The organism is Jiangella endophytica (assembly GCF_003427025.1).
Classification (GTDB): Bacteria; Actinomycetota; Actinomycetes; order Jiangellales; family Jiangellaceae; genus Jiangella; species Jiangella endophytica.
In genome coordinates, this window is the sequence record NZ_QVAI01000006.1 from 337,397 (window position 1) to 378,979 (window position 41,583).

A 41,583-nucleotide genomic window follows, 5' to 3' on the forward strand; every position below is an offset into this window, starting at 1 on the left:
GGCGTGCCCGGCGGCAGCTTCAGCGTCACCGCGCTACCGCCCAGCGTGGGCACCTTGATGTCGGCACCCAGCGCCGCCTCGGGGAATGTCACGGGGACGGTGACCGTGAGGTGCTCGCCACGGCGGCCGAACACCGGGTGCGACCCGACGTGGATGATGACGTACAGATCGCCGGCCGGGCCGCCGCGCTCGCCCGGCACGCCCTTGCCGCGCAGCCGGATGCGCTGGCCGTCGACCACGCCGGCCGGGATGCGCACGTGCATGACCTTGCTCGTGGTGCCGCGGCCGGAGCCGCTGCAGACCGGGCACGGGTCGTCGACCACCAGGCCGCGGCCCCGGCAGTCCTTGCACGGCTCGGCCATGCCGAACCCGCCGGAGTCGGTGCTGGTGAACCCCGTGCCCGAACACGTCGGGCAGACCCGCGGGACGGTGCCGGCCCGCGCGCCGGTGCCGGCACAGGCCGAGCACGCCGACGAGCTGGTGAGCTTCAGCGGGATGGTCTTGCCCTCGACGGCCTCGGTGAACGTGACCGTCACCTCGCGCTCGACGTCGGCGCCCCGGCGCGCGCCGGTGCTCCGCGGCCGGTTGCGCTGGCCGAAGATGCCGCCGAACACGTCGCCGATTCCGCCGCTGCCGCTACCGGAGAACAGGTCGCCGAGGTCGAAGTTGAACGACCCGCCGCCCCCGCCGGCCGGCGTGCGGATGCCGCTGCCGAACAGCGTGCGCGCCTCGTCGTACTGCTTGCGCTTGGCGGGGTCGGACAGCACGGAGTACGCCTCGGAGACGTCCTTGAAGCGCTCTTCCGCGGCCTTGTCGTCCTTGTTGCGGTCGGGGTGGAGCTCGCGAGCCAGAGTGCGGTAGGCCTTCTTGACCGTGGCCGCGTCGGCGTCCTTCGAGACACCGAGGATCTTGTAGTAGTCCTTCTCGATCCAGTCCTTCGTGCTCACGGGCTCGCCCCTCCTCTCCGTCTACGGAACGTCAGTTCTGGTCGTCCTTATTCTCCGCCGAGTCGTCCGCCACGGGCGACTCGGCGGGCGTGACCGGCAGCGCCTCCGTGGGCTCGGCCACCGCGACCCGCGCGGGCCGGATGACCCGCTCGCCGATGCGGTAGCCGGGCTGCAGGATCTGCGTGCAGGTGGGCACCTCGACGTCGTCGGCGTAGCCGTGCATGAGCGCCTCGTGGATCATCGGGTCGAAGGCGTCGCCCGGCTCGCCGTAGCGGACCAGGCCGGCCTTCGCCGTCACCGACTCCAGCGCCTCGCCGACCGACCGGAACGCACCGTTGAGGTCGCCGTGCTCGCGCGCCCGGCCGATGTCGTCGAGCACCCCGAGCAGCTCGGAGAGGACCTCGGCCTTGGCCGCCTCGCGGTTGACCTCGCGGTCGCGGTCGACCCGGCGGCGGTAGTTGACGTACTCGGCCTGCAGCCGCCGCAGGTCGTCGAGCCGCTCGGCCGCCTCGGCGCGGGCGGCGGCCAGCTCTTCGCCGGCCGCCCCCGCCGCGGCGTCTGACGCGGGAGCCGAGACCCCCGCGTCCGCGGCCGCGTCGCCGTCGGCCCGCCGCTCACCGGTCTCGGGATCGATGCGGCGCCGGTCGCGGATGACGGGCTTCAGCTCTTCGGGGTCGTCTCCCGGACCCCCGGGTCGCTGCGCATCGGTCACTTGGTGTCCTTCTCGTCGTCGACGATCTCGGCCTCGACGACGTCCTCCTCGGCGTTGTCGCTCGTGGCGGACGAGTCGTCGCCGGCGGTGTCGCCGTCGGCCGGGCCGGCCTGGGCGCCGTCGCCGGACGGGGCCTGCGCGCTGGCGTAGATGGCCGCACCGAGCGCCTGGAAGGCGGTCTGCAGCCGCTCGGTGGCCGACTTGATGGCCGCCTCGTCGTTGCCCTCGAGCGCCTTCTTGGCCTCGGCCAGGGAGGTGTCGACGTCGTCGCGGACCTCCTGGGAGAGCGTGCCGACCTTCTCGGTGTTGTCGGCCAGGAACTTCTCGGTCTGGTAGACCAGCGACTCGGCCTGGTTGCGGTTCTCGGCGGCCTCGCGGCGCTTGCGGTCGTCCTCGGCGTACTGCTCGGCCTCGCGGACCATGCGGTCGATGTCGTCCTTGGGCAGCGACGAGCCACCGGTGATCGTCATCGACTGCTCGCGGCCGGTGCCGAGGTCCTTGGCGGACACGTGCACGATGCCGTTGGCGTCGATGTCGAAGGTGACCTCGATCTGCGGGACGCCGCGCGGCGCCGGCGGCAGACCGGTGAGGTCGAACGTGCCGAGCTTCTTGTTGTAGGCCGCGATCTCGCGCTCGCCCTGGTAGACCTGGATGCCCACCGTCGGCTGGTTGTCGTCGGCAGTGGTGAAGATCTCCGAGCGCTTCGTCGGGATGGTGGTGTTGCGCTCGATCAGCTTCGTCATGACGCCGCCCTTGGTCTCGATGCCGAGGGACAGCGGGGTGACGTCGAGCAGCAGGACGTCCTTGACCTCGCCCTTGAGCACGCCGGCCTGGAGGCTGGCGCCCACGGCGACGACCTCGTCCGGGTTGACGCCCTTGTTGGGCTCCTTGCCGCCGGTCAGCTCCTTCACGAGGTCGACGACGGCGGGCATGCGGGTGGAGCCACCGACCAGGACCACGTGGTCGATCTGGTCGACGGAGATGCCGGCGTCGCGGACGACGTTCTGGAACGGCGACTTGGTGCGGGCCAGCAGGTCGGCCGTCATCTGCTCGAACTGCGCGCGCGAGAGAGTCTCGTCGACGTGCACCGGGTTCTTCTCGGCGTCCTGCGCGATGTAGGGCAGCGAGATGGACGTCTGGGTGCTGGACGACAGCTCGATCTTCGCCCGCTCGGCGGCCTCACGGACGCGCTGCATGGCGATCTTGTCCTTGGAGAGGTCGATGCCGTGCGCGGACTTGACCTGGCCGATGAGCCAGTCGACGACCTTCTGGTCCCAGTCGTCGCCACCGAGGTGGTTGTCGCCGCTGGTGGCCTTCACCTCGACGACGCCCTCGCCGATCTCGAGCAGCGAGACGTCGAAGGTGCCGCCACCGAGGTCGAAGACCAGGATGGTCTGGTCGTGCTCACCCTTGTCGAGGCCGTACGCCAGCGCGGCCGCGGTGGGCTCGTTGACGATGCGCAGCACGTTGAGGCCCGCGATCTCGCCGGCCTCCTTGGTGGCCTGGCGCTGGGAGTCGTTGAAGTACGCCGGCGTGGTGATGACGGCGTCGGTGATGGTCTCGCCCAGGTACGCCTCGGCGTCGCGCTTCAGCTTCTGCAGGACGAACGCGGAGATCTGCTGCGGCGTGAAGTCCTTGTCGTCGATCTTCTCCGACCAGTCGGTACCCATGTGACGCTTGACCGAGCGGATGGTGCGATCGACGTTGGTGACGGCCTGGCGCTTCGCGACCTCACCGACCAGGACCTCGCCGTTCTTGGCGAAGGCCACGACGGACGGGGTGGTACGGGACCCCTCGGCGTTGGCGATGACGGTCGCCTCGCCACCCTCCAGGACGGCGACGACGGAGTTCGTCGTGCCCAGGTCGATGCCGACGGCACGTGCCATGGCAGTTACCTCCAGTGTGTTTCTCAGCAGTGTTGAGTCAGTATGGCTCAACTATAACCTTGAGCCCCTGTGGCTCAACTTCTCACGTACCGCACAACGACCGGGCCGCTCTGAGGATTCCCTCGGATTCGCGGCGTACGCTGGCCGCCATGTTCCCGGAGTCCCAGGACGACGACGCACCCCGGCGCACCGACGCGCGCACCAAGATCGTGGCGGTGGTGCTGATCCTCTGCCTGATCGCCGGGGTGGCGCCGTTCCTCGCCGCCCTCGTCTTCTAGCCGCCGTGGCCGTCCAGGAGGACGCGCGGCCGGTCGCCGTCCGCAGCCGGCTGCTCGGCGTCGACGCGGCCCGCGGCATCGCCCTCCTGGGCATGATGTCGGTGCACATCCTCCCGGCCATCGGCGAGGACGGCGGCATGACGGCGTCGAGACTCATCGCCAGCGGCCGGTCGTCGGCATTGTTCGCGCTGCTGGCCGGCGTCGGACTGGCACTGGCCACCGGCGGCCGCACGCCCCGGCGTGGACGGCCGCTGGCCGCCGCGAGCGTGAGCGTCGCGCTGCGCGCGCTCGTCATCTTCCTCGTCGGCCTGTGCCTCGGCGCGTTCCCGTCCGGCGTCGCGGTCATCCTGGCGTACTACGGCGTGCTGTTCCTGCTGGCGATCCCCTTCCTCGGGCTGGGACCGCGGATCCTGCTGCCGCTGGGGCTGGTCTGGGCCGTCGGCGCGCCGCTGCTGAACCACTACTGGCGCATCGGCGAACCTCTGGCGTCGTACGACACCCCCACGTTCGAGTCGCTCGAGCAGCCCGGCGACCTGCTGCGCGAACTGCTGGTCACCGGCTACTACCCGGTGTTCCCCTGGCTGGCCTACGTGCTGGTCGGCCTGGGCATCGGCCGGCTGGCGCTGTCGTCGGCCCGGGTCGCGACGGCGCTGCTGGCCGGCGGCGCCGCGCTGGCCGTGGCCGCCTGGGTGACGTCGACCGTCCTGCTCGACAACGGCGGGCTGGAGCACCTGGTCACCGCCGGACTGGGTGGGCACCCGGCCAGTCCGTTCGACTTCGCCGGGGCGGTGAACAACGCGTCGTTCTACGGCACCACCCCGGCCACCAGCTGGTGGTGGCTGATCGTGGCGGCGCCACACACCGCGACACCGTTCGACCTGCTGCACACCATCGGCACCAGCGCCGCGGTACTCGGGCTGATGCTGCTGCTCGCACTCCGCGCCCGGCTGCTGGTGTGGCCGCTGGCGGCGATCGGCGGCATGACGTTCACCCTCTACACCCTGCACGTCGTACTGCTGTCGGGGCCGATCCAGGGCCACGACGTGTCGACCTACCTGGTGCACGTCGCGATCATGTTCGCGATCGCGATCCCCTGGCGGGCCTTCATCGGGCGCGGCCCGCTGGAGGCGGTGGCGGCCGCTCTCGGGCGCGCGGGGCGGGACGCCGTGCTGTCGCCGTCGCGCCGCTAGGGATGCGTGACGCCCCTAAGGCTTGACGATCTTCATGGTGAAGTGCGACGTGATGCCCTTGACGTGCGGGATCGTCATGACGTGCCGGCTGAGGAAGCTCTCGTAGGCGGCGAGATCGGCGACGGCCACCCGCACGAAGTAGTCGGGGCTGCCGAACAGCCGGCGCAGCTCGAGCACCTCGCCGGCCCGCCCGAGCGCGTCCTCGAAGTGCGCGACGGTGTCGGCGTCCTGCGCGTCGAGGGTGAGGTCGATGAGGGCCTCGAAGGACCGGCCGACGGCGGCGGGATCGACGACGGCGCGGTAGCCGCGGATGACGCCGCTGGACTCCAGCCGCTGGACGCGCCGCAGGCACGGCCCGGTCGTCAGCCCGACCCGCTGCGCCAGTTCGACGTTGGTCAGGCGACCGTCACGCTCCAGCTCGGCGATGATTGCTCGGTCGATCCCGTCCATGCGAGAAGGTTGCCGCATCTGGGGCACGCGACGCAATCTTCGCAACCACATGGCACGCCGTCCGCGAGACGATGGCGGGGTGCTCCAGGACGTCCCCGCCGCCGCCCGCCAGCGGCAACAGCTCGCCGCGGGCGTGCGCGACTCCTTCTCGGCCGGGCTGGGGATCTTCCCGCTGGGCATCGCGCTCGGGCTGCTCGTCCTGCAGGCGGGGCTGCCGTGGTGGCTCGCGCCGGCGCTCTCACTGGCCGCGTTCGCCGGCTCGCTGGAACTGCTCCTGGTGGGCATGGTCGCCGCGAGTACCGGGCTGGCGGCGATCGCGCTGACCGTCCTGGTGGTGAACTCGCGGCACGTCTTCTACGCATTCTCCTTCCCGCTGCACCTGGTCCGGCACCCGCTGGCCAGGGCGTACGCCGTCTACGCGCTGATCGACGAGGTGTACGCCGTCAACGCCGCGCTGCCGGCCGCGTCGCGATCGGGGCCTCGACTGCTCGCGATGCAGGTCACCTGCCAGGCGTACTGGGTCGGCGGCGGCCTGGCCGGGGTGGCCGTCGGGGCGGTGCTGCCCGCGCCCGTCGAGGGGCTGGAGTTCGCCCTCTGCGCGCTGTTCACCGTGCTGGCGCTGGACGCCTTCCGGTCGCGGCGCGAGATCCCCGCCGTCCTGCTGGCGGGGGTCAGCGCGGGCGCCGCCCTCGTGGTCGCCCCACAGGTGGCCATGCTGGCGGCGATGGCTGCTGCGCCGGTCGGCGGCGGCGCACCGGCTGGCGGTGTGGATGCCGGTGGGGATCCTGGGCATCCTCGCCGTCACCGCGCTGCACGGCACCGTCACCGCCGATCCGCGGACGGCGCCGTACGCGCTGCTCGCGGTGGCGGTGACGGTGGCGGTTCATCTCGGCTGCGGCCGGCGCACGATCCTGAGCGTCGGCGCCGGCACCGCCGTCTACGTCGTCCTCGTCAACCTCACCTGAGCTCACCGCCGCCGCGGCGACAACTCGCTCAGGTCCACGGCGTCGGCCATGGCCTGGTAGCCGGCGTCGCCCGGGTGCAGGTGGTCGCCGGAGTCGTACTCGGCGCGCATGCGCAGCGGCTCGTCCGGATCGCGCAGGACGGCGTCGAAGTCGATCACCGCGTCGAACGCGCCGGACTCGCGGATCCACTCGTTGACGGCGGCCCGCACGGCCTCGCGCTCCGGCGTCCACGAGCCCCAGCCCTGGAACGGGCCGATGGTCGCGCCGACCGCCCGCATGCCCTGGTCGTGGGCCCGCTCGATGATCTGCTCGTATGCCGCGATCAGCCGCTCCGGGTCGTACTGCGAGTTCGGCTGCTGGATGTCGTTGATGCCCTCGAACACCACCACCGTGCCGGCGCCGGTCTGCGTCAGGACGTCGCGGTCGAACCGGGCCAGAGCGTTGTCGCCCTGACCGGGGCTGTTGGCGTGCAGCAGCAGCCGGTTGCCGCCGATGCCCGCGTTGAGGATGCCGAACCGGTGCGGCCGTGGCTGCTCGAGCATGCGGTCGGCCAGGTAGTCGGGCCAGCGCCGGTTCGTGTCGCGGGTCGAGCCGGCGCCGTCGGTGATCGAGTCGCCCAGGAACACCACCGCGCCGGACGCCGCGCCGCGCACGTCGAGCCCGTCGAGGAACCAGAACGACGTCGTCGTCTGCGGGAACGACGACACCGACGGCGCGGTGGTCTGGTCGCCGGTCGCGATCCAGCCGGTCGAGTACGCGGCCGCGTGGTACGTCGCGGGGCCGGTCGGGCCGGGCACGTACAGGCTCACCAGGACGTCGCTGTCGTCGGCGATCCGCAGCTCGACGGGGTCGGAGACCAGCTCGGCGCCGGCCGGGATCGTCACGCTGGTGTCGCCGGAGAACGTCACCTCGCGCACGGTCGCCGGATCGACGTCGCCCGGCGCCGCACCCGGCAGCGCGAGCGTCGCCGCCTGCACGATCAGCGGCTGGGTTCCGTACACGTTGGTCAGCCGGAGCCGGACCTGGGAGCCGCCGACGGAGACGTGCGCCCGCTGACGGAAGGTGGTGTCGGTGAACCCGGCCAGCGGCTGGCCGTTCTGCGGACGGGCCACCGCGGTGGCCCAGGTGCCGGCCCAGTCGCCGCCGGCCGCGGGCGCGGCCTCGGCCGGTGGGTGCGGCGCGACGATGTCGTTCGATGGGGCGGCGGTCGTGGCACCGGCGACGAGCACGGCGCCCGCGGCCGCCGCGGCGAGCGGCCCGGCCCAGCGTCGAAGGGATCTCGGCAGCGAACGGGACAGCGGCATCGGCGTCTCCTCGTGTCGGCCGCGCCCGGCGGGGGGGTGACCGGGCGCGGCACTCGTGACGCTAGATCCGCCGCACGCCGACCCGCCAGCCACGATGCGGCGAACGGCCACCCTGGTGCGGTAAGCGGTTTCCCGCCCTCGTTGTCCACGAGACGAGTGAGTCCGATCGTCCGGCGGCGGAGCGGCGCCGCGCCCTGAGATCGCGTACGACGCCAGGCGTTCCCCCGCCCCACCAGGCAAGCATGCCTCGCGATGCACCAGAACGCCTCACGATGACCCGTCTCACCCAAGGGACGCTTCGCCACCCTTGCGCGCAAACTAGTTTGCGTTTTAAAGTCCAGCCATGACCGACCCGGAGGAACTCACCCCCGAGGAGTCGCTGCGCCTCATCGCCCGCGAGCGGGCCGCGGTGACCGACCGGCAGCGCGGCACGATGCTGCTGTACTACCTGCCCTGGGGGCTGACCTGGTTCCTCGCGTTCGGTCTGTTCACGCTCGACCAGGGCCCGGGCACCGACGGGCCGTGGGTCGACCTGCCCGACGCGCTGCCGTTGGTCGTGCTGTTCACGTTGATGGCCGTCGCCGTCGCCATCACCATCGGGACGGCGGCGCGCGAGGCGAGTCAGGTCGGCGGCGACAGCAACCGTCGCGGCGCCATGTACGGCGTCAGCTGGGCGCTGGCATTCGGCACCGTCTTCCCGATCCTGGGCCGTATCGCCGAGCACCTGCCCGACGACCAGCAGGGGCTGCTGTTCGGCGCCGTCAGCGTGGCCCTGACCGGCGTCTTCTATCTGGCCGGCGCGGCCATCTGGCTGGACTGGAGCCTGCTCGTGCTCGGCGGCTGGCTGCTGGTGGTCAACCTCGCCGGCGTGCTGGCCGGCCCGGGCTGGCACTCGCTGGTCATCTCGGTGGCGGGCGGGGGCGCGCTGATCGTCGCCGGACTGGTGGCGCCGGCGGCGGCCAGGCGGGCCGGGGAATGACGGCGCCCGGGCTCGACCCGGTCATCCACGCCCAGGCCCGGCTCCGGGTGGTCGCGGCGCTGTCCGCGCTGCACGTCGGCGACCACATGACCTTCCCCTACCTGCAGAAGGTCCTCGACATGACGGCGGGCAACCTCTCGGTGCACCTCGGCAAGCTCGAGGAGGCCCGCTACGTCGAGATCACCAAGACCCACCAGGGACGGCGGCCGGTCACCTACGTCGCCCTGACCTCGCGCGGCCGCGCCGCGTTCGACGACTACACGGCGGCGATCCGCGCCCTGCTCGACGGCGCCGCGGGAACGGAGCATCCATGACCGACCTCATCGCTCGCGCCGTCGGCGTCTCGCGTCGCTACGGCGACGTCGTCGCGCTGGACCAGGTCGACCTCGACATCCCGCGCGGCCAGCTGGTCGGGCTGCTCGGCCCGAACGGCGCCGGGAAGTCGACGCTGATCAACCTGTTCGTGGGCCTGCGCCGGCCGGACGACGGGCGCGTGGAGATCCGTGGCGCCGACCCGATGACGCCGGCGACGCGGCGCATCCTCGGGGTCACGCCGCAGGAGACCGGGCTGCCGCTGAGCCTGCGTGTCGGCGAGACCGCGAACCTCGTGTCGGCGCACTTCGTGAACCCGGTGCCGCCGGACGAGTTGTTCGCGCGGTTCGGCCTGACGGGGCTGGAGGGACGCCAGTGCGGCGCGCTCAGCGGCGGGCAGCGCCGCCGCCTGGCCGTCGCGCTGGCATTCGCCGGCCGGCCCGAGATCGTCTTCCTGGACGAGCCGACCACCGGCCTCGACGTCGACGCGCGGCATCAGCTCTGGGACGGCATCCGCGCGTTCCACGGCGAGGGGGGCACCGTCGTGCTGACCAGCCACTACCTCGAGGAGGTCGAGGCGCTGGCGGAGCGGGTCGTCGTCATCGACCACGGCCGCGTCATCCGCGACGGCAGCACCGCCGAGATCCGCGACGTCGCGGGGATGCGCCGGGTCAGCGTCGCGGCGGCCGACCTGCCGGAACTGCCCGGCGTCGTGTCCACCGACCGCGACGACGCCGGCCGCGTCCACCTCATGACGACGGACGCCGACCAGCTGGTCCGCACGCTGGTCGCGTCGGGCGTGCCGTTCCGCGGCCTCGAGGTGCGCAGCACGTCACTCGAGGACGCGTTCCTGGCCCTGACCACCGACGACCACCGGAGCCTCGCATGAGCCTCACCCTGACCCACGCCCGCTACCAGTTCGTCGAGACACTGCGCATCCCGGTCGCCGTCATCGCCACCGTGTTCTTCCCGGCGGCGTCCATGCTGTTCTTCGTCGTCCCGAACGCGGCGGACGACCCGCGCGCCGCCACCGTCGCGACCGCGTCGATGGTGGTGTTCGCGACGATGGTCACCTGCCTGTTCCAGTACGGCTCGGGGGTGGCCGAGGACCGCGCGCTGCCGTGGGAGTCGTTCGTGCGGACGCTGCCGACCGGCGCCGGTCCGCGGTTCGCCGCCCGCGTGCTCGTGGGGACGGCGTTCGTGCTGGTGGCGGTGGTCCCGGTGGTGCTCATCGCCGTGCTGTTCACGGAGGCGACACTGACGCCGGCCCGATTCCTCGCCGCACTCGGCGGGCTGGTCGTCGCCGTCGTGCCGTTCACGCTGCTGGGCCTGGCCATCGGCTACTCGCTGCCGGCCAAGGCCGCCACCGCCGTGGCGACCATCTCGTTCCTGCCGCTGGCCTTCGGCGGCGGCCTCATGGGCGACCCCGAGGACCTGCCCGGGTTCATCGACACCATCGCCCCGTTCCTGCCGACGCGCGGCGCGGCGGAGCTGATCTGGGCGGCGGTCTCGGACTTCACCGTCGACCCGCTGTCGATGGTCATGCTCGCGGTGTGGACGGTGGCGGCCGGCGGCGCCGCGGTGTTCGCCTACCGCCGCGACGAGGGCCGCCGGTTCAGCTGAGCCGAATGGCCACGGCACCCGGAATCCCGGAAAGTCGGGCCTAATTTACCGGTTCGTTATTGCACCGTCAATAGCATCTTGTCTCGCGACATGAGCATTGACCCTCAGGATTCCTGTCGCTAGGTTACGTGGACCCCCACATCAGTTTGTCCGGCGATCCGCAGGGCACCGAGATGCGTCGCCGGGCACTATTCACCGGAGGTCCCGACGATGTCAATGAAGCGCGCTCTGACGGGTGTGGCCGCAGCCGCCCTCGCCGCAACTGTGCTGGTCGTCGTGCCAGGCGAGCGAGGAACGAGCACCGCGGACGCTGCTGCTGATGACATTCCCACGCCAACGGAATTCTTCGGATTCGCCATGGGCACCAGCGGAAAGCTGGCGCCTTTCGAGCAGATCAAGGACTACTTCGAGCTGGTCGCCGAGGAATCGGACAGCGTCGAGTACGAGGTTGCCGGCACCACCACGATGGGCAACGAATACCCGGTCCTGCGGGTGAGTTCGGCGCAGAACCTGGCCCGGCTCGACGAGATCCTGGACGCCAACGAACGACTGGCCGACCCGCGCGCGGACCTCACCGAGAGCGAGGCCCGCACACTGGCCGAGCAGAGCGTCCCGGTCTACTACCTCGAGGCGACCCTGCATTCCAGCGAGGTGGGCAACCTGCCGGCGCTGGTCGACGTGATCCACCGGCTGTCGACCGAGCGGTCGGAGTACGTCCAGAACATCCTGGACAACCTCGTGATCCTGGTGGTGCCGTCGGCCAACCCGGACGGCCAGCATCTGATGGTCGACTACTTCAACGAGACCGAGGGCACGAGCTACGCCCGCACGTACCCGGACCTCTACCACAAGTACGTCGGGCACGACAACAACCGCGACTGGATCTTCTTCACCCAGGAGGAGTCGCGCATCCGCACCCGCCTGGAGCAGCGGTACCGGCCGGTGATCCTGCACTTCATGCACCAGGCCGGCGCCAACAGCCCGCGCATGTGGGTGCCGCCGTTCGACGAGCCGCTCGGCCCGAACATCGACTCCATCACGATCTCCGCGTCGAACGCACTGGGCGCCGAGATCGCCAATGCCGCCGCCGAGGAAGGCCTGCCCGGCGTCAGCACCGACGACGCGTACGGCATCTTCTGGAACGCCGACGTGTTCGGCACCGGCCCGCACCGCGGCGCGTCGCTGTTCCTGCACGAGATCGCCTCGGTGCGCGACCTCGCCCTGCCGTTCTCCAACCCCGACGGCACCCCGCCCGGCGCCCGCGACCGAACGATGCGCACGTTCGACCCGTACACCGACGAGACCTGGACGCTGGAGCAGATCGTCGAGTACGCGAAGCTGTCGATGTACACCGGCCTGGAGAGCGTGGCCAAGGACGCCGACGACTGGCTGTACAACAACCTCTACCAGGTCAACCGCAAGAACATGGAGCCCGACGGCGGACCCGAGACCTACCTCGTCCCGGCCGGCCAGCGCGACCCGTACGCCGTCAAGCAGCTGGTCGAGATCTTCGACATCGCCGGCGTCGAGGTCGACCGCGCGCTGTCGACGGTGCGGGTGGGCCGGCAGACCTATCCGGCCGGCACGCTGTTGATCCAGTCGCAGCAGCCGATGGGCAGCTGGGTCGACCAGGTGCTGGAGCTCGACCAGTACCCGAACCAGGCCCGCAAGTGCGCCGACTGCCCGTTGATCATGCCGTACAGCGAGACCACCGACAATCTCGCGATGCTGCTCGGGCTGACGGTGCAGCAGGTCGACGACGCGCGGGTGGCTCGCACCGAGCGGATCTCGGCCGCGGACATCACGGCGCCGGCGGTGCCGAACGCTCCGGCCAACGGCGCCTACCTGGTGCGGCCGACGACGTACGGGCTCACGCACGCGATCGCCCGGCTGCAGGAGGACGACGTCCCGGTGTTCCGCGCGGCGTCGGGCTTCGGCGTCGGCAACACGACCTACGAACCGGGCACCCTGATCGTGCCCGCGACGGCGGCCGCCCGCGGCACGCTGACCGAGGTGTCGCAGCTCACCGCGCTGCCGGTGACGACGTCGCCGCAGGTGCCCGCGGTCGACGCGCTGGAGCTGAAGCCGGACACCAGGATCGGCCTGATTCGCGGGGCGAACAACATGCCCGGCGGCTGGCTCATGTGGCTGGCCGACACCTACGGGCTGAACTACGAGGTGGTCGAGGCCGATGACTACGCGAACCTGGCGCAGTTCGACACCATCCTCGTCGCGCCGGGCGTCACCAAGGCGCGCATCGTCACCGGCCTGAACCCGGCGCAGTACCCCGAGGAGTACCACTGGGCCCGCGGCGTCGGCGAGGCCGGCTGGCAGGCACTGGCGACGTGGGTGCGCGACGGCGGCAACCTGGTGGCGGTCGGCACGGCGGCGGAGACGGCGCGCGAGTTGCTGGGGCTGCCGATCACCAACGCGACGCCGGCCGACCGGGCGGCGTTCAGCGCTCCCGGCACGCTGCTCAACGCGCAGTTCGACCCGGCCGCCCCGGCCACCTGGGGCATGCCGGCGAACTGGCCGATCTGGTTCAACAACAGCCCGGCGTACCGGGTGGCGGCCGACGCCGGCGCCACCGTCGGCGCCACGTACCCGGCCACGGGTGAGCTCCTGGCCAGTGGCTACGCGCACGGCCAAGCGACCCTGGCCGGGCTGGCCAACGTCGTGACCGTGCCGGTCGGCGCCGGCGAGGCGACCGTGGCGAGTGCGGACATCACGTTCCGCAGCTGGCCGCGGGCGACGTGGACGATCGTGTCCAACGCGCTGTACAACGGCCCCGGCACCACGGTGCCGGCGGCGGAGCTGGCGGCGCGGCTGAAGGCCCGGTAGCCGGCCGACTCGTCCCGCCCCCGTGGTCCGGCGCCCGGACCGCGGGGGCGGCGCGTGCTACTGGTCCTGGCCGGGGGTGCGGGCGCCGAGCTCGGCGTCGAGGCGCAGCAGGCCGGGGCCGTCGTCGCCGATGAGGTGCAGGCGGCCGAGGACCTCCGAGACCGTGGACTCCTCCTCGATCTGCTCCTCGACGAACCAGCTGAGCAGCGGCAGGCTGTCGATGTCGCCCTCGGCGACGGCGAGGCGGTACAGCGACCGGATGGACTCGGACACCCGCTGCTCGTGCGCCAACGACGCCTCGAACGCCGCCACCACTGTGGGGCCGGGGTCCTTCGGCGCCGAGATGTCGCCGATCTGCGGGCGGTTGCCGCGGTCGGTGACGTGCTGGGTGAACTTGGCCGCGTGCACACGCTCCTCGTCGGACTGGATGCGCATCCACGACGCCATACCCGGCAGATTGGCGTCCTCGAGCGCGATGGCCAGCTGCAGGTACGCGATCGACGACTCGAGCTCCAGCGTGATCTGCTCGGAGAAGGCCTTGGCAAGCGTGTCGTTGAGCTTCATGTGGTCGACGTTAACGCAGCTCAGAACGCATTTCCACGAAGTCGTGCCTATCCTTGCGTAGGTTCGCCGAACCTGTCTGCGGGCTCATTCGCGCGCGGCCGCCAGGACGACGGGACGGGTGCGGGTCACGAGCAGCGAGACGGCCGGCGCCACGACGGCGGCCAGCAACAGCGTGCCGCCGGCCGTCGCGGCGGCGAGCATCCACGGGACCTCGACGATCGCCGTGCCGACGGACCGGCGGGCCGCGACGGCGATGCCGGCGAGCGCGGCGGCCACCACGAGCGCGCCGAGGACGAGACCCGTCGAGGTGACGATGAGCGCTTCCACGGCTGTGGTCGCGACCACCTGGCCGCGGGTCAGTCCGGAGAGCCGCGCGACGGCGTGCTCCCGGCGTCGGCCGGTGCCGGCGATGACGATGGCGTTGACGACTGCCATGACGGTGTAGAGCGCGGCGAGCACCAGGAGCACGGTGAGCGTGGCGGTGTTGGTCCGCTGCTGGTCACGGGCGGCCGCGGCGATCCAGGCGTCGACGCCGATGACCTCGCCGTAGGCGCCGGCCGCCTGCGCCACCGTCGCCGGGTCGTGGCCCGCCGCGACGCGGAGCAGGACGTCGGCGGGCGCGGCGGCCAGCTCGGCCTCGGGCACCAGGTCGCGCGGCACGAGGATCTGCTGCCGGCCCGAGAGCCGCTCGGGCAGGACCACGGCGATCCGCACGTCGACGAGGGTGTCGCCGATGACCACCGTCGCGCGCTCGCCCGGTGTGTGGCGGACGCCGTCGGTGGGCCGCTGCATCACCGCGATCGCGGGCCCCGTGAGGTCGGAGAGCTCACCGGCGACCGGGCGGACCCGATGCACCCGGCCGTACGCGTCGGGGTCGATGACGGCGATCCCGTCGAGCTGCCGCTCGGTCGCGGGGCCCTCGTCGTCGGTGGCGGGCAGGTCCACGGCGAGCGGCAGCACCTGTTCGGCCGACGCCGCGTCCACCCCCGGCAGCCGGGCGAGGTCGCCGGTGTGCGCGCCGGTCGTGGCGACCACCAGGTCCGCGTCGGTCCGTGTGCGTTGCTCGACGGTGACCGCGCTGGTCGTGGCGTTCACGGCGCCGGTGATGCTGAGCACCATCGCGACCAGCACGATCACCGGGGCCGCGGTCGAGGCCGACCGCTGGACGCCGTCGCGGACGTTGGAGTGAGCGAGGCGGCCGAGGGTGCTCGCCCGCGCCGGGGCGCCGAGGAGCAGGCTCACCGGCGGCAGCAGCGCCGGGCCGAGCAGGCTGAACGCGACCGCCCCGGTGATCGCGACCCCGAGGCCCAGCGCCAGGGCGACGACGACACCGACGAACGAGGCGGCGACGACCTGCGCGACGGTCAGTGCCAGCATCGCCAGGCCGCCGGCCCACCGTCCGGCGGTCATCACCGACGCCGCCGCGGGGGCGCCGCGCACCGCCTCCAACGGCGGGATCCGCGCCGCGCGCCGTGACGCGGCCGCCACTCCGAGCACGGCCACCGCGACGCCGATGCCGGCGGCGACCCACCCGGGCCACGCCGGGCGGGTGAGGACGAACCCGTCCGGCACGAACTCGGCCCGCCGCAGCAACCACAGCTGCATTCGCACCGCCGGGCCGCTCAGCGGGAGGCCGAGGGCCGCGCCGGCGGTCCCGAGGAGCACCGCCTCCCCGGTGAGGACCAGCCGCACCTGGAGGCGTCCGGCACCGAGCAGCCGCAAGAGGGCGAGGTCCCGGCGGCGTTCGGCGACGGTGAACGAGAACGTGGTCGCGACGATGAAGACGGTGAGGAACCCGGCGAGTATCGCGCTGATGATCATCACGGTGGCCACGCCGTCGAACGCGTCGCGGACGGTGGCCGCCTCGTGCGGCGGCAGGCCACCGGTATCGGGCGGTGTGGCGGACGCGGCGATCGTCACGGCGGAGGCGATCAGCGCGACTCCGGCGGCGACGGTGACGACGGCGCCGGCGAACAGCGGCCAGCGATCGCGGAACCCGCGCAGCGACAGGCCGATCACCGGCGCTCCAGCCCGGCCAGGGTGGCCGCGACCGCACCGGCCGACGGCCGCTCCAGCCGGTCGGCGATGCCGCCGTCGACCAGGAAGACGACGCTGTCGGCGGCCGCCGCCGCGGCGGGGTCATGGGTGACCATGACGACGGTCTGGCCGCCGTCCACCATCCGGCGGAGCAGGCCGAGCACCGTCCGGGACGCGGCGGAGTCCAGCGCCCCGGTGGGCTCGTCGGCGAACAGCACCGCCGGGCGCGTCGCGATCGCCCGGGCCAGCGCCACTCGCTGCTGCTGGCCGCCGGAGAGCTGGCCGGGCTTGTGACGGGCGCGGTCACCGAGCCCGACGGACTCGAGCGCGGCACGGATCCGCGCGCGAGACGGGCGGGCGCCCGCCAGTCGCAACGGCAGGGCGACGTTCTGGGCAGCGGTCAGCGAGCCGACCAGGTTGAAGTTCTGGAAGGCGAAGCCGACCGCGGTGCGCCGTAGCCGGGTCAACGCCCGATCGGAGGCCCCGGTGATGTCCTCGCCGGCCAGCACGACCCGGCCGGCGTCGGCCCGTTCGAGCCCGGCCAGGCAGTGCAGCAGCGTGGACTTCCCCGAGCCCGATGGGCCCATGACGGCCAGCCAGGTCCCGGGCGGGACCTGGAGGCTCACGTCGGTCAGTGCGGCCACCGACGTGGCCCCGGCACCGTAGGTCCTGGTCACCCCGATGGCGGCGACCGCCGCGTCGGGCGGGCCCGCGCGGCCGGAGAGGGCGGGTGGGAGTGGCGTCGTCTCGGACATCGTGGTCCATCCAAAGCCGGCGACGCCGGTTCCGGTATGGGCGTGCACGAGACATTCGCTCGTCCACGGGGGGTAGCGCGGACGCCACCCCCGTACGGTGAGGGCATGACTTCGCCAGCCGGCGCCCTGGTGGCGCAGCGTGCGCTCCCACTACCGGCCACCGTCCTGCTCGCGGCCGCGCTCGCGGTGATCGACGTCGTCGTCGTGGTCGTCGCCGCCACGCTGCCCGCCATCCTCATGGTGGCGCCCGCCCTGGTCGGTGCCGATCAGATCGATCTCGGCTTCTGGCTGATCGACACCAGCGGCGAAGCCTGGCTCACGGTGCTGCCCGGAGCGGCGCTGCTGACCGCCGAGCTGTACGTGTTCGCCCGGCTCGGCCGGGCTCAGCTCCGCCTCGTCCGCCGGTCGGCGGCACCGGTGCCGTCGCGCCGGGTGGCGGCACCGGAGCCGGGCCGGTCCACGTTCGTGCACGCGCTCACGCCCCGCGAACGCGAGGTGCTGGAGCTGATGGCGGAGGGGTTGACCAACACGGTCATCGCGGGCCGGCTCTTCGTGAGCGAGGCGACGGTGCGCAAGCACATCGGCCGCATCTTCGCCAAGCTCGGTGTCGACCGCGAGTCCGCCGACCGCCGGGTGACGGCCGTCGTCGCCTACCTGCGCGACGACGCACAGGGCTGACGGTCGCTACCGCACGACGCCGGCTGAGCCCGGCCGCCCGCCGAGCCAGGTGTCGGCGATGATCGGCACGCCGGGCCGGTAGGCGAGGTGCACGTACGACGGCGCGTCGAGGATGGCGAGGTCGGCGCGGGCGCCGGGCGAGAGCCGTCCGACGTCGGTGCGCCGCAGCGCAGCGGCGCCGCCCGCCGTCGCCGCCCAGAGCGCCTCGGCCGGCGTCATGCGCATCTCCCGGACCGCCAGCGCGACGCAGAACGGCATCGACGACGTGTAGCAGGAACCCGGGTTGCAGTCGGTGGCCAGCGCGACGGTGACGCCGGCGGCCAGCAGCCGGCGGGCGTCGGGGTAGGGCGAGCGGGTGGAGAACTCGACGCCGGGCAGCAGCGTCGCGACAGTGCCCGAGCCGGCCAGTGCGGCGACGTCGGCGTCGTCGAGGAACGTGCAGTGGTCGGCACTGGCGGCGCCGAGCTCGCAGGCCAGCTGGACGCCCGGGCCGTGGCCGAGCTGGTTCGCGTGGACCCTCGCGCCGAGGCCGCGGCCGAGGCCCGCCGTCAGCACCGCGCGGGCGGCGTCGGCGTCGAAGGCTCCGGTCTCGCAGAACACGTCGATCCAGCGGGCGTGCGGCGCGCAGGCGTCGAGCATGGGTCCGGTGACGAGGCCGACGTACGCGGCCGGGTCGGCCTCGTACTCGGCCGGCACGACGTGAGCGCCGAGGTAGGTGGTCTCGTCGGTGTGCTCGGCGGCCAGCGCCAGCGCGCGGGCCTCGTCGGCCACCGTCAGGCCGTAGCCGCTCTTGATCTCGACGGTCGTGGTGCCCTGGCGGCGCATCTCGCGCACGAGCCGGGCGAGGTTGAGGCCGAGCAGTTCGTCGGGAGCGGCCCGGGTGGCCGCGACGGTCGTGCGGATGCCACCGGCGGCGTAGGGCTGGCCGGTCATGCGCGCGGCGAACTCGGCCGAGCGGTCGCCGGCGAAGACGAGGTGGGAGTGGCTGTCGACGAAACCGGGAACGACACAGCGTCCGTCGAGGTCGATGCGGGTGTCGGCGCTGGGTGCGGCGGGGGCCGGGCCCACCCAGAGGACCTGACCACCGGAGTCGGCGATCAGGGCGGCGCCGGAGATCTCACCGAGTGGCGAGCCGTCGCCCTGTGCGGGGTCGTTCGTGACCAGCAGCCCGATTCCGTCGAGGAGAGTGGTCGCCACGACGGGAGCCTAACGTGCGGGCTCAGGCAGAGCTGGCGGCCAGGACGCCCCACGCGACGAGCTTCTCGCGCAGTTCGGCCGGCGGGATCTCGTAGAGCAGTGCGGCCAGCGAGATGTCCTCGGAGCGGATGGTCAGCACCGGGCTGCCGAAGTCGTTGCGCTGCCGCTGGATGGACGCGACGAAGGTGGCCAGCCGCTCGGCCTCGGGCGGCGCGTTGCGCAGTGCGTCGAGGTCGAGGACCAGCTTGCCCTCTTGCGTCGGGATACGGGACCGGGCGCCGTCGGACACCAGAGTGTCGACCGGGACGCCGTAGAACTCGGCGAGCTCGGCGATGCGTCGGATCGACGCCACGCGGTCACCGCGTTCGTAAGAACCGACCACGACAGCGCGCAGCCGGCCACCGGACTTCTCCTCGACAGCCTGGAGCGACAGCCGCCGACGCTTGCGCAACGCGCGCAACCGTGCGCCCACGACCTTCGCGAAGTCCTCCTCCGTCGAGTCCGGACTGCCGTCGTTCATCGTCGAGCTCCCCAAAGGTGCCTCGTCCTCCGTACTGATCCGCCCGCACCAGCACGCCTGCGCCGCCCCCCTGGCAGGGTCCCGGACCACGCCCGGGACAGATCAGAGAATACCGGGCAATCGTGGCCGATTGATCACCGGCCGTCCGCGACTTTGTTCAGCTCGCATGCTAGGAGGTCAGGCGAGGACACGCCAACGGCACGTGTTCCACGTCACACCATGCGAAGCGGTACTCCTGGATTCCGGGCCTGCTCCAGCACCACCTGGGCAGGCAACGGCTTGGACATGAAGAACCCCTGAGCGCGGTAGCAGCCGAGGTCGAGCAGCGTCGTGACCGCCGCCGGGTCCTCGACGCCCTCGGCCACCGTGGTCAGGTTGAAGGCCTCGGCGAGCCGGACGATCGCGGCGACGATGGCGCGATCGCCACTGCTCTCGGCCAGCGCCGAGACGAAACTGCGGTCGATCTTCAGGATGTCGACCGGGAGCTGCTTCAGCTGGGCCAGCGAGCTGTAGCCGGTGCCGAAGTCGTCGATGGCGAGCGTGACGCCCAGGCCGCGCAGCCCGTTGAGGGTGGCCTGCACGTCGTCGATCTCGCGCATGACGGTGCTCTCGGTGATCTCGATGCCCAGCTCGGCCGGCGCCAGGCCGTACCGGCTCAGCAGCGTGGCGACGAAGCCGACGAAGTCGGCGCTGATCAGCTCGCCGGCGGAGATGTTGACCCGGACCAGCGGCGGCGGCACCGGCGAGGTGCGCTTCCATGACGCGAGCTGCCGGCAGGCCTCCTCGAGCACCCAGCGGCCCAGCTCCGCGGAGAGGTTGATCTCCTCGACGACGGAGATGAAGGCGTCGGCCGCGAGCAGCCCGCGCTCCGGGTGCTGCCAGCGCACCAGCGCCTCGACACCGGTCAGGCGGCCGTCGCGCAGGTCGAACTCGGGCTGGAAGTACAGCCGCATCTCGTTGTTGGTGATGGCCGAGCGCAGGCGCAACTCGAGGTCGGCGCGGACGAGGAGCTTGGAACGCAGGTCGTCGTTGAACACCACTACCGAGTCTCCACCGCGCTCCTTGGCCTCGAGCAGCGCGACGTCGGCGTTGCCGAGCAGCTCGTCGACCGTGCTGGGCATGTCCCCGTTGACCACGACGCCGATGCTGGCGCTGCGGCTGATGGCGTGACCACCCACTTCGAGCGGCTCGGCGACGCGGTCGAGGATGCGCCGGGCGGCCCGCTCGGCGGCGGACGTCGACCCGATCTCGTGCAGCACGATGACGAACTCGTCGCCGGCGAGCCGCGCGACCACGTCGTTCGGCCGGACGGAGTCGCGCAGGCGCTGAGCCACGGCCTGGATGAAGCTGTCGCCGACGGTGTGACCCAGCACGTCGTTGACCGTCTTGAGCCGATCCATGTCGGCGAAGAGCACGGCGAGCGGAGCCCGAGGGTCGGCCTCGAGCACGGCGTTGAGGTCCTCGACGAACGCCCGGCGGTTCCACAACCCGGTCAGTTCGTCGTGGTAGGCCTGATGGTGCAGGCTCTCCTCGGCCGCCACGCGGGCGTCGAGCTGCACCAGCAGCGAGGCGATGGCGCGCAGCGCCCGCACCTCGGCGCGGGTCCAGATGCGGTCGCCGAAGTGGATCAGACCCAGCACGCCCAGCGTGGTGTCGTCGTGGATGAGCGGCACCGTGGCCAGCGAGACCTCGGGCACGCCGGAACCGGCGCGGACCCGCTCCTGGTAGCTCAACTGGCCGTCGGACGGCCGGGTGATGAACGGCTCGCGCTGGTCGCGCACCATCGAGAAGATCGGGTCGTCGGTGTCCCACGGCACGATGCCGAGCGGGTCGGGATCGGGCACGTCGAGCCGCCGCGGCCACTCGTCGACCAGCACGCTGGCCTGCAGCTCGGGGTCGTTGTGCCGGAGGAAGCAGGTGTCGGCGCCGAAGTAGCGGCCCAACTCGCTGATGACCCGGAACAGGGTTTCGGCGAGGTCGCGGGCGGTGACGCCCATCAACTCGGCGGCGACGTAGGTGACCAGGGCGTCGAGCCGGCCGTGCTGGTCGGTGATCTCGCCGGCCTCCATGACCGCGGTGCACAGCTGCGCGGACACCGCCAGCAGGTCGCGGTCCTTCACCGAGTACGGCGAGCTGCCGAGCCGCATGAGGCAGATGCTGCCGACGAAGTCGCGGTAGGCCACCTTGGTGGCGAGGATGGTGTATCCGGCCTGTGTGTCGCGCTCGACCGGGTCGGTGCCGGGCCGACCGGCGACCTCGGCGGTCACCGTGCGGATGGCATCACGCATGATGGTGATGTCCTTGCCCTTGACGCCGGCCGCGCTGGCGCTGCCCCACGACACCAGGGGCATGCCGCCTTCGACGGCGAGTACGTCGGCCGAGATGGAATCCGTGGCCCGAGCCAGCGCTTCGAGGAGCGGCTGAATCGTCTCCGGGTCCATCTTCATAGGTTGCTCCCTGCCTCCAGGGCGTCCCGGACGGTGCGATGGGCAGACAGGCGGCGGCTCCGGACGCTGACGCTAGGAGCGTATCCGATCCGCATCACCAGTGCGACGTGCCTCTGCCCGAGTCCGACGATCTCGGCGAATTCACCACGTAGCCGGCGAAGCCGATCGGCGTACCGGGGTGAGAGCTCCACGTAGTCGCCGTCGTCGACGCCGAAGATGAACACCGGCGACATCGGATGCACCGACAGGCCCAGTCGCTCGGCCTCGATCCACACCCGCTCGACCGCCTGGCCGCCGCGCACGTAGTCGGCCGGCGACGGTCCCGCGACCGAGACCACGGCCAGCCCGGTGGCGGCGTGGACGCGGTCGCGGGTGGACTCGCCGAGCGCCCGGCCGAGGTCCTGCTCGGCCAGCACCGCCATGACGTCGGTCCGGCGGGCGACCCCGAGCTTGGCCAGGTCGGACGCGTCGAGTTCGAGGGTCCGGACGTCGATGCCCCAGTCGAGCTCGTCGATGCCGGGCCAGCGCAGCTCGCGCATCATCTCCCGGTGCAGCTGCTCGGTGAGGTAGCGCAGCCGGTCGGACTCGCCCAGCAGCTCGGCCAGCCGGTGCAGCTGGTCGCGGCCGGTGACGAGGTGGACGTCGGCGCCCTCTGCCGTGGCCGCGGCGCGCAGGACGTCGGCCGTCTGCTCCGGCAGCGGCTTGGGCTCGTTGAAGTGCCGGTTGGACACCCGCTGGAGCATGGCGTCGTAGAGGCCGGCCAGCTCCGGGTCCGAACCGACGCCGAAGCGCAGGCCGGCGACGCGGTCGCCGCCGGCCAGGATCTCCACCTCACCGAGCAGTCCGTGCCGGGCGGCCGCGACCCTGGCGTTGAACAGCGCCGCGCCGATGGCGACGTGACTGCCGCGGAACGCGACGTCGAGGGTGGAGGTCTGGCTCGGGTCGAGGACGATGTCGAGCCCGTCCGGCCCGATCGTGAACGTCCACGGCTGCGTGTTGCCACCCGACGGCGCCAGGCGCGCGGCGTGCGCGACGGCGGCACGGGGCTCGGCCGGCGGCGGCTCCGGGTCCACGACGAGGTCGACGCCGAAGTCGGCGCCGGCGGGCGGCGGCGGGTCGGCCAGGCCGGCCAGCACGGCGTCGAGGTCCACGCGCGCCCGTCCGGACGGCAGCGGAGCGCCCAGGCCGAGCTTGCGGACGGCCGCGGCCACCGTCGCGGCGCCCAGCGTGATGTCGCCGCCCAGCTGCGGCCACGTGTTGAGGCTCTCGTCGACCTCCGCCATCGAGGCGGCCATCGGCGCGGACAGCTCGGCCGGCTCCAGCACCCGCAGCACGTACGGGACCTTGTCGTGCGTCGAGAGGCCCATGAGGTCGGCCGGGCGCGCGTCGCCGAGCAGGCCGTGGAACAGCGGGCGGTCCGGCTCGAGGTCGTAGCGCTCGATGTCGAGCAGCCCGCGGTCGCTGGTCTCCATGACGACCGGCAGCCGGTGCCGCCGCGCGCCGTCGCGCAGGGCCAGCTTGACGTCGAACGAGTCGCACTCCTCGACCACGATGTCCAGGCCGTCGAGGAACGTGTCGATGGAATCGAGGGCGAGGCCCGACGGCTCGATGCTCACGTCGATGTAGGGGTCCAGCTCGGCGATGCGGCGGGCCACCACGACCGCCTTGTTCACGCCGAGGTCGAAGACGGTGCCCGGGATGCGGTTGAGGTTGGACAGCTCGATCTCGTCGAAGTCGGCCAGCCGGATGTGCCCGCAGCTGCCCTCGAGCGCCAGCGTGTGCGCGATGGCATGGCCGACGCTGAGGCCGGCGACGCCGACGGAGAGCCGCCGCAGTCGTCGCTGCTCCTCGGCGGTGATCTTGTTGCGGTTGCGGTCGGTGCGCAGCGTCTGGAACGCCTCCGGACCCAGCAGGTGGATCAGGGCGCGCCGCCACGGGTAGAAGAACCACCGCGTCGGCTCGCCGACGATCTCCGGCGGCGGCGCGGAGAGCAGCCGGGCGAGGTCGCGTTGCTGCTGCTCGATGGTGTCGACCACCTGGACCGCGGGATCGGCGCGCAGGCCGGCCAGTCGCTCGGGGTCGTCCACCAGCTCAGGGCGCCAGGCGGCACCGTTGACGGCATCGGTCATCGTGCGCCCGGAACCTCCGTGCCCGTCGCGGTGCGGCATTCCGCCTCGAACAGCCGGCGCTGCTCCTCGGTGGCGTGCTCCATGGCTGTCTCGCCGTCCCAGGTCAGCATCGTCGTGCGGTAGCGGTCGTCGGGGTAGCGGGCCGGGATGATGCCGGAGAGCTCCTCGGCGCCGGAGTTGAACCAGCGCGACGCGGCGTGCTCGGCCGCGGAGCAGTACGCGTAGCGCACGCCGAGCAGGCGCATGGCGTGGAGGAACGCCCGCGACGTGAGGTCGGCCAGCGCCGACTTGTGCTCCGACGTGGGGTCGACCCACGCGCCCTTGAGCTCGATGACGCCGTCGGGCAGAGCCGCCTCGATCCAGTCGCTCACCAGCGAGGCGGACACCGGTTCGCTGACGAACTCGCGGGGCGCGTAGGCGTCGCGCATGGAGCGCAGCGGGCCGTTGGCGTACCAGCCGGCCCAGACCTTCCCGCCGTCGTCGGACGTGATGGCGAACACCGGGGTGTCGGACGCCTGCGTCGCGGCGGGCAGCGTGAGTGCCTGTTCGACCCGATAGCGCTGGTAGCTGGCCCGGGCGCCGTCGACGTACGTGGTCCAGTGATCGAACCGCCGGCTCGGTGTGTAGAAGCGCATCGTCATGCCCGAGACCTCGTCTCGGAACCCGTACAACTCGCGGGCGGTGACGCGCTGAGTTGACTTGAGAGGGCTGGTGGTCATGGCATCCGCACCTGGCTTCACGGCTCCGTCCGGTCTGTTATGTCTGTACCGTATGCGCCGTTCACGCTATAGATGTCATAATGCCCGACTCGGCGCGAGGGTGACGCCGGAATGGAGAACGCGACGGGTGCCTGCCCCCCAACAGACCCGCCGCGTCTCCACCTTGCGGTAGCAGGACCAGCCCGCGGAAACCTGCCACCGCCCCGTTTGGGACGTGGTGCGAACGTCCCCGGACGCGCGCACCACGTCCCCTTTTCACGGCACGGCCTGTGCAGGGCGGAGGGCCGTACCGGTCCAAGGTCACGGCTCGAAGCCGTGAATCGCACCACCTCAGTCGCTCCTGACCGCAAGGCGTCACTTTCGTGACATCCCCGTCCCTCGCGGCCAATCCAACGTATTGGACTGGAGCACCTAATTGCCGGTGCTGATGTTGAAAAGAATAGACAGGGAAAACAGATCTCGCAACAACTACTTTGCGTAACAAAAAGTGACGGAGAGTAGCGGGATCGATCTTGGCCGGAGCGTGACGCACAGTGATCAAATACTTACGCTACGTCACGGTTCAGCAGCTCAGCGGCCTTCTTGCCGCACCAGACGACAACCCGGCAGCACTCCTCGCCACATCGCTTCGCGGCACCGGACAATAGCGCTCAGTCACCGCGCCAGAAAGTGGAACACGCGATTTCCTGACCGATCCGGCGACGCTATTCCGATCGCCTGTTCCGGTGCCCACCCAATTGCCCGCGGACATCGCTACAAGGTAGGCGTCGCTCACCGGCCCGACCGCGCGGACGCCGACCTACCGGGCACGACAGCCGTCCCCCGCCGAGTCGCCGGCGCCCGTGTCGAACCTTGATCACGACCTTGCCCGTCGTCATCGGACCGGTCAGACTGCTCCGAAATGTCTGGGTCCCCGGCTTCCTACCGCGCCGTCTTCGCCGCGACGGAGTTCCGCTGGCTGTGGCTGGCGCACCTGCTCTCCGTGATCGGCGACCAGTTCGCCCGCGTCGCGCTCACGCTGCTGGTGTTCGACCGGACGGAGTCGGCCGGCCTGGCCGCCCTCACCTACGCCCTGACCTATCTGCCCGACCTCGTGGGCGGCGCCGCGCTGGCCGGGCTGGCCGACCGGTTCCCGCGGCGCGACGTCATGGTGGTCACCGACCTCGTCCGCGCCGTGCTGGTGGCGGTGATGGCGGTGCCCGCGATCCCGCTGGCCGGCCAGGTCTGTCTGCTGGCACTCGTGCAGCTGCTGACGGCGCCGTTCTCGGCCGCACGCCAGGCCGCCCTCCCCGACATCCTGCGCGGCGACCGGCTGGCGCTGGGACTGGGCGTCTTCTCGATGACGTACCAGGCCGCGCTCGTCGTCGGCTTCGGCGCCGGCGCGGCGCTCGTCGCCTGGCTGGGCGTCCCCGCGGCCCTGCTCATCAACGCGGCGACGTTCGTGGTGTCGGCGCTGCTGATCGCCCGCGGTCTCGGCCCGCACCACCCCGTCGCGCCTGCGGCGGACCCGGCGCCCGGCGATTCGGCATCGGAGCCGGAGCCGGCTCCGGCCGGGCAGTGGGCCACGGTCCGCGCCGGCTGGCGGGTCGTCGCCCGTGATCCGCGGCTGCTGACGCTGCTCGCGATCGCCTGTTGCGCGGGGTTCTACGTCGTCCCGGAAGGGCTCGCGGTGCCGTACGCGGCCGAGATCGACGCCGGTTCCACGGGCGTCGGCTGGCTGCTCGTCGCCAATCCCGCCGGGACGGTCATCGGGATGCTGGTGCTGGGCCGGATGCGGCCGGAGCGGCGGCTCGCGCTGATGGGGCCGCTCGCGGTGGCGAGCAGCCTGGTGCTGATCCCGACCGGCTGGCTGCCCGGCCTGGCCGTCGCAGTGGTGCTGTGGACCGTCAGCGGGGCGTGCTCCGCCCACGACATGGTGGTCCAGGCCACCTACGTCGAGTCCGTCCCCGCACACCGCCGAGGTCAGGCGGTCGGGCTCGCGATCGCCGCCCTCCGGGCAGCGCAAGGCCTTGCCATCGTCGCAGCCGGCGTCCTCGCCCAGCTCCTCTCACCGTCGACGATCATCCTCGTCACGTCGGTGCTGGGCGTCCTGGCGGCCTCGGCCGCGGCACGTCGATGGTCGCGACTGGCCCCGCCCCGCGCCCTTCCACCACCCCAGGGCGAGGCCGACGACTTCTCCGGCCGGCCATGACGGGCCGGCGGCTTCATTGGGGGTGCTGGACCTCAGGTCCAGTTCGAGTCACGCATCACTGCACACCTCCGTCCACGCTCGCTCACCTGCTCACCGGGCACCGCCGCACCTCACGTCCAGTTCGAGTCACGCATCACTGCACACCTCCGTCCACGCTCGCTCACCTGCTCACCGGGCACCGCCACACCTCACGTCCAGTTCACGTCACGCATCGCCGCACACCTCCTCACGACCAGCGCCCTCGCAGGCCGGTTCCACTCCGTCAGGTCCAGTTGACGTCGCGCATTGCCACACACCTCAATCCGTCTCCAGAGCCGATCGGCGAACGGCGGGCATCCGATTGCACCGCTTCATACGGATCGCATCACTATTGTCCTCATTGGACAGCAGGAGCCATGTCCGAATTCGGCTAGTATGTGCGCTACCAGGCATGGAGCACGGCTATCTACGCAGGTGGAGGCGGGTGCGCGATATGTACCGACGATCCAGGACATGGGTCGCAGGCTGGGCTTTGTGGAGCGCGCCCAGGTCGGTCGTCGTCGTCGTGCTCACGGTCGACGCCATCGCGGTCCTGGTGAGCATCGCAACGGCGTTCCTCGTGCCGGTTCACGGCGTCGACGTGCTGCGCTTCGCGGTTCTCGCGCTCTGCGCCGCCGTCGCCATCGAGCTCACCCGCCAGTTCGAGAGCCGCCGCGAGTACGCGCGCACGAGCACGGTCCCGTACATCGACACCAAGGCGGTCTGGAGCTTCGCCGCGGTCGTCGTCCTGCCGCCGGTCCTCGCCACCGCGATGGTCGTCTTCACCTATACGCTCGCCTGGTTCCGCGTACAGCCCAACCGGCAGAAGCTGCCGTATCGGTGGATCTTCTCCTCCGCGACGGTGCTCTGCGGCACCCACGCGGCGGTCGCCGTCCTCGCGGTGGGAATGGCCGGGTACCCGCGGGCGCCGGGCGAGGCGACCTGGGTCGGCCTGATGGATCTCGGCATCGTCGCCTGCGCTGCCGTGGTGCGATGGGCCATCAACCTCGGCCTGATCATGACGGCCATCGCGCTCTCCAAGCCGACCGTCACCGCGCGTGAACTCTTCGCCAACTTCGGCGAGCAGCTCCTCGAGGCCGGCGCCATCGGTCTCGGCCTGGTGGCCGCCGCGGTGGTCGTCACGAACCCGTTCGTGCTGCCCGGCATCGTCATCGCCATGATCGCTCTGCACCGCGGCATCCTGCTGAGCCAGTACCAGGAGGCCTCGCGGGTCGATTCCAAGACCGGGCTGACCACGGCCGGGTGGTGGCACGACTTCGCCGAACGGTCACTGGCCCGGGCCCGCGACCGCGACGAGACTCTCGGGCTGCTGATCGTCGACCTCGACCACTTCAAGAACATCAACGACACCCACGGCCACCCCTACGGCGACAGCGTCCTGAAGGCTGTGGCCCGCGAGCTGATGGCGGAGATCCGCGACAACGACGCCTGCGGGCGCTGGGGCGGCGAAGAGTTCGTCGTCGTGTTGCCTGACGTCGGCACGCAGCAGAACCTCCACAACGTCGCCGAGCGCATCCGGCGCCGGGTCCAGTCGATCGTCGTGCAGCCACCGGGCCAGGACCTCCCAGCCGCCGAGATCGGCATCACGGCCTCCGTCGGCGGTGCGATCTTCCCGTCGGCCGGCATCACGAGCATCGACGAGCTGCTGCTGGCGGCCGACACCGCGCTGTACGCAGCCAAGAACTCCGGCCGCAACACGGTCCGGCTGGGTGGCTCCGACGTCCCGGCGCTGCCGAAGCAGCGGGCGCTGCCGCAGCAGGCCGAGCCGCCGAACGCGCGCGGCTGACCCGCGCTTCCCGGCCGGCGCCCGCTCCGGGATGATGGGCCGATGCGTGCATTCATCGGGGCCGCCACCTCGGCCGGCCAGGGCGGACCAGCGGCCGGCGTCACCGTCGCCGACATCGAGAAGGGCGTGGTGACGCCTCTCGGCGGGCCGGCGCTTCACGGCGTCGGCAACCCCATGTACCTGGCGCTGTCGCCGGACGGCCGGGTGCTGTACGCCATCCACGAGGTCGACGACGGCCACGTCAGCGCGTGGGCGCTCGACGGCGACGTGCCGCGGCCGCTGGGCCGGCCGCGTTCGACCGGCGGCAACGGGACCTGCCACCTCTCCGTGCACCCGGGCGGACGGTACCTGCTGAGCGCCGACTACGGATCCGGCTCGCTGAGCGTGCACCCGATCGACGCCGACGGCTCCCTCGGCGAGGCCACGCACGTCGTCCGGCACGAGGGCAGCGGCCCGGACACCCAGCGACAGGCCGGCCCGCACGCGCACATGATCGTCACCGACGCCGCGCGCGGCCACGTCCTGGCCACCGACCTCGGCACCGACACCGTCTACCGCTACGTGCTCGACGAAGGCACCGGCCGGCTGAGCCTGGCCGACGAGATCGCGGTCGCCCCCGGCGACGGACCGCGGCACCTCGTCATCCGCGACCACTACGCGTACGTCGTCACCGAACTGGCCTCGACCGTCACGGTCGTCGACCTGACGACGGCCGAGGTGGTCGCCGACGTCGCCACGCACGTCGACGACGGGCGCGGGCCCAGCTACCCGTCGGCGATCCGGCTCGGTGCCGACGGCCGGTTCCTCTACGTGGCGAACCGGGTCGTCGACGAGATCGCCGTGCTGTCGGTCGACGGGCCGGACGTCGCGCTGGTCGCGAGCGTCGCGTGCGGCGGCAGCCACCCGCGCGACCTCGAACTGGACCCTGAGGGGCAGTACCTGTACGTGGCGAACCAGTTCTCCGACCAACTGGCCTCGTTCAGGGTCGATCAGCAGACGGGAGTGCCGGAGCCGGCCGGGCACGTGCTCAGCACGCCGAGCCCGGCCAGCATCCTGTTCGGCTGACCGGGCCCCGCGCGGTCAGGACCGCGAGCGCTGCCGGCGCGCCCGCCGGCTACCCGGGAGGGCGGCGGGCCGGCCGGTGCCCGGCACGGTGTCGTGCGTGGCGGCCGGACGGTGCGCGGCGCCGGGCGAGAGGGCGGTCAGCCGGCGACGGCCGCGGCGCCCGGCCGCGACCGGCTCCGGCACGTGCGTCTCGACGACGGCCGGCGGCGGGGTCTCGCCGGTGATCGGCGGGTCGGGCTCGAGGCCGGAGATCTGCCGCGGCCGCGCGATGAGGAACATCGCCGCGACGGCGAGCACCGACATGCCCAGCATGACGCCCGCCATCGGCACCGCCGACCCGGTGCCGAACGCTCCGACCAGCGGAGCGCTGACCGCGCCGACGGCGAAGTTCATGGCGCCGAGCAGCGCCGCCGCGGTGCCGGCCGACCGGCCGTGATTGGCCAGCGCGAGCACCGGGATGTTCGGCATGGTGAAGCCGACCGTGGTGAGGATGACGAACAGCGGCACCGCGATGCCGTAGATGCCCAGCAGGCCGGTGGCCGCGAACACCACCATGAGCGCGGCCGCCGCCGAGGCGACGACCAGCGCGCCCGCCAGGATCCATTGCGGCCGGACCCGCCGGACCAGCCGCGCGTTCAGCTGCGTCGCGGCGATCAGGCCGAGCGAGTTGACGCCGAAGACGATGCCGTAGGCCTGCTCGGACAGGCCGAACACGTCCTGGAAGACGAACGACGAGCCCGCGATGTAGCCGAAGAGCGCGGCCATCATCAGGCCGCCGGTCAGCATGAGGCCGACGAACGTGCGCTCGCGCAGGATGGAGCCGTACGTGCGCAGCGTGGCGGCGACCCCGCCGGCGCGCCGGCGGTCCTCGGGCAGCGTCTCCTGCAGCCCGAACACGACGACGGCGACCAGCCCGAGGCCGAGGGCGGCGAGCACCCAGAAGACGCCACGCCAGTCGGTGAACTGCAGCACCTGGCCGCCGAGCGTGGGCGCGAGCACCGGCGCGACACCGGTGACCAGCATCAGCCGCGACAGCAGCCGGATGGCCGGCATGCCCGTGTAGAGGTCGCGGACGACGGCCATGGACACGACGGCACCGGCGGCGGCCGCCATGCCCTGCAGGACCCGGAAGACGCCGAGGACCTCGATGGTGGGTGCGACGGCGCACAGCAGTGACGCGACGACATGGGTGAGCGTCGCCGCGATGAGCGGACGGCGGCGGCCAACGGCGTCTGACCACGGGCCGAGGATGAGCTGGCCGACGGCGAAGCCCAGCAGCGTGCCGGTGAGGGTCAGCTGGACCTGGGCCTCGGTGGCGCTCAGGTCGCCCGCGATGTCGGGGAACGCGGGCAGGTAGAGGTCGATGGTCAGCGGTCCGAGTGCGGTGAGCGCGCCGAGCACGAGGATCCGGCGGATCATCGTGCCGCGGGACAGGCCGGTGGCGCCGTCGGCGTCCGGCACGGCGCTAGTACGCGCAGACAAGGGCAGCCTCTTCCAGAGGTAGTACGTGAAGGGGGTGAGCGAGGTACGGCGCGCGACTGCTGCGGCGCGGACACCGTCATCGTCAACTGTGCCAGAGGCGCCTGACATTCCGACAGGGAGTTTCGTGTGACGCGGCGTACAAGTGGCGCGCGTCAGCGCAGCAGCGGCGCGACGGCCTTCCAGCCCGGGTCGGGGTGGCTCTGGACCGCGGCGGTGCCGTGCGTCCACTGCGTCAGCGCCTTGCCGACCGGCGCGGGGTCGATCTCGAGGCCGTCGACGTAGAGGTGCACGACGACATGGCCCTCGCCGGTGACCCGCCCGACGTGGACGACCTGCGGGCCCTCACCACCCAGCTGGGCGATGACCTGCTGGACCAGCCGGTCGGCGTCGTCGAGCAGGCTCTCCTGGGCCGGCATGCCGTCGGGGCCGGGCGGGTAGTCGAGCACGAGCGCGACGTGGGTGTCGGCCAGCGGCCGTTCGACGCGGTCCAGCGGGCGGCGCACGAGCGCGACGATCGGGCCTTTGCGGCCGCTGCCGCGCAGTAGCGCCCAGACGTCGTCGGACGGGCGCAGCTGGTCGACCACCGACCCCAGCATCGACACCGGGATGGCGTCCAGCGGCGGGTCGGCGGAGACCTCGACCTCACCGATCCAGCGCTCCGCCTCGTCCTCGCCGAGCGCGGCGTCGAGGCCGTGGAACGCGACCGAGAGCCGGTGCTCCTTGTCCAGCAGCGGGAACAGCGGGTGGTGCACGACGACGTCGAGGCGGCCGCGCTGCTGGTCGACGCGGGTGCCGGCGATCAGCTCGCGCAACTCGATGTCGTAGTCGTCGATCTTCATGACGACGGAGTCGAACAGCGCGGGGTCGGCCCGGCGCACCGGCGCGAACTCGACGTCCGGGTCGTCGGGCGCGGCCAGCTTCCAGCGCTCGGCCAGCCCGCGCAGCTCGGCCTTGCCGCCGCTGGAGACCACCAGCATGAACCGCTTCGCCGAGCTCGGCGACACCTCCCAGTTGAGGGACGAGTCGATGGCCGCGACAGGCGGCCGGAGCAGCTCGATGAGGTCGTCCGACCGCTTCTCCTCGAACGCCGCGATGACATCGTCGCGGTGCTCGGACCACCACGCCCAGAACTGGGCGATCACGGGCCGGGGGTCGTCCGGCACCTTGGTCTTGCGGCGGAAGATCGCCATCTGGAGCTCGTCTCTACGGCGGCGGCTGATCGCGTCGACGATCACGGGTCGAGAGGAGCATCATAAAGAGTGCGGGATCGACCCGATGTCCTCCGAAGGAGGTGGGGGGTCATGACAGCACCGACTCCCGACATCGAACGGCACCCCGACGTCGTCGTCATGAGGCGTAGGTACGACCAGATCGCCGAGACTCCCGTCGCGCAGTCCTCCGACGGCCTGGCCTTCCTGGCCGGCCTCTATCTGGCGATGTCGCCATGGGTGGTCGGGTTCACCGACCACTCCGCGCTCATGATGAGCAACCTGTTCACCGGTCTGGCCGTCACCGTGCTGGCGGCCGGGTTCGCCGCCGCCTACGGACGCCTGCACGGTGTCGCCTGGGTCTCGCCCCTGCTGGGCGCCTGGGCCATCGTGTCGGTGTGGGCCGTCAACGGGCCGACGCCGGGGACCTCGGCCATCGTGAGCAACGTCATCACCGGCGGCGTGATCGTGCTGTGCGCCGTCGCCATGATGTCCGGCAGCATGCGCCGGACGCGTCCATAACGACGGACCTCGGGCGGCGGTGCTCCTTCCCCGATCCCGCGCGCCGCCGCCCGGGCCCCTCGTTCAGCACCCCGTCCAGCATGATGGCGGCCATGGAGTTCGCCGACGTCGTCACCCGTCGCCGCATGGTCCGTAACTACACCGACGAGCCGGTCGACCCGGCCGTCGTCGACCGCGTCCTCGCCAACGCCCTGCACGCGCCGAGCGCCGGGTTCAGCCAGGGCTGGGCGTTCCTGCGCCTGGACACCCCCGCCGACGTCGCCCGGTTCTGGGCCGCTGCCACGCCGGCCGGCCTGGGCTCCGACGGCTGGTCCGCCGGGCTGCGCCGGGCGCCCGTGCTCATCGTGCCGCTCTCCTCGAAGGCCGCCTACCTCGACCGGTACGCGGAGCCGGACAAGGGCTGGACCGACCGCGACGAGTCCCGCTGGACGGCGCCGTACTGGGACATCGACACCGGCATGGCCAGCCTGCTCATGCTGCTGACGGTTGTCGACGAGGGTCTGGGCGCCTGCTTCTTCGGCATCCCCGCCGAGCGCGTCGACGGATTCCGGGGCGCGTTCGGCGTGCCGGAGGACTACAAGCCGATCGGCGTCGTCAGCATCGGCCACCGCGCCCGGGACCGGCGGTCGCCGTCGTTGAAGCGCGGCCGCCGCGACCTCGACGCCGTCGTGCACCGGGGACGCTGGAGCGCCTGACCGACTGCTGCCGCGGCCCGGGAACCGTCATCGATGGACCGTGCCTGCGGAGGTGTCGTCGCCCGCTGATCTCGGCGCGGCTCAGACGCCGCCGAAACGGCGCTCGAGCAGGGCATTGAGAAGCGCGGCCGCGGTGCCGGCGTCGTCGACGGTGACGAGGGTGCGCGCGCCGTCGGTGCGCTCGACCAGCAGCGCCTCACCGCCGCGCAGCACGTAGCCACGAGTGCCCTTGAGCGGCCCGATCGCGGAGACCCGGTAGCCGAAGCCGCCGAAGTCGCGGGCCGGGCGGACGGTGACGGTGCTCGCCCGCGCGATGCGGTCCAGCGACGTGTGCATGCGCGGCCGGCCGAACCGGCCGCGGACCGTGAGCCCACGCTCGTCGACGGTCACCGTGATGGAGAACATCGCCACCGCCAGCACCGCGAGCCCCAGGCCGAGGCCGAGCACCCACCACTGCCGGCCGAGCACTCCGACGATCGCGGTGACGCCGATGCCGGCGACGAGCACGACGGCGGGCACGCCGCCGGTCGCGGCCGATCGCGTCCAGACCACCCGCTCGGCGGCGCCGACGTCCAGGTGCGGCGCCTCGCTGGCGCCGGGCGGCAGCGGCCCGAGCGGCCGGGCGCCGGACGTCCGGCGCGGCACCAGCAGCGCCGCGAGAACGGCGGCGGCGACACCGGCGGCCAGTGCGAGCGGGATGGTCGCGCCGGGCAGTTCGACGGCGGCGGCGTCGGCCAGCCCGCGTTGCCGCTCGGTCAGCAGCACCACCAGCGCCGTGACGAACCCCGTCGTGCCGGCCGTGGTGGCGGCCACGACCCGGGTGATCGTGGCGTCGGCCCGGACCGTGAGCACCAGCGCCAGCCCGATGACGGCGAACGCCACGGCGAACCCGCCGACCAGCCAGGCCACCGTCGACACCGAGCTGAACCCGTCGGCCGCCCCGTCGACGCCCCAGTGGCTGGCGACCCGGGCCGGCAGCTGATCGCGCCAGCTGAGCACCAGCGCGGCGCCCACCGCACCGATGGCGATCGGCAACCCGGCGCCGGCCAGCAGCGCCCGCACCAGGACGCCGCGGCCGGGGCCACCTGTCGTCTGCTCCGTCATGAGTACTCCCTCCGGATCAATGCGGTGAGCTCGTCGGCGCTCAGCCCCAGCCGGTGCGCCTCGGCGATCACGCCGGTGACCGCCTCGCGCAGCCGGGCCAGGCCGGTCGCGCCGGCCTCGGTGACCACCGCGCCACGGCCGCGGCGCAGCTCCACGAGCCCTTCGTCCCGCAGCAGCTGGTAGCCGTGCAGGACCGTGTGGACGTTCAGCCCGAGCGACTCGGCCAGCTCGCGTGCGCTGGGCAGCCGTTCGCCCGCCGCCAGCTCGCCGCGCGCGATGGCACCGCGAACCGCTGCGGCCAGTTGAGCGAAGAGCGGCTCGGCGGATGCCGGGTCGAGTCGGATGAGCACACCTCGATTGTATTGTTCTAGCTCTAATAGAACAAGTTTGGCGACGCTGGCGTGCGGTACGGTCGGGCTCATGTCGGAGATTCCCGCGCCGCCCGTGGCGAAGCAGCTCCCCGCCGAGCGCACCGTCCACGGCGACACCGTCGTCGATCCCTACGCGTGGCTGAAGGACCGCGACGACCCCGACACCGTCGCCTACCTCGAGGCCGAGAACGCCCACACACAGGCGGCGACGGCGCACACGAAGGCGCTGCAGGACGAGATCTTCGACGAGATCAAGAGCCGCACGCTCGAGACCGACCTGTCGGTGCCGGCGCGGCACCACGGCTGGTGGTACTACACCCGCACACTCGAGGGCAGCCAGTACCCGATCCACTGCCGGTCGCGCACCGAGCCGGCGTTGCCCGCCGACCCGGCCGAGCCGATCGTCTCCCCCGCCGACGAGCAGGTCCTGCTCGACCAGAACGAACTGGCCGGCGACTCCGCGTACTTCGCCCTCGGCGCGTTCGACATCAGCCCCGACGGCCGGCTGCTGGCCTACTCCACCGACTTCGACGGCGGCGAGAAGTACACGCTGCGGTTCAAGGACCTCGAGTCCGGCGCCACCCTGCCCGACGAGGTGCCGGGCACCTACTACGGCTCGGCGTGGGCCGCCGACGGCAGCGCCCTCTTCTACACCACCGTCGACGACGCCATGCGCCCGTACCGCGTGTGGCGGCACCTGCTGGGCACCGAGGCCGCGGCCGACGTCATCGTGCACGAGGAGACCGACGAGCGGTTCTTCGCCGGTGTCGGGCTCACCCGCAGCGAGCAGTACGTCGTCATCGAGCTGGGCAGCCAGATCACCAGCGAGACGTGGGTGCTGCCGGCCGGCGACCCGCAGGGCGAGTTCCGCGTCGTCGAGCCGCGCGAGCAGGGCGTCGAGTACTCGATCGACCACACCGGCGACTCCTTCTACATCGTGCACAACAAGGACGCGGTCGATTTCGAACTGGTCGTCGCGCCGGCCGACGCGCCCGGGCGCCAGAACTGGCGCCCGGTGCTGGCGCACACCGAGGGCGTCCGTGTCACCGGCGTCGACGCGTTCGCCGGCCACCTCGTCGTCTCGATGCGCCGCGACGGCCGCACCGAGCTGCACGTCCTGCCGCTGGCCGCCGACGGCTCGGCCGGCGCGGGCCGCGACATCGAGTTCGCCGAGCCGGTACGCACCGTCCAGCCCGGCGGCAACCCGGAGTTCGACACCACCGTGTTCCGGCTCGGCTACGCGTCGCTGACCACGCCGAGCTCCGTCTACGACTACGACGTCGCAAGCGGTGAGCTGCGGCTGCGCAAGCGGCAGCCGGTCCTCGGCGGCGTCGATCTGTCCGCGTACGAGTCGGTGCGCGAGTGGGCCACCGCCCCCGACGGCACCCGCATCCCGATCTCGCTGGTCAAGCGGCGCGACACCCCGCGCGACGGCAGCGCGCCGTGCGTCCTGTACGGCTACGGCGCCTACGAGGCGTCCATGGACCCGTGGTTCTCCATCGCGCGGCTGTCGCTGCTCGACCGCGGGTACGTGTTCGCGATCGCGCACGTGCGCGGCGGCGGCGAGTTGGGCCGGCGCTGGTACGAGGACGGCAAGCTGCTGCACAAGCGCCACACGTTCACCGACTTCGTCGCCTGCGGCGAGCACCTGGTCACGGCCGGCTGGACGTCGCGCGACCGGCTGGCCGGACGGGGCGGCAGCGCCGGCGGTCTGCTCATCGGCGCCGTCGCCAACCTCGCTGACGGCACCTTCGCCACGCTGGTGGGCGAGGTCCCGTTCGTCGACGCGCTCAACACCATCCTCGACCCCACGATGCCGCTGACCGTCGTCGAGTGGGAGGAATGGGGCAACCCGCTCGAGTCGGCCGAGGTCTACGCCTACATGAAGTCGTACTCGCCTTACGAGAACGTCGCAGCCCGGCCGTACCCCGCGATCCTGGCGACGGCCGGTCTGAACGATCCGCGGGTCGGCTACCACGAGCCGGCGAAGTGGGTCGCCCGCCTGCGCACCACCGCCACCGGCGACCGTCCGCTGCTGCTCAAGACCGAGATGGGCGCGGGCCACGGCGGCCCGTCCGGCCGGTACGACGCCTGGCGCGACGAAGCGTTCACACTGGCCTTCATCATCGACACCACGAACCCCGCCAACCTCGCATAACTCACCTTCCGGGCGTTCGTGACCTGCGCGAACGCCCCGCATGCGTACGTCCCGATCGGGTAACCGCCACTCAACGGCGAGATATCTGGAGGGACCATGAAGGGAAAGTTGCTCCTCCTGGCCGGCGCCGCGGTCGGGTACGTTCTCGGCACCCGCGCCGGTCGGCAACGCTACGAGGATCTGAAGGGTCGCGCGGACGCGCTCTGGCACGACCCCAAGGTGCAGCAGAAGGTCGCCGATGCGCAGGATGCCGTGCGGACCCGGGCGCCGGAGCTCCAGGAGAAGCTCACCGACGCCGCGTCCCGCGCCACCGACAAGGTGCGGTCGACGATGCAGCGGCACGACACCGACGTGGACGCCCCGGAGGTGACGGTCCATGGCCGCAACGGACACTACCCGCAGCCTGGATGACCGCTCCGTGGCCGACCTGGTCCGGGAGTTCTCGACCCAGACCTCGCACCTGATCCGTGACGAGATGCGGCTGGCCCAGGCGGAGATGTCGCAGAAGGCGCGGCACGCCGGGATCGGGCTCGGCTTGTTCGGCGGCGCCGGGCTGCTCGCGTTCTTCGGGGTCGGCGCACTGGTGACGGCGGCCATCGCGGCGCTGTCGCTGACCAGCCTGGCTGTGTGGGCCGCGGCGCTGATCGTCGCCGCCGCGCTGTTCCTGCTGGCCGGCCTGGCCGCGTTGCTCGGCCGCGGCGAGACCAAGCAGGCCTCGCCAACGCCCGACCGCACCGTCGAGAACGTCAAACGCGACGTGGAGGAACTCAAGGAAGGCAGGCACCGATGAGTACCACCATCAAGGACACGATGACGACCGACGAACCGCCGAAGGGTGCGACGCCCGAGGACATCGAGAAGCACATCGAGCAGACCCGCGCCGACCTCGGCCGCACCATCGAGGCGCTGCAGCAGAAGTTGGACGTGCGCAGCCAGGCACGCGAGCGGATGAGCGCCGTCCGCGACCGGGCCGGCTCGATGGCCACCTCGGCCAAGGACGTCGCCACCCGCCCGGCGACCATGATCGCCGCCGGCGCGACCGTCGTCGTCGGCGGTGTGGTCGGAGCGCTCGCCTGGAAGCGCCGGCACTAGGAGCGATCCCCATGGCGACACGCACCCCCGGACGTCACGCCTCGGCCACTGCTCCGCCGTCGGCCGATGAGGCCGCCCGGCGCAAAGCCCCGGCCGCAGGCGGGCCGGGTGGCGGGTCCGGCGGCGGGTCGGCCGATGAGCCGGGCGGTGGGTCGAGCGGCGAGGCGGTGCCGTCCGGCCCGGCCCAGCTCACCCGGCCGTCCTGGAGCTATGTCGCCCGGCGCTCCGTGCGCGAGTTCCTCCACGACGAGTGCCCGGATCTGGCGGCGGCGCTGACGTACTACTCGGTGCTGTCGCTGTTCCCGGCGCTGGTGGCGCTGGCGGCGTTGCCTGCGCTCGTCGGGCAGGACAGCCAGCGGACCACTGACCAACTGGTCGGCATCGTCCAGGACATCGCGCCCTCCCTGGTGACGTCGGATCTGGAGCGTCCGATCAGCCAGCTCACCCATGCTCCGGGCGCCGGTCCAGCGCTGATCATCGGTCTGCTGGTCGCGCTGTGGTCGGCGTCCGGCTACATCGGTGCGTTCGGCCGTGCCATGAACCGCATCTACGACGTCGACGAGGGGCGGCCGTTCTGGAAGCTGCGGCCGCAGCAGCTGGCGCTCACGCTGCTGACGATGCTGCTGGTGCTGGCGGCCGCCGTGCTGCTGGTGGTCAGCGGCCCGGTGGCACGGGCCATCGGCGACGCGATCGGGGTCGGCAGCACCGCGGTGACGGTGTGGAACCTCGCCAAGTGGCCGGTGCTCGCGCTCGTCGTCGTGATGATCGTGGCGATGCTCTACTGGGGCACCCCCAACGTCCGCCGGCCGAAGTTCCGGTGGGTCAGCGCCGGCGCCTTCATCGCGATCGTCGTGTGGGCGCTCGGGTCGGTCGCGTTCGGGTTCTACGTGGCGAACTTCGGCTCCTACAACCGGACGTACGGGTCGCTGGCCGCTGTGATCATTTTCCTGCTGTGGCTGTGGCTGACGAACCTCGCGCTGCTGTTCGGTGCGGAGTTCGACGCCGAGACCGAACGTGCGCGTGAGCTGCAGGCGGGGTTGCCGGCCGAGGAAGCGATCCAGCTGCCGCCCCGCGACACTCGCAAGATCGACAAGGACGCCGAGAAGCGAACGACCTTGGTGCGCCGCGGCCTGCGGCTCCGGCAGTCCTCCGGGGACAGCACGACCCTGCCGGAGGAACGAGGCTGACGGCCGCTCACCCCGCGACGTCGCCGCGTGCGGGCCGGGCCGGCCCGGATGGGCAGCGTGCGGGCGATCGCGCTGACGGCGCACGCCGCCACTTGCGTTGGTGAGCGGCGTGCGGCAGGTGCGTTGGAGTGCGGCCGTGGCGCCCACGAGGGCCGGCTGAGGTCTGGCCGACCGGCAGATGGCCGGATACGGGCAGCCCACAGCTGGCCGGGCGAGCAACTCCGGGACCGCGGGGCAGGCCAGCGCCGAGCCGGCCGGCGACCGAAGGGCACGGCCGGCCCTAAGAGGGGACGGTAGGCCCGAAGAACCTGGCCGGCGCCGAGCGCCTGGCGACCGGCGCCGAGGGGTGGGCGTCCAGCGGGCCCCCACCGGCGGGGCCGGCGCAGGCTGCCTGGCCATTGCTGGGTCGCCGGGCCGGCGACGTCCGCGCTCGCGACGGGAGGCATCGCCGGCAGGCCGATGGCGGGGCGGGTCAGAGCATGCGGGCCCGGCTGGCTCCGGCGCGGGACTCGAGCCGGCGGGCCAGGCGGTCCAGCAGCTGAGCGGCCAGTTCGAGTCGGCGGGCGTGGTGTGCTCGGCGGGTGAGTCCGGCGGCGAAGGCTTCCCTCTCGAACTCCGCGGCACGGACGCGGTGCAAGGTGTCGGGGTACGGCTCGTAGGACATGGCAGCCTCCTCTCACGTGGTGCGGTTCAGGCGGATGGAGCCGCTGACCGTGGTGACGGACAGCAGCAGGGCACGGTCGGACTCGGCCGGCGCGTCGGCGTGGTCGAGGTCGGAGTGGATGGACCCGGAGATGGAGGAGACGTCGAGGTTGGCGGCAGTGCCGGTGACGATGCCGACGGACACGTTGCCGCTGGCGCTGCGGGCTCGCAGCTCGCCCTCGACGGCGCGGTGGGCGGTGATGTCGCCGGACGCGGTCTTCAGCTCGACCCGGCCGTCGATGGTGGCGATGCGGACGTCGCCCGAAGCGGCGGAGATGCGGCCGCTGCTCACCGGCTGCTCGACGTCGATGCTGCCGGAGCCGGATTCGAGCTCGACGGTGCCGCCGGCCGCGCCGAACCGGATGGACCCGGAACCGGTGCGGACCCGGGCGCCGGCGGTCTCGGTGACGTAGACGTCGCCGCTGCCGGTGGTGACCTGCAAGTCGTCGCAGGTGTCGACGGCGACGTCGCCGGAGCCACACTTGGCGGTGACATCGGCGAACCGGCCATCGAGGCGGATGTCGCCGGAGCCCGACTGGGCGTTCACCGTGGTGCCCGTGGGCACGGTGACGGCGATGTCGACCGACGCGGAGCGGCCGAGCAGCGACGTGGTGCGCGGGACCTCGATGCGCAGCGCGCCGGGCCGGTGGTCGACCTCGGTGCGCCGCGCGAGGTCGTCGCCGTCGTGACCGGCCGGCCGGAGTTCGACCACGATCTCGGTGGTGTCGGCGGCGGTGACGACGAGGTCGCCGGAGCGCTGACCGACGGACAGGCTGATGGGCCCCTCGGCGGTGAAAACATGCGTGAGGATGTCGGACACGGCGGTCTCCTGGATATCGAACGGTCGGGAGGTCAGCGGACCCAGCCGGAGAGGTTCCGGCCGATGGTGACGCGAGTGGACGATCGGGGCGGATCGAGGGTCTGCAGCACGGCGCGGATCAGCCACGCGTTGACGGACATGCCCTCGGCGGCGGCGGCCTCCTCGACCCGGACCTTGAGCGTCTCGGGCAACCGGAGCGACACCCGCGACATGCTCTCGTCCTCAGGCGGCATGGGCGGCGCCGGCGGCGTGGGCGGCGCCGGCGGATGGGGCGGCGCGGCGACGGCCTCGGTGGCGACCATCTCGGGGTCGCCACCACGCAGCCGGACCTCGACCGCGACGCCGTCGAGCTGAGTGGTGATCTCAGCCGCCGCGTCGCCCAGAGCCTCGAGCAGCGTGAGCCGCAACGACGGCTCGACGGCGTACGACAGCCGCTCGGCGGCACTGCGGACGTCGTCAGCGGCGGCCTGCCCGGCCGCGGCCAGCGAGCCGCGCAACGCTTCGACGTACTGAGTGAGCTCCATGACGCCATGGTGGCGTCATTATGGCGTCATGTCAAGCGTCATGATGACGCAGCGCTGACAGCATGCTGCGCCGCGTGACGCCATCGATGGCGTCACGCGGCGTC

The 41,583-nt window shown here is 72.1% G+C and carries 39 protein-coding genes and 1 pseudogene (1 of these 40 running past the window's edge); 20 read left to right on the plus strand and 20 right to left on the minus strand.

The window, feature by feature from the left end; genetic code table 11:
• The 3 genes in view from dnaJ to dnaK are tightly spaced (at most 31 nt apart) and all read right to left on the minus strand, a layout consistent with a single transcriptional unit that may run on beyond the window.
• A protein-coding gene (dnaJ, locus tag DZA62_RS15545) for a molecular chaperone DnaJ (RefSeq protein WP_116949787.1) crosses the window boundary here: on the minus strand, nt 1-947 show its 5' portion. Its footprint begins 202 nt before the window's first position; only the first 947 of its 1,149 coding nucleotides appear in the window; its start codon is at nt 945-947; the stop codon falls past the left edge of the window.
• A gap of 31 nt (nt 948-978) precedes the next feature.
• Nucleotides 979-1,659 (minus strand): nucleotide exchange factor GrpE, encoded by a 681-nt coding sequence (gene grpE / locus DZA62_RS15550; RefSeq protein ID WP_116949788.1) that lies wholly within the window; start codon nt 1,657-1,659, stop codon nt 979-981.
• The gene (gene dnaK, locus DZA62_RS15555; RefSeq protein ID WP_116949789.1) at nt 1,656-3,545 is read right to left on the minus strand and encodes a molecular chaperone DnaK; all 1,890 of its coding nucleotides are present in this window, start codon (nt 3,543-3,545) and stop codon (nt 1,656-1,658) included. The genes grpE and dnaK overlap by 4 nt, the downstream gene beginning before the upstream one ends.
• A gap of 149 nt (nt 3,546-3,694) precedes the next feature.
• On the opposite strand from dnaK, the gene DZA62_RS37230 reads away from it, so the two are divergent.
• The gene (locus DZA62_RS37230) at nt 3,695-3,823 is read left to right on the plus strand and encodes a hypothetical protein (protein ID WP_269813888.1); all 129 of its coding nucleotides are present in this window, start codon (nt 3,695-3,697) and stop codon (nt 3,821-3,823) included.
• Nucleotides 3,824-3,828: 5 nt separating this feature from the next.
• Nucleotides 3,829-5,013: a heparan-alpha-glucosaminide N-acetyltransferase domain-containing protein gene (locus DZA62_RS15560; protein WP_157987698.1), complete on the plus strand. Its 1,185-nt coding sequence runs from the start codon at nt 3,829-3,831 to the stop codon at nt 5,011-5,013.
• 15 nt (nt 5,014-5,028) lie between these two features.
• Here DZA62_RS15560 and DZA62_RS15565 read toward each other — a convergent pair whose 3' ends face one another.
• A complete protein-coding gene (locus DZA62_RS15565) occupies nt 5,029-5,463 on the minus strand; it encodes an Lrp/AsnC family transcriptional regulator (protein WP_116949790.1) in 435 nt (144 codons plus the stop codon).
• 49 nt (nt 5,464-5,512) lie between these two features.
• On the opposite strand from DZA62_RS15565, the pseudogene DZA62_RS37235 reads away from it, so the two are divergent.
• Together DZA62_RS37235 and DZA62_RS36395 are read left to right on the plus strand one after the other, a co-directional pair.
• A pseudogene (locus tag DZA62_RS37235) lies at nt 5,513-6,190 on the plus strand (AzlC family ABC transporter permease); the annotation flags it as partial.
• A gap of 43 nt (nt 6,191-6,233) precedes the next feature.
• Nucleotides 6,234-6,428 (plus strand): hypothetical protein, encoded by a 195-nt coding sequence (locus tag DZA62_RS36395; RefSeq protein WP_232827508.1) that lies wholly within the window; start codon nt 6,234-6,236, stop codon nt 6,426-6,428.
• Between the two features lie 2 nt (nt 6,429-6,430).
• Here the strand turns inward: DZA62_RS36395 and DZA62_RS15575 are convergent, their stop codons facing one another.
• Nucleotides 6,431-7,732: an SGNH/GDSL hydrolase family protein gene (locus DZA62_RS15575; protein WP_116949791.1), complete on the minus strand. Its 1,302-nt coding sequence runs from the start codon at nt 7,730-7,732 to the stop codon at nt 6,431-6,433.
• Nucleotides 7,733-8,075: 343 nt separating this feature from the next.
• Here DZA62_RS15575 and DZA62_RS15580 point away from each other — a divergent pair, with 343 nt between their 5' ends.
• The 5 genes from DZA62_RS15580 to DZA62_RS15600 all read left to right on the plus strand — a co-directional run bounded on the left by DZA62_RS15580 (nt 8,076) and on the right by DZA62_RS15600 (nt 13,487).
• Nucleotides 8,076-8,711, plus strand: a complete 636-nt coding sequence (locus DZA62_RS15580) for a transporter (RefSeq protein ID WP_116949792.1) — start codon at nt 8,076-8,078, stop codon at nt 8,709-8,711.
• A complete protein-coding gene (locus DZA62_RS15585; protein WP_116949793.1) occupies nt 8,708-9,025 on the plus strand; it encodes a transcriptional regulator in 318 nt (105 codons plus the stop codon). The genes DZA62_RS15580 and DZA62_RS15585 overlap by 4 nt, the downstream gene beginning before the upstream one ends.
• Nucleotides 9,022-9,912, plus strand: a complete 891-nt coding sequence (locus DZA62_RS15590; protein WP_116949794.1) for an ABC transporter ATP-binding protein — start codon at nt 9,022-9,024, stop codon at nt 9,910-9,912. The genes DZA62_RS15585 and DZA62_RS15590 overlap by 4 nt, the downstream gene beginning before the upstream one ends.
• Nucleotides 9,909-10,646: an ABC transporter permease gene (locus DZA62_RS15595; protein ID WP_116949795.1), complete on the plus strand. Its 738-nt coding sequence runs from the start codon at nt 9,909-9,911 to the stop codon at nt 10,644-10,646. The genes DZA62_RS15590 and DZA62_RS15595 overlap by 4 nt, the downstream gene beginning before the upstream one ends.
• 357 nt (nt 10,647-11,003) lie before the next feature.
• Nucleotides 11,004-13,487, plus strand: a complete 2,484-nt coding sequence (locus DZA62_RS15600; protein WP_198663809.1) for a M14 family zinc carboxypeptidase — start codon at nt 11,004-11,006, stop codon at nt 13,485-13,487.
• A gap of 57 nt (nt 13,488-13,544) precedes the next feature.
• Here the strand turns inward: DZA62_RS15600 and DZA62_RS15605 are convergent, their stop codons facing one another.
• From DZA62_RS15605 to DZA62_RS15615, 3 genes are all read right to left on the minus strand, one after another.
• Nucleotides 13,545-14,051, minus strand: a complete 507-nt coding sequence (locus tag DZA62_RS15605; RefSeq protein WP_116949797.1) for a ferritin — start codon at nt 14,049-14,051, stop codon at nt 13,545-13,547.
• A gap of 84 nt (nt 14,052-14,135) precedes the next feature.
• Nucleotides 14,136-16,070 carry an FtsX-like permease family protein gene (locus DZA62_RS15610; RefSeq protein WP_116949798.1) on the minus strand — a complete coding sequence of 645 codons (1,935 nt, stop codon included), beginning with the start codon at nt 16,068-16,070 and terminating at the stop codon, nt 14,136-14,138.
• Nucleotides 16,067-16,843, minus strand: coding sequence for an ABC transporter ATP-binding protein (locus tag DZA62_RS15615; RefSeq protein ID WP_116949799.1), 777 nt, complete (start codon nt 16,841-16,843; stop codon nt 16,067-16,069). Before DZA62_RS15615 ends, DZA62_RS15610 begins: the two co-directional genes overlap by 4 nt.
• Nucleotides 16,844-16,948: 105 nt before the next feature.
• Here DZA62_RS15615 and DZA62_RS37240 point away from each other — a divergent pair, with 105 nt between their 5' ends.
• Nucleotides 16,949-17,521 (plus strand): helix-turn-helix transcriptional regulator, encoded by a 573-nt coding sequence (locus DZA62_RS37240; RefSeq protein ID WP_269813889.1) that lies wholly within the window; start codon nt 16,949-16,951, stop codon nt 17,519-17,521.
• Nucleotides 17,522-17,527: 6 nt separating this feature from the next.
• Here the strand turns inward: DZA62_RS37240 and hutI are convergent, their stop codons facing one another.
• The 5 genes from hutI to DZA62_RS15645 all read right to left on the minus strand — a co-directional run bounded on the left by hutI (nt 17,528) and on the right by DZA62_RS15645 (nt 24,533).
• Nucleotides 17,528-18,718 carry an imidazolonepropionase gene (hutI, locus tag DZA62_RS15625; protein ID WP_116949801.1) on the minus strand — a complete coding sequence of 397 codons (1,191 nt, stop codon included), beginning with the start codon at nt 18,716-18,718 and terminating at the stop codon, nt 17,528-17,530.
• Between the two features lie 22 nt (nt 18,719-18,740).
• Nucleotides 18,741-19,238, minus strand: a complete 498-nt coding sequence (locus tag DZA62_RS15630) for a helix-turn-helix domain-containing protein (protein ID WP_069109061.1) — start codon at nt 19,236-19,238, stop codon at nt 18,741-18,743.
• Nucleotides 19,239-19,450: 212 nt separating this feature from the next.
• Nucleotides 19,451-21,685: a putative bifunctional diguanylate cyclase/phosphodiesterase gene (locus DZA62_RS15635; protein WP_157987699.1), complete on the minus strand. Its 2,235-nt coding sequence runs from the start codon at nt 21,683-21,685 to the stop codon at nt 19,451-19,453.
• A complete protein-coding gene (locus DZA62_RS15640; protein ID WP_116949869.1) occupies nt 21,682-23,814 on the minus strand; it encodes an Rv1355c family protein in 2,133 nt (710 codons plus the stop codon). The genes DZA62_RS15635 and DZA62_RS15640 overlap by 4 nt, the downstream gene beginning before the upstream one ends.
• A complete protein-coding gene (locus DZA62_RS15645; RefSeq protein WP_157987700.1) occupies nt 23,811-24,533 on the minus strand; it encodes a hypothetical protein in 723 nt (240 codons plus the stop codon). Before DZA62_RS15645 ends, DZA62_RS15640 begins: the two co-directional genes overlap by 4 nt.
• Before the next feature lie 901 nt (nt 24,534-25,434).
• On the opposite strand from DZA62_RS15645, the gene DZA62_RS15650 reads away from it, so the two are divergent.
• The 3 genes from DZA62_RS15650 to DZA62_RS15660 all read left to right on the plus strand — a co-directional run bounded on the left by DZA62_RS15650 (nt 25,435) and on the right by DZA62_RS15660 (nt 29,614).
• A complete protein-coding gene (locus DZA62_RS15650; RefSeq protein WP_116949804.1) occupies nt 25,435-26,724 on the plus strand; it encodes an MFS transporter in 1,290 nt (429 codons plus the stop codon).
• A 544-nt stretch (nt 26,725-27,268) separates the two neighbouring features.
• Nucleotides 27,269-28,549 (plus strand): GGDEF domain-containing protein, encoded by a 1,281-nt coding sequence (locus DZA62_RS15655; protein WP_198663810.1) that lies wholly within the window; start codon nt 27,269-27,271, stop codon nt 28,547-28,549.
• Nucleotides 28,550-28,591: 42 nt separating this feature from the next.
• On the plus strand, nt 28,592-29,614 hold the full coding sequence (locus tag DZA62_RS15660) for a lactonase family protein (protein ID WP_116949806.1): 1,023 nt from the start codon (nt 28,592-28,594) through the stop codon (nt 29,612-29,614).
• Between the two features lie 15 nt (nt 29,615-29,629).
• On the opposite strand, the gene DZA62_RS15665 is transcribed toward DZA62_RS15660, so the two are convergent.
• Both DZA62_RS15665 and DZA62_RS15670 read right to left on the minus strand, forming a co-directional pair.
• Nucleotides 29,630-31,096, minus strand: a complete 1,467-nt coding sequence (locus DZA62_RS15665) for a multidrug effflux MFS transporter (RefSeq protein ID WP_198663811.1) — start codon at nt 31,094-31,096, stop codon at nt 29,630-29,632.
• A 152-nt stretch (nt 31,097-31,248) separates the two neighbouring features.
• Nucleotides 31,249-32,331: a hypothetical protein gene (locus DZA62_RS15670; protein WP_116949807.1), complete on the minus strand. Its 1,083-nt coding sequence runs from the start codon at nt 32,329-32,331 to the stop codon at nt 31,249-31,251.
• A gap of 66 nt (nt 32,332-32,397) precedes the next feature.
• On the opposite strand from DZA62_RS15670, the gene DZA62_RS15675 reads away from it, so the two are divergent.
• Both DZA62_RS15675 and DZA62_RS15680 read left to right on the plus strand, forming a co-directional pair.
• Nucleotides 32,398-32,826, plus strand: coding sequence for an SPW repeat protein (locus DZA62_RS15675; RefSeq protein WP_116949808.1), 429 nt, complete (start codon nt 32,398-32,400; stop codon nt 32,824-32,826).
• 92 nt (nt 32,827-32,918) lie between these two features.
• Nucleotides 32,919-33,521 carry a nitroreductase family protein gene (locus DZA62_RS15680; protein WP_116949809.1) on the plus strand — a complete coding sequence of 201 codons (603 nt, stop codon included), beginning with the start codon at nt 32,919-32,921 and terminating at the stop codon, nt 33,519-33,521.
• A gap of 81 nt (nt 33,522-33,602) precedes the next feature.
• On the opposite strand, the gene DZA62_RS15685 is transcribed toward DZA62_RS15680, so the two are convergent.
• Together DZA62_RS15685 and DZA62_RS15690 are read right to left on the minus strand one after the other, a co-directional pair.
• Nucleotides 33,603-34,625 (minus strand): DUF1648 domain-containing protein, encoded by a 1,023-nt coding sequence (locus DZA62_RS15685; RefSeq protein ID WP_116949810.1) that lies wholly within the window; start codon nt 34,623-34,625, stop codon nt 33,603-33,605.
• Nucleotides 34,622-34,975 carry a GntR family transcriptional regulator gene (locus DZA62_RS15690; protein WP_116949811.1) on the minus strand — a complete coding sequence of 118 codons (354 nt, stop codon included), beginning with the start codon at nt 34,973-34,975 and terminating at the stop codon, nt 34,622-34,624. Before DZA62_RS15690 ends, DZA62_RS15685 begins: the two co-directional genes overlap by 4 nt.
• Before the next feature lie 70 nt (nt 34,976-35,045).
• Here DZA62_RS15690 and DZA62_RS15695 point away from each other — a divergent pair, with 70 nt between their 5' ends.
• The 5 genes from DZA62_RS15695 to DZA62_RS15715 all read left to right on the plus strand — a co-directional run bounded on the left by DZA62_RS15695 (nt 35,046) and on the right by DZA62_RS15715 (nt 39,433).
• Nucleotides 35,046-37,154, plus strand: a complete 2,109-nt coding sequence (locus DZA62_RS15695) for a S9 family peptidase (protein WP_116949871.1) — start codon at nt 35,046-35,048, stop codon at nt 37,152-37,154.
• 96 nt (nt 37,155-37,250) lie between these two features.
• The gene (locus tag DZA62_RS15700; protein WP_116949812.1) at nt 37,251-37,565 is read left to right on the plus strand and encodes a YtxH domain-containing protein; all 315 of its coding nucleotides are present in this window, start codon (nt 37,251-37,253) and stop codon (nt 37,563-37,565) included.
• 7 nt (nt 37,566-37,572) lie between these two features.
• Nucleotides 37,573-37,944 (plus strand): phage holin family protein, encoded by a 372-nt coding sequence (locus DZA62_RS15705; protein ID WP_198663813.1) that lies wholly within the window; start codon nt 37,573-37,575, stop codon nt 37,942-37,944.
• The gene (locus tag DZA62_RS15710) at nt 37,941-38,246 is read left to right on the plus strand and encodes a DUF3618 domain-containing protein (protein ID WP_116949814.1); all 306 of its coding nucleotides are present in this window, start codon (nt 37,941-37,943) and stop codon (nt 38,244-38,246) included. The genes DZA62_RS15705 and DZA62_RS15710 overlap by 4 nt, the downstream gene beginning before the upstream one ends.
• A gap of 11 nt (nt 38,247-38,257) precedes the next feature.
• Nucleotides 38,258-39,433 (plus strand): YihY/virulence factor BrkB family protein, encoded by a 1,176-nt coding sequence (locus DZA62_RS15715; protein ID WP_198663814.1) that lies wholly within the window; start codon nt 38,258-38,260, stop codon nt 39,431-39,433.
• A gap of 472 nt (nt 39,434-39,905) precedes the next feature.
• Here DZA62_RS15715 and DZA62_RS15720 read toward each other — a convergent pair whose 3' ends face one another.
• From DZA62_RS15720 to DZA62_RS15730, 3 genes are read right to left on the minus strand one after another with little or no spacing between them, the layout of a single operon-like run.
• Nucleotides 39,906-40,097, minus strand: a complete 192-nt coding sequence (locus DZA62_RS15720) for a hypothetical protein (protein ID WP_116949815.1) — start codon at nt 40,095-40,097, stop codon at nt 39,906-39,908.
• A 12-nt stretch (nt 40,098-40,109) separates the two neighbouring features.
• On the minus strand, nt 40,110-40,955 hold the full coding sequence (locus DZA62_RS15725) for a DUF4097 family beta strand repeat-containing protein (RefSeq protein ID WP_157987701.1): 846 nt from the start codon (nt 40,953-40,955) through the stop codon (nt 40,110-40,112).
• 32 nt (nt 40,956-40,987) lie between these two features.
• Complete coding sequence (locus DZA62_RS15730; RefSeq protein WP_116949817.1) at nt 40,988-41,479, minus strand: toxin-antitoxin system HicB family antitoxin; 492 nt, start codon at nt 41,477-41,479, stop codon at nt 40,988-40,990.
• Between the last annotated feature and the right edge of the window lie 104 nt (nt 41,480-41,583).

Coding starts and splice junctions, on each gene's coding strand:
- DZA62_RS37240 (WP_269813889.1), top strand. CDS start 16,949: ATGACTTCGCCAGCCGGCGCCCTGGTGGCGCAGCGTGCGCTCCCACTA.
- dnaK (WP_116949789.1), bottom strand. CDS start 3,545: ATGGCACGTGCCGTCGGCATCGACCTGGGCACGACGAACTCCGTCGTC.
- DZA62_RS15720 (WP_116949815.1), bottom strand. CDS start 40,097: ATGTCCTACGAGCCGTACCCCGACACCTTGCACCGCGTCCGTGCCGCG.
- DZA62_RS15685 (WP_116949810.1), bottom strand. CDS start 34,625: ATGACGGAGCAGACGACAGGTGGCCCCGGCCGCGGCGTCCTGGTGCGG.
- DZA62_RS15595 (WP_116949795.1), top strand. CDS start 9,909: ATGAGCCTCACCCTGACCCACGCCCGCTACCAGTTCGTCGAGACACTG.
- DZA62_RS15640 (WP_116949869.1), bottom strand. CDS start 23,814: ATGACCGATGCCGTCAACGGTGCCGCCTGGCGCCCTGAGCTGGTGGAC.
- DZA62_RS15605 (WP_116949797.1), bottom strand. CDS start 14,051: ATGAAGCTCAACGACACGCTTGCCAAGGCCTTCTCCGAGCAGATCACG.
- DZA62_RS15675 (WP_116949808.1), top strand. CDS start 32,398: ATGACAGCACCGACTCCCGACATCGAACGGCACCCCGACGTCGTCGTC.
- DZA62_RS15590 (WP_116949794.1), top strand. CDS start 9,022: ATGACCGACCTCATCGCTCGCGCCGTCGGCGTCTCGCGTCGCTACGGC.
- DZA62_RS15645 (WP_157987700.1), bottom strand. CDS start 24,533: ATGACCACCAGCCCTCTCAAGTCAACTCAGCGCGTCACCGCCCGCGAG.
- DZA62_RS15615 (WP_116949799.1), bottom strand. CDS start 16,843: ATGTCCGAGACGACGCCACTCCCACCCGCCCTCTCCGGCCGCGCGGGC.
- DZA62_RS15585 (WP_116949793.1), top strand. CDS start 8,708: ATGACGGCGCCCGGGCTCGACCCGGTCATCCACGCCCAGGCCCGGCTC.
- DZA62_RS15700 (WP_116949812.1), top strand. CDS start 37,251: ATGAAGGGAAAGTTGCTCCTCCTGGCCGGCGCCGCGGTCGGGTACGTT.
- DZA62_RS15710 (WP_116949814.1), top strand. CDS start 37,941: ATGAGTACCACCATCAAGGACACGATGACGACCGACGAACCGCCGAAG.
- DZA62_RS15730 (WP_116949817.1), bottom strand. CDS start 41,479: ATGGAGCTCACTCAGTACGTCGAAGCGTTGCGCGGCTCGCTGGCCGCG.
- DZA62_RS15630 (WP_069109061.1), bottom strand. CDS start 19,238: ATGAACGACGGCAGTCCGGACTCGACGGAGGAGGACTTCGCGAAGGTC.
- DZA62_RS15600 (WP_198663809.1), top strand. CDS start 11,004: ATGGGCACCAGCGGAAAGCTGGCGCCTTTCGAGCAGATCAAGGACTAC.
- DZA62_RS15650 (WP_116949804.1), top strand. CDS start 25,435: ATGTCTGGGTCCCCGGCTTCCTACCGCGCCGTCTTCGCCGCGACGGAG.
- DZA62_RS15565 (WP_116949790.1), bottom strand. CDS start 5,463: ATGGACGGGATCGACCGAGCAATCATCGCCGAGCTGGAGCGTGACGGT.
- DZA62_RS15680 (WP_116949809.1), top strand. CDS start 32,919: ATGGAGTTCGCCGACGTCGTCACCCGTCGCCGCATGGTCCGTAACTAC.
- DZA62_RS15660 (WP_116949806.1), top strand. CDS start 28,592: ATGCGTGCATTCATCGGGGCCGCCACCTCGGCCGGCCAGGGCGGACCA.
- DZA62_RS15715 (WP_198663814.1), top strand. CDS start 38,258: ATGGCGACACGCACCCCCGGACGTCACGCCTCGGCCACTGCTCCGCCG.
- DZA62_RS36395 (WP_232827508.1), top strand. CDS start 6,234: ATGCCGGTGGGGATCCTGGGCATCCTCGCCGTCACCGCGCTGCACGGC.
- DZA62_RS15695 (WP_116949871.1), top strand. CDS start 35,046: ATGTCGGAGATTCCCGCGCCGCCCGTGGCGAAGCAGCTCCCCGCCGAG.
- DZA62_RS15575 (WP_116949791.1), bottom strand. CDS start 7,732: ATGCCGCTGTCCCGTTCGCTGCCGAGATCCCTTCGACGCTGGGCCGGG.
- DZA62_RS15635 (WP_157987699.1), bottom strand. CDS start 21,685: ATGAAGATGGACCCGGAGACGATTCAGCCGCTCCTCGAAGCGCTGGCT.
- DZA62_RS37230 (WP_269813888.1), top strand. CDS start 3,695: ATGTTCCCGGAGTCCCAGGACGACGACGCACCCCGGCGCACCGACGCG.
- DZA62_RS15580 (WP_116949792.1), top strand. CDS start 8,076: ATGACCGACCCGGAGGAACTCACCCCCGAGGAGTCGCTGCGCCTCATC.